Origin of the sequence: Pseudomonas sp. JV245A, assembly GCF_032424515.1 — a bacterium.
In the GTDB taxonomy this organism is placed as follows: domain Bacteria; phylum Pseudomonadota; class Gammaproteobacteria; order Pseudomonadales; family Pseudomonadaceae; genus Aquipseudomonas; species Aquipseudomonas protegens.
In genome coordinates, this window is record NZ_VYKE01000022.1 from 1 (window position 1) to 53,954 (window position 53,954).

Annotated in this window: 58 protein-coding genes and 1 pseudogene (1 of these 59 running past the window's edge); 34 read left to right on the forward strand and 25 right to left on the reverse strand. The window is 61.8% G+C overall.

Annotated features, from left to right (window positions below; translation table 11 throughout):
• Both F6S12_RS09225 and F6S12_RS09230 read left to right on the forward strand, forming a co-directional pair.
• Positions 1-820 (forward strand): sensor histidine kinase (locus tag F6S12_RS09225; RefSeq protein WP_315868855.1); only part of this gene is annotated, 820 nt, incomplete at its 5' end.
• A 101-nt stretch (positions 821-921) separates the two neighbouring features.
• Positions 922-1,617: a response regulator gene (locus F6S12_RS09230; protein WP_011062565.1), complete on the forward strand. Its 696-nt coding sequence runs from the start codon at positions 922-924 to the stop codon at positions 1,615-1,617.
• A gap of 15 nt (positions 1,618-1,632) precedes the next feature.
• Here F6S12_RS09230 and F6S12_RS09235 read toward each other — a convergent pair whose 3' ends face one another.
• On the reverse strand, positions 1,633-2,667 hold the full coding sequence (locus F6S12_RS09235; RefSeq protein ID WP_011062564.1) for a patatin-like phospholipase family protein: 1,035 nt from the start codon (positions 2,665-2,667) through the stop codon (positions 1,633-1,635).
• A 219-nt stretch (positions 2,668-2,886) separates the two neighbouring features.
• Here F6S12_RS09235 and F6S12_RS09240 point away from each other — a divergent pair, with 219 nt between their 5' ends.
• The 3 genes from F6S12_RS09240 to F6S12_RS09250 all read left to right on the forward strand — a co-directional run bounded on the left by F6S12_RS09240 (position 2,887) and on the right by F6S12_RS09250 (position 4,983).
• Positions 2,887-3,165, forward strand: a complete 279-nt coding sequence (locus F6S12_RS09240; protein WP_011062563.1) for a hypothetical protein — start codon at positions 2,887-2,889, stop codon at positions 3,163-3,165.
• Positions 3,166-3,308: 143 nt separating this feature from the next.
• A complete protein-coding gene (locus F6S12_RS09245) occupies positions 3,309-4,076 on the forward strand; it encodes a CHAD domain-containing protein (RefSeq protein ID WP_011062562.1) in 768 nt (255 codons plus the stop codon).
• Positions 4,077-4,185: 109 nt separating this feature from the next.
• Entirely contained in the window at positions 4,186-4,983 is a 798-nt protein-coding gene (locus F6S12_RS09250) for an acyl-CoA thioesterase (RefSeq protein ID WP_011062561.1), read from the forward strand.
• 4 nt (positions 4,984-4,987) lie between these two features.
• Here F6S12_RS09250 and F6S12_RS09255 read toward each other — a convergent pair whose 3' ends face one another.
• The 3 genes from F6S12_RS09255 to F6S12_RS09265 form a co-directional block, all read right to left on the reverse strand.
• Positions 4,988-5,350 (reverse strand): hypothetical protein, encoded by a 363-nt coding sequence (locus F6S12_RS09255; protein WP_015636551.1) that lies wholly within the window; start codon positions 5,348-5,350, stop codon positions 4,988-4,990.
• 119 nt (positions 5,351-5,469) lie between these two features.
• Positions 5,470-6,951, reverse strand: a complete 1,482-nt coding sequence (locus F6S12_RS09260) for a methyl-accepting chemotaxis protein (protein ID WP_015636550.1) — start codon at positions 6,949-6,951, stop codon at positions 5,470-5,472.
• An 85-nt stretch (positions 6,952-7,036) separates the two neighbouring features.
• Positions 7,037-7,843: a TatD family hydrolase gene (locus tag F6S12_RS09265; RefSeq protein WP_015636549.1), complete on the reverse strand. Its 807-nt coding sequence runs from the start codon at positions 7,841-7,843 to the stop codon at positions 7,037-7,039.
• Between the two features lie 235 nt (positions 7,844-8,078).
• Between F6S12_RS09265 and F6S12_RS09270 the strand changes: the two genes are divergently transcribed.
• From F6S12_RS09270 to F6S12_RS09280, 3 genes are all read left to right on the forward strand, one after another.
• Positions 8,079-9,500, forward strand: coding sequence for a transglycosylase SLT domain-containing protein (locus tag F6S12_RS09270; RefSeq protein WP_053153112.1), 1,422 nt, complete (start codon positions 8,079-8,081; stop codon positions 9,498-9,500).
• A 103-nt stretch (positions 9,501-9,603) separates the two neighbouring features.
• Complete coding sequence (locus F6S12_RS09275) at positions 9,604-10,038, forward strand: DoxX family protein (protein ID WP_011062556.1); 435 nt, start codon at positions 9,604-9,606, stop codon at positions 10,036-10,038.
• Between the two features lie 285 nt (positions 10,039-10,323).
• Positions 10,324-10,644, forward strand: a complete 321-nt coding sequence (locus F6S12_RS09280) for a hypothetical protein (RefSeq protein ID WP_011062555.1) — start codon at positions 10,324-10,326, stop codon at positions 10,642-10,644.
• Positions 10,645-10,775: 131 nt separating this feature from the next.
• Here F6S12_RS09280 and F6S12_RS09285 read toward each other — a convergent pair whose 3' ends face one another.
• On the reverse strand, positions 10,776-11,405 hold the full coding sequence (locus F6S12_RS09285; RefSeq protein WP_011062554.1) for a response regulator transcription factor: 630 nt from the start codon (positions 11,403-11,405) through the stop codon (positions 10,776-10,778).
• Positions 11,406-11,697: 292 nt separating this feature from the next.
• Between F6S12_RS09285 and greB the strand changes: the two genes are divergently transcribed.
• Positions 11,698-12,171 (forward strand): transcription elongation factor GreB, encoded by a 474-nt coding sequence (greB, locus tag F6S12_RS09290; RefSeq protein ID WP_011062553.1) that lies wholly within the window; start codon positions 11,698-11,700, stop codon positions 12,169-12,171.
• A gap of 33 nt (positions 12,172-12,204) precedes the next feature.
• Here greB and F6S12_RS09295 read toward each other — a convergent pair whose 3' ends face one another.
• Positions 12,205-14,709, reverse strand: a complete 2,505-nt coding sequence (locus tag F6S12_RS09295; protein WP_053159707.1) for an ABC transporter permease — start codon at positions 14,707-14,709, stop codon at positions 12,205-12,207.
• The gene (locus tag F6S12_RS09300; protein WP_011062551.1) at positions 14,709-15,392 is read right to left on the reverse strand and encodes an ABC transporter ATP-binding protein; all 684 of its coding nucleotides are present in this window, start codon (positions 15,390-15,392) and stop codon (positions 14,709-14,711) included. Before F6S12_RS09300 ends, F6S12_RS09295 begins: the two co-directional genes overlap by 1 nt.
• Before the next feature lie 10 nt (positions 15,393-15,402).
• On the opposite strand from F6S12_RS09300, the gene F6S12_RS09305 reads away from it, so the two are divergent.
• The 3 genes from F6S12_RS09305 to F6S12_RS09315 all read left to right on the forward strand — a co-directional run bounded on the left by F6S12_RS09305 (position 15,403) and on the right by F6S12_RS09315 (position 17,466).
• Positions 15,403-16,008, forward strand: coding sequence for an arylesterase (locus tag F6S12_RS09305; RefSeq protein WP_019092884.1), 606 nt, complete (start codon positions 15,403-15,405; stop codon positions 16,006-16,008).
• Positions 16,009-16,064: 56 nt separating this feature from the next.
• Entirely contained in the window at positions 16,065-16,358 is a 294-nt protein-coding gene (locus tag F6S12_RS09310; protein WP_007931378.1) for a hypothetical protein, read from the forward strand.
• Positions 16,359-16,491: 133 nt separating this feature from the next.
• A complete protein-coding gene (locus F6S12_RS09315) occupies positions 16,492-17,466 on the forward strand; it encodes a L,D-transpeptidase family protein (protein ID WP_015636545.1) in 975 nt (324 codons plus the stop codon).
• Between the two features lie 126 nt (positions 17,467-17,592).
• On the opposite strand, the gene oprI is transcribed toward F6S12_RS09315, so the two are convergent.
• A complete protein-coding gene (oprI, locus tag F6S12_RS09320; protein ID WP_003448337.1) occupies positions 17,593-17,844 on the reverse strand; it encodes an outer membrane lipoprotei OprI in 252 nt (83 codons plus the stop codon).
• 641 nt (positions 17,845-18,485) lie between these two features.
• On the opposite strand from oprI, the gene F6S12_RS09325 reads away from it, so the two are divergent.
• Complete coding sequence (locus F6S12_RS09325) at positions 18,486-18,767, forward strand: GNAT family N-acetyltransferase (protein ID WP_011062548.1); 282 nt, start codon at positions 18,486-18,488, stop codon at positions 18,765-18,767.
• A 60-nt stretch (positions 18,768-18,827) separates the two neighbouring features.
• Here F6S12_RS09325 and F6S12_RS09330 read toward each other — a convergent pair whose 3' ends face one another.
• Positions 18,828-19,904, reverse strand: coding sequence for a 3-deoxy-7-phosphoheptulonate synthase (locus F6S12_RS09330; RefSeq protein ID WP_011062547.1), 1,077 nt, complete (start codon positions 19,902-19,904; stop codon positions 18,828-18,830).
• Between the two features lie 140 nt (positions 19,905-20,044).
• A complete protein-coding gene (locus tag F6S12_RS09335) occupies positions 20,045-20,479 on the reverse strand; it encodes a PilZ domain-containing protein (protein WP_011062546.1) in 435 nt (144 codons plus the stop codon).
• Here F6S12_RS09335 and F6S12_RS09340 point away from each other — a divergent pair.
• From F6S12_RS09340 to cysB, 5 genes are all read left to right on the forward strand, one after another.
• Positions 20,478-20,864, forward strand: a complete 387-nt coding sequence (locus tag F6S12_RS09340) for a thioredoxin family protein (RefSeq protein ID WP_011062545.1) — start codon at positions 20,478-20,480, stop codon at positions 20,862-20,864. The two genes, F6S12_RS09335 and F6S12_RS09340, sit on opposite strands and share 2 nt — an antisense overlap.
• On the forward strand, positions 20,864-21,820 hold the full coding sequence (locus F6S12_RS09345; protein ID WP_152686352.1) for a putative 2-dehydropantoate 2-reductase: 957 nt from the start codon (positions 20,864-20,866) through the stop codon (positions 21,818-21,820). Before F6S12_RS09340 ends, F6S12_RS09345 begins: the two co-directional genes overlap by 1 nt.
• A 31-nt stretch (positions 21,821-21,851) precedes the next feature.
• Entirely contained in the window at positions 21,852-22,757 is a 906-nt protein-coding gene (locus tag F6S12_RS09350) for a 5'-nucleotidase (protein WP_015636544.1), read from the forward strand.
• Between the two features lie 95 nt (positions 22,758-22,852).
• A complete protein-coding gene (locus F6S12_RS09355) occupies positions 22,853-23,353 on the forward strand; it encodes a universal stress protein (protein WP_011062542.1) in 501 nt (166 codons plus the stop codon).
• A gap of 111 nt (positions 23,354-23,464) precedes the next feature.
• On the forward strand, positions 23,465-24,439 hold the full coding sequence (gene cysB, locus F6S12_RS09360; RefSeq protein ID WP_011062541.1) for an HTH-type transcriptional regulator CysB: 975 nt from the start codon (positions 23,465-23,467) through the stop codon (positions 24,437-24,439).
• A gap of 12 nt (positions 24,440-24,451) precedes the next feature.
• Here the strand turns inward: cysB and F6S12_RS09365 are convergent, their stop codons facing one another.
• On the reverse strand, positions 24,452-24,934 hold the full coding sequence (locus F6S12_RS09365) for a GreA/GreB family elongation factor (protein ID WP_015636543.1): 483 nt from the start codon (positions 24,932-24,934) through the stop codon (positions 24,452-24,454).
• A 2-nt stretch (positions 24,935-24,936) separates the two neighbouring features.
• Positions 24,937-25,335, reverse strand: a complete 399-nt coding sequence (locus tag F6S12_RS09370; RefSeq protein ID WP_011062539.1) for a hypothetical protein — start codon at positions 25,333-25,335, stop codon at positions 24,937-24,939.
• A 123-nt stretch (positions 25,336-25,458) separates the two neighbouring features.
• On the opposite strand from F6S12_RS09370, the gene earP reads away from it, so the two are divergent.
• Positions 25,459-26,592 (forward strand): elongation factor P maturation arginine rhamnosyltransferase EarP, encoded by a 1,134-nt coding sequence (gene earP, locus F6S12_RS09375; protein ID WP_315868856.1) that lies wholly within the window; start codon positions 25,459-25,461, stop codon positions 26,590-26,592.
• Positions 26,593-26,640: 48 nt separating this feature from the next.
• Positions 26,641-27,213: an elongation factor P gene (locus F6S12_RS09380; RefSeq protein ID WP_007931398.1), complete on the forward strand. Its 573-nt coding sequence runs from the start codon at positions 26,641-26,643 to the stop codon at positions 27,211-27,213.
• 71 nt (positions 27,214-27,284) lie between these two features.
• Here F6S12_RS09380 and F6S12_RS09385 read toward each other — a convergent pair whose 3' ends face one another.
• The 3 genes from F6S12_RS09385 to F6S12_RS09395 form a co-directional block, all read right to left on the reverse strand.
• Positions 27,285-27,704, reverse strand: coding sequence for an organic hydroperoxide resistance protein (locus F6S12_RS09385; protein ID WP_015636541.1), 420 nt, complete (start codon positions 27,702-27,704; stop codon positions 27,285-27,287).
• 218 nt (positions 27,705-27,922) lie between these two features.
• Complete coding sequence (locus F6S12_RS09390; protein ID WP_053153230.1) at positions 27,923-28,384, reverse strand: MarR family winged helix-turn-helix transcriptional regulator; 462 nt, start codon at positions 28,382-28,384, stop codon at positions 27,923-27,925.
• Positions 28,385-28,460: 76 nt separating this feature from the next.
• On the reverse strand, positions 28,461-29,411 hold the full coding sequence (locus F6S12_RS09395; protein WP_011062535.1) for a LysR family transcriptional regulator: 951 nt from the start codon (positions 29,409-29,411) through the stop codon (positions 28,461-28,463).
• Between the two features lie 105 nt (positions 29,412-29,516).
• Between F6S12_RS09395 and F6S12_RS09400 the strand changes: the two genes are divergently transcribed.
• Complete coding sequence (locus F6S12_RS09400) at positions 29,517-30,266, forward strand: sulfite exporter TauE/SafE family protein (protein WP_011062534.1); 750 nt, start codon at positions 29,517-29,519, stop codon at positions 30,264-30,266.
• Here the strand turns inward: F6S12_RS09400 and F6S12_RS09405 are convergent.
• The gene (locus tag F6S12_RS09405) at positions 30,256-31,110 is read right to left on the reverse strand and encodes a LysR substrate-binding domain-containing protein (protein ID WP_041119395.1); all 855 of its coding nucleotides are present in this window, start codon (positions 31,108-31,110) and stop codon (positions 30,256-30,258) included. The two genes, F6S12_RS09400 and F6S12_RS09405, sit on opposite strands and share 11 nt — an antisense overlap.
• Positions 31,111-31,182: 72 nt before the next feature.
• Positions 31,183-31,752, reverse strand: coding sequence for a peroxiredoxin (locus F6S12_RS09410; RefSeq protein WP_315868857.1), 570 nt, complete (start codon positions 31,750-31,752; stop codon positions 31,183-31,185).
• Between the two features lie 415 nt (positions 31,753-32,167).
• Between F6S12_RS09410 and F6S12_RS09415 the strand changes: the two genes are divergently transcribed.
• From F6S12_RS09415 to F6S12_RS09435, 5 genes are all read left to right on the forward strand, one after another.
• Positions 32,168-32,335 carry a hypothetical protein gene (locus F6S12_RS09415; RefSeq protein ID WP_015636538.1) on the forward strand — a complete coding sequence of 56 codons (168 nt, stop codon included), beginning with the start codon at positions 32,168-32,170 and terminating at the stop codon, positions 32,333-32,335.
• Between the two features lie 429 nt (positions 32,336-32,764).
• The gene (locus F6S12_RS09420) at positions 32,765-34,240 is read left to right on the forward strand and encodes a hypothetical protein (RefSeq protein WP_315868858.1); all 1,476 of its coding nucleotides are present in this window, start codon (positions 32,765-32,767) and stop codon (positions 34,238-34,240) included.
• Positions 34,237-35,139 (forward strand): hypothetical protein, encoded by a 903-nt coding sequence (locus F6S12_RS09425; protein WP_053153090.1) that lies wholly within the window; start codon positions 34,237-34,239, stop codon positions 35,137-35,139. The genes F6S12_RS09420 and F6S12_RS09425 overlap by 4 nt, the downstream gene beginning before the upstream one ends.
• A 130-nt stretch (positions 35,140-35,269) precedes the next feature.
• On the forward strand, positions 35,270-35,491 hold the full coding sequence (locus tag F6S12_RS09430) for a DUF1127 domain-containing protein (RefSeq protein ID WP_015636535.1): 222 nt from the start codon (positions 35,270-35,272) through the stop codon (positions 35,489-35,491).
• A 64-nt stretch (positions 35,492-35,555) separates the two neighbouring features.
• Positions 35,556-36,770 (forward strand): winged helix-turn-helix domain-containing protein, encoded by a 1,215-nt coding sequence (locus F6S12_RS09435; protein ID WP_015636534.1) that lies wholly within the window; start codon positions 35,556-35,558, stop codon positions 36,768-36,770.
• A gap of 67 nt (positions 36,771-36,837) precedes the next feature.
• Here F6S12_RS09435 and F6S12_RS09440 read toward each other — a convergent pair whose 3' ends face one another.
• Positions 36,838-38,184, reverse strand: a complete 1,347-nt coding sequence (locus tag F6S12_RS09440) for a class II 3-deoxy-7-phosphoheptulonate synthase (RefSeq protein ID WP_011062528.1) — start codon at positions 38,182-38,184, stop codon at positions 36,838-36,840.
• A gap of 162 nt (positions 38,185-38,346) precedes the next feature.
• Here F6S12_RS09440 and F6S12_RS09445 point away from each other — a divergent pair, with 162 nt between their 5' ends.
• On the forward strand, positions 38,347-39,102 hold the full coding sequence (locus F6S12_RS09445) for a spermidine synthase (RefSeq protein WP_011062527.1): 756 nt from the start codon (positions 38,347-38,349) through the stop codon (positions 39,100-39,102).
• Between the two features lie 49 nt (positions 39,103-39,151).
• Here F6S12_RS09445 and F6S12_RS09450 read toward each other — a convergent pair whose 3' ends face one another.
• Together F6S12_RS09450 and F6S12_RS09455 are read right to left on the reverse strand one after the other, a co-directional pair.
• Positions 39,152-39,943, reverse strand: coding sequence for a crotonase/enoyl-CoA hydratase family protein (locus tag F6S12_RS09450; RefSeq protein WP_019092873.1), 792 nt, complete (start codon positions 39,941-39,943; stop codon positions 39,152-39,154).
• Entirely contained in the window at positions 39,909-40,253 is a 345-nt protein-coding gene (locus F6S12_RS09455; RefSeq protein ID WP_169897176.1) for a hypothetical protein, read from the reverse strand. The genes F6S12_RS09450 and F6S12_RS09455 overlap by 35 nt, the downstream gene beginning before the upstream one ends.
• Positions 40,254-40,329: 76 nt before the next feature.
• On the opposite strand from F6S12_RS09455, the pseudogene F6S12_RS09460 reads away from it, so the two are divergent.
• Positions 40,330-42,037 (forward strand): annotated as a pseudogene (locus F6S12_RS09460) (DEAD/DEAH box helicase).
• A 91-nt stretch (positions 42,038-42,128) separates the two neighbouring features.
• On the opposite strand, the gene F6S12_RS09465 reads toward F6S12_RS09460, so the two are convergent.
• A complete protein-coding gene (locus tag F6S12_RS09465) occupies positions 42,129-42,896 on the reverse strand; it encodes a DODA-type extradiol aromatic ring-opening family dioxygenase (RefSeq protein ID WP_041119386.1) in 768 nt (255 codons plus the stop codon).
• Positions 42,897-42,998: 102 nt separating this feature from the next.
• On the opposite strand from F6S12_RS09465, the gene F6S12_RS09470 reads away from it, so the two are divergent.
• Positions 42,999-43,667, forward strand: coding sequence for a thiopurine S-methyltransferase (locus F6S12_RS09470; protein WP_011062523.1), 669 nt, complete (start codon positions 42,999-43,001; stop codon positions 43,665-43,667).
• 63 nt (positions 43,668-43,730) lie between these two features.
• Here the strand turns inward: F6S12_RS09470 and htpX are convergent, their stop codons facing one another.
• Both htpX and F6S12_RS09480 read right to left on the reverse strand, forming a co-directional pair.
• Positions 43,731-44,618, reverse strand: coding sequence for a protease HtpX (htpX, locus tag F6S12_RS09475; protein WP_015636531.1), 888 nt, complete (start codon positions 44,616-44,618; stop codon positions 43,731-43,733).
• Between the two features lie 301 nt (positions 44,619-44,919).
• Positions 44,920-46,131, reverse strand: a complete 1,212-nt coding sequence (locus F6S12_RS09480) for a pyridoxal phosphate-dependent aminotransferase (RefSeq protein ID WP_011062521.1) — start codon at positions 46,129-46,131, stop codon at positions 44,920-44,922.
• 224 nt (positions 46,132-46,355) lie between these two features.
• Between F6S12_RS09480 and msrB the strand changes: the two genes are divergently transcribed.
• From msrB to F6S12_RS09495, 3 genes are all read left to right on the forward strand, one after another.
• Complete coding sequence (gene msrB / locus F6S12_RS09485; protein ID WP_011062520.1) at positions 46,356-46,748, forward strand: peptide-methionine (R)-S-oxide reductase MsrB; 393 nt, start codon at positions 46,356-46,358, stop codon at positions 46,746-46,748.
• A gap of 104 nt (positions 46,749-46,852) precedes the next feature.
• A complete protein-coding gene (locus F6S12_RS09490; RefSeq protein WP_015636530.1) occupies positions 46,853-47,338 on the forward strand; it encodes a glutathione peroxidase in 486 nt (161 codons plus the stop codon).
• A complete protein-coding gene (locus tag F6S12_RS09495; RefSeq protein WP_077934590.1) occupies positions 47,335-47,796 on the forward strand; it encodes a MarR family winged helix-turn-helix transcriptional regulator in 462 nt (153 codons plus the stop codon). The genes F6S12_RS09490 and F6S12_RS09495 overlap by 4 nt, the downstream gene beginning before the upstream one ends.
• Here F6S12_RS09495 and F6S12_RS09500 read toward each other — a convergent pair.
• Positions 47,780-50,101 (reverse strand): response regulator, encoded by a 2,322-nt coding sequence (locus tag F6S12_RS09500; RefSeq protein WP_011062517.1) that lies wholly within the window; start codon positions 50,099-50,101, stop codon positions 47,780-47,782. The two genes, F6S12_RS09495 and F6S12_RS09500, sit on opposite strands and share 17 nt — an antisense overlap.
• A 165-nt stretch (positions 50,102-50,266) precedes the next feature.
• Here F6S12_RS09500 and F6S12_RS09505 point away from each other — a divergent pair, with 165 nt between their 5' ends.
• Positions 50,267-51,157 (forward strand): ATP-binding protein, encoded by an 891-nt coding sequence (locus tag F6S12_RS09505; protein WP_019092871.1) that lies wholly within the window; start codon positions 50,267-50,269, stop codon positions 51,155-51,157.
• Positions 51,154-51,636, forward strand: a complete 483-nt coding sequence (locus F6S12_RS09510) for a GAF domain-containing protein (protein ID WP_011062515.1) — start codon at positions 51,154-51,156, stop codon at positions 51,634-51,636. Before F6S12_RS09505 ends, F6S12_RS09510 begins: the two co-directional genes overlap by 4 nt.
• Before the next feature lie 5 nt (positions 51,637-51,641).
• Here F6S12_RS09510 and F6S12_RS09515 read toward each other — a convergent pair whose 3' ends face one another.
• A protein-coding gene (locus F6S12_RS09515; protein WP_315868859.1) for an HD domain-containing phosphohydrolase crosses the window boundary here: on the reverse strand, positions 51,642-53,954 show its 3' portion. It continues 636 nt past the right edge of the window; 2,313 of the gene's 2,949 nt are visible here — the last part of the coding sequence; the start codon falls outside the window, past its right edge; its stop codon occupies positions 51,642-51,644.

The following is a 53,954-nucleotide window of genomic DNA, read 5'->3' on the forward strand; positions in this document are numbered from 1 at the left end:
CAGCGGCCAGCGCCGGCGCCTGCTCACTGCGCTCAGCCAGCCACTGGCCCAGGCCCTGGCACGGGCGCGGCTGGCCGAGGACCTGGAAGCGGCGAGGCTGCACGGGGAGACCGAACAGTTGCGCAGCGCCTTGCTGGCTTCGGTATCCCATGACCTGCGCACACCGCTGACCTCAATGCGCGGCAGTATCGACAGCCTGCTGGCCCTGGGGGAAGCGATCCCCCTGGAAGATCGGCGAGAGCTGCTGGAGGGCACGCGGGATGAGGCCGAGCGCCTGGACCGCTATATACAGAACCTGCTGGACATGACCCGGCTCGGCCATGGGGCCCTGAAGCTGGCCCGGGACTGGGTCGCGCCGGGGGATATCGTCGGCAGTGCCCTGAACCGCCTGCGGGCGGTGCTGGCGCCGTTGCAAGTGGCCACCGAACTGCCAGCGGACTTGCCCTTGCTCTACGTTCATGCGGCGCTGATCGAGCAGGCGCTGGTCAATGTGCTGGAGAATGCTGCCCGCTTCTCGCCACCCCAGGGCCATCTGCAGTTGAAAGTCAGTGCCAGCGAGCAGGAATTGAGCTTCGCCGTCAGTGATGAGGGCCCGGGGATTCCCGAGGATGAGCGGGCAAAGATCTTCGACATGTTCTACACCGCTGCCCGTGGCGACCGCGGCGGGCAAGGCACCGGCCTGGGCCTGGCGATCTGCCAGGGCATGGTCGGCGCCCATGGCGGGCATATCAGTGTCGCCGAGGGCATTGGCGGCAAGGGGACATGCATCACCTTGCACCTGCCGTTGCAGACCCAGCCGGAGCTTGAGTCCGACCTGTGAATACCTGTAGAACGCGCTGCGGCCTTGCCGCGTCAGCGCCACACGGATGCGGCATGCCTTGCGCTACGCTTTTGCCTCTTAATTTGTCTTGAACTGAAACCATGAGCCAGACCGCGACCATCCTGGTCATCGACGACGAGCCGCAGATTCGCAAGTTCCTGCGCATCAGCCTGGCGTCCCAGGGATACAAAGTGATTGAAGCCGGGACCGGCACCGAAGGCCTGGCCCAGGCCGCCTTGAACAAGCCGGACCTGCTGGTACTTGATTTGGGGCTGCCGGACATGGATGGGCAGCAGGTGCTGCGCGAGTTTCGCGAGTGGTCGGCGGTGCCGGTGCTGGTGCTTTCGGTGCGTGCCAGCGAGTTGCAGAAGGTCGAGGCGCTGGATGGTGGTGCCAACGACTATGTGACCAAGCCTTTCGGTATCCAGGAGTTCCTGGCGCGGATTCGCGCCCTGTTGCGCCAGGCGCCGAGCGGGGAAGTGCAGGAGGCGGCGTTGCAAGTGGGGCCGCTGACGGTCGACCTGGCTTATCGGCGGGTGCTGCTGGACGGTGTCGAAGTGGCCCTGACCCGCAAGGAATATGCGGTGCTGGCCCAGCTGGCGCGGCACCCGGGGCGGGTGATTACCCAGCAGCAACTGCTCAAGGACATCTGGGGCCCGACCCACACCGAGGACAGTCATTACCTGCGGATCGTGGTCGGGCACTTGCGCCAGAAGCTGGCGGACGATCCGACCCGGCCACGCTTCATCGTCACCGAGGCGGGGGTCGGCTACCGCCTGCTGGGCGCCGATTCCTGAGTTTGCGGCCTTTCGCTACTGGTCCTGCTCGTAGCGGTCCAGGGTATCGCTGGCAATCTCACGGCCCAGGGCGATCAGCTCCGGCGCCTTGTAGAACTCGAAGAAACGGCAGACGCGCTTGGGCACGTTGATGAGGATATCGGGCGGGTAACCGGCGATCTTGTACTGCGCCAGGGAGGTCTGCATGACCTCGAAGCTCTGGTTGACCAGGTCCAGCAATGACGCCGGGCCGACGTTGTCGATGATGAAGGAGCCGCTGGCGGATTTCGGCGCGCCGTCGGTTTGCGGCGCGGCGGCCGGTTGCTGGGCTTCCGGTTCGGCGCCCTCGACCCATGGATTGATCTCCGCGGCTTCGCTCTTGAAGGCTTCCTGCTCGAGCAGTAGCAGTTGTTCGGCCTGCTTGCGGCGAAACGGCAGGTGTGAGCCCAGGGAGTTGATCAGGCTGTCAAAGCGGCTCTTGAACGCGGGTGGGCGCTGGATCACCGGTAACTGGTAGTGGCGCTGGTTGGTGGAGTTGAGGTTCACCGCAATGATCAGGTCGCAGTGGCTGGAAACCACCGGAACGATGGGCAGCGGGTTGAGCAGGCCGCCGTCCACCAGCATGCGGTTGCCCTGCATGACCGGGGTGAACAGGCTGGGGATCGCGGCGGAAGCACGCATGGCCTGATGCAGGCAGCCTTCCTGGAACCAGATTTCCTGCTGGTTGGTCAGGTCGGTGGCGACGGCGGTATAGGGGATGCGCAGGTCTTCGATGTTCACTTCGCCGACGATCTTGCGGATCTGGCCGAAGACTTTCTCGCCGCGAATCGCCCCCAGCCGAAAGCTCACGTCCACCAGGCGCAGCACGTCGAGGTAGTCCAGGCTTTCGATCCATTCCCGGTACTCGGCGAGCTTACCTGCGGCGTAGATGCCGCCGACCACCGCGCCCATCGAGCAGCCGGCAATGCAGGCGATGTCATAACCGCGTTTTTCGATTTCCTCGATGACGCCGATATGGGCGTAACCGCGAGCGCCCCCCGACCCAAGGACCAATGCGACACGTTTGCTCATGATTCGTCCCTTCGACAAACAGGCTGCAACAATGCACCCATAGCGCCTCGTGGTTCAATTGCTGATGCGCTGCGGGGCCTGTGAGTTTTTTTCTAGGGCCGCCGGGGCCGCGAGGCTATGCTCCTGCAGCTATATTTTCCAAGGGGTGGGACTGGCACTTTTTCCTGCGGCCATCGTCTTAACCTGTACGACTGTTTTCCCTATCTTGAGGTGTCATCGATGAAAGCCTGGATCTGCCTGCCCCTGATTGCGTTGGTATTGACCGGTTGTGCAGGCAAGACTGCCTACCGTGACAGTTGCGGCACGCAGCTGGACGCTGCCTGGCACGAGCTGGACCTGGCCAAGGCCGAAGGTTTCGCTGGCACCGTGAGTTACTCCAAGGCGTTGTCGCTGCTGACCGGCGCCAAGACCCAGCAGCAGTTCGAAGCCTTCGAAGGCTGCACCAACAAGGCCGAGAAGGCGCGTTTCTACATTCGTGAATCCCGGGCCGGGCGCTGAGCCGCGACAGCCGCTAAGCTGGTCCGACAATCATCACCGCGAACCTGAATGATCTGGCGCAATGCCTGTCGCCGGTTCGCGGTGCCATTCTTGGAACTGGATAAGCCGAAGTCAGGCTTTTGACTCGTGTTGGGGAAGCCTTGATGTCTGCCTTGGTTGATCGTTTGGTGGCTCAGGTTCTGGGCCTGGAAGTGAGTTTGCTGGCTTGTCAGGCCCGCTTGTCGGCCGCCACGGATGCCGAGGCCTTGCATGATCTGCGCATCAGCGTGCGACGCTTGCGCAGCCTGTTGCGCCCGTTGCGTGGCCTGCCCGGAGTGGAGCAACTGGAAGCCGCGGCCAGCGAAGTGGGGCGGGTGACCACGCCGATTCGTGATCGTGAAGTATTGGCGGCCTATCTGCATCAGCATGGCCAGCATGCTGCTGCCGACCGTCGTACCTCACAACTGTTGCATGAGTACTCGGCAGTGGCCGCGGGGGCGGAATTGGCGCAGTTGTTTCTGGTGCTGGATGCCTTCCCCAGGTTCCTCCGGGCCTCTGAGCGCCAAGGTTTGCTGCGGGGCCTGCGCGGCAGTATCGAAAAACGCCTGGCCAAGCAGTGGAAAGCCTTGGGCCAGGCGCTGCTGGACCCTGCCCACGACCGTCATCGCCTGCGTCTGCTGATCAAGCGGGTGCGTTACGCCGCCGATGCCTATCCCGAGCTGGATCGCTTGCCCTCCCAGGCGATGAAGCGCCTCAAGGCGGCTCAAAGCGCCCTGGGCGATTGGCATGATTGCTGGCAATGGCTGGCCCAGGCCGAACAGCAACTGGATTTACTGCCCTGTGTGGCGGTCTGGCGCAGAACCATGCTCAAGGCCGAGGCCCGCTCCGATCAGGTGCTGGAGCAACTGCATCGCGATTGCTTCAAGCGGTGAAGGCCAAAGGGCGGCTTATCTGTCCGCTGCTTTGGCCGGAATAATGGCTGTGTGGCTCTGCGACGCTGGTTAAGATCCCTCAGTCTATTTTTTGTCCCCCGAGGTTTTCATGCGTTTCTACGATTTGCTCGAAGCCGTTCGCGGCCAGCCCCAGGCGCTGACCATTCCGGCGGAATGGGCACAGGGGCGCGCCAGTTTCGGTGGCCTGGTGGTTGCTCTGCAGTATGAAGCGATGCGGGCCAAGGTTGCGGCGGACCGCCCCGTGCGGTCGCTGGCGGTCACCTTTGTCGGCCCGGTGGCGCCAGATGTGCCGGTCAGTTTCGAGGTGGATGTGCTGCGCGAAGGCAAGGCCGTCAGCCAGGTACTGGGGCGGGTCATGCAGGAGGGTCAGGTGGTGACTCTGGTGCAGGGCAGTTTTGGCGCTTCCCGTGAATCGTCCGTCAGTGTGGCCGCCGAACCAGCGCCCGAAATGAAACACTGGGATGACTGCCAGGAGCTGCCTTATATCCAGGGCGTGACGCCGGAGTTCATGCGTCATCTGGCAATGCGCTGGAGCATCGGTGGCCTGCCATTCACCGGCAATCGTTCCCGCGACATGGGCGGTTGGGTGCGCTTGCGTGGGGATGTGAAGGAAGAGCCGGTCACCGAGGCGCATATCCTGGCGCTGGTGGATGCCTGGCCGCCGGCGCTGTTGCCGCACCTGACCAAGCCCGCTGCGGGCAGCACCCTGACCTGGACCATCGAGTTCGTCCAGCCGTTGCTGGAACTGAGCACTCTGGACTGGTGCAAGTACCGGGTGGAAATCGAACACGCGCGTGACGGCTACGGGCATGCGGCAGCGGCCTTGTGGAATGCTGAGGGCCAATTGATCGCCCTGAGCCGCCAGACGGTGACCATCTTCGCCTGAGCCATCAGTGCCGGTGGCGCTGCAACCAGGCACGCCACCAGGCACCGCTCAGGACAAAGCGTGGAAAGGTCACGAACTGTTCCACCAGCAGCCGTTGCACGGCATCCTTGCGATCACTGAAGGGCTCGGCGGCCTGGACCTCCAGGCTGTGTCCGTGGCGCTGCAGGCCCAGGGCTGCGAGGATGCCGACCACACCGATGGCCAGGCTCAGGAAGCTCAAGGAAAACACGCCCGAAACAATCAGCAGAAAGCCGATGATGAATAGCGGTACGGCAATCAGGTGCAATACCAGATTGGCAGGGTGCTGGTGATTCTGCGGGTAGACGCGCCATTGCCAGGCGGGGAGGTTGGGGTGACGTTTGCCCATGATGATCATCCTTAGTTCTTGAAGACTCATGAACCAAGGATAGGGGCCAGTTGGGATGGCGGCGAATCAAGGCTGGCTATCGGTCCGATAGCCAGTAGAGGGGGGTAGAGGCACTCGGATCAGAGTTTCAGCTGGCCTATGGCTTTGCTCAACTCACCGGCCAGGGTCGCCAGTTCACTGCTGGTGGTGGCCGAGGCAACGGTCTGTTGCACGGTGTTCTCGGTGACATCGCGAATGCTCACCACCGCCCGGTTCATTTCTTCCGCTACCTGGCTCTGCTGTTCCGCTGCGACAGCGATCTGCGTGTTGCTTTCGCGCATCTGGGCTACGGCGCCGGTGATTTCCGCCAGTGCCGCGCCGGCTTCCTGGGCCTGTTGCACGCAGTCATCGGCCTTGAACGAGCTTTCCTGCATGAAATCCACAGCATCCCGGGTGCCGGCCTGCAGGGCCGAGACCATGCTGGTGATCTCGTCGGTGGAGGTCTGCACACGCTTGGCCAGGTTGCGCACTTCATCCGCTACCACGGCAAAACCGCGGCCCATTTCCCCTGCTCGAGCGGCTTCGATGGCGGCATTGAGTGCCAGCAGGTTGGTCTGCTCGGCGATGCTGTGGATAACGTTGACCACGCCATTGATCTTCTGGCTGTCCTCGGCGAGCTTCTGAATCATCTCGGCGGTCTGCTGCACGCCATTGGAAAGCCCGGCGATGGATTTCTGCACCCGGCCCACCACTTCATGGCCGGTACCGGCCAGGGTGTCGGCGGTCTGCGACAGGTCCCGGGTGGCACCGGCATGCTGGGCGATGTGATAGACGGTGGCGGACATCTCGTTGATGGCCGTGGCGGCCTGATCGGTTTCGCTCTGCTGGCCGAGCATGCCGTGGCGTACATCGTTCATGCTCGAGGCCAGGCGTGCGGCGCCCTGGTCCAGCTGCCGGGCGGTATTGGCCACGGTATTGACTACCCGCTGGTATCCGGCCTGCATGGCATTGAAGGCACTGGCCATTTGACCCACCTCGTCCTTGCAGGACAGCGGCACGCGAGCAGACAGGTCGCCGGTCTTCTCCACGTGCAGCATGACGTCCTTGAGGGTGTTGAGTTGGCTGAGGAGGAAACGGATCAGCAACTGCGAGGCGCAGAGCATGGCGAACATCAGGATGAACACTGCGACGGCGTAATTGGTGAAACGATCGCTGAAGACCTGGGCCAGGCTCGGGGCATAGGCCAGTACGGCGACCTGCTGGCCGTCGGCGCGCTGGATCACGTCAGCGCCCAGTAGCGGATTTTCACCGAACAGCGGCATCGGGTTGAGCTCGACCCAGCCGTTGGCGCCGTTGAGTTCGCTGAGAGTCTGCTCGTTGAGGCTGGGTGTCTGCCCCCGGGAGAAATACAGCAGGTGTTCGGCGCTGGGCAGCGTCTGTCCGACGGGCCAGGCGCCGAGCAGCCTCGCCTCGGCCTGGGCGGCAGCCTGGGCTGTCTGGCTGCGAGCCTGTTGCTCCAGTTGCACGGCGTACAGCACCAATAACAAGGTGGTGACGAAGGCGACTGCATTGACCGCCCAGAATTTGTACTTCAGCGAGATATTGCTAAGCCAGGCACCCATGGAAGGTCTTCTCTGATTGAGCGAAACAGTATTGGCAAGGTGCCATTATTGTGCCGCCATGATCTCGGAAAAATCTTGATGTGGGTCAAGCAATCTCTGGCAAGCGAAAAAACGCCCGAGAGCAGGCGGTACTGTGGCTTGCAAGGTCTTCCAGGGTTTCACCGCGGTGCAATGCAACTTCTCGTAAAACCTCGGTCAGATAGGCTGGTTCGTTACGACCATTTTTCGGCTTTGGCCGCAAGCTGCGGGGTAGCAGATAGGGGGCATCACTTTCCAGCATCAGGCGCCCGCGGGGGATGTCGCGTACCAGCGGGTGCAGGTGGGTGCCGCGGCGTTCGTCGCAGATCCAGCCAGTGATGCCGATGTGCAGGTCCAAATCGAGGTAGCTGAACAGGGCCTTTTGTTCACCGGTAAAGCAGTGGACTACAGCAGCCGGCAAGCGATCACGGAAATCCCGCAGGATGTCCAGCAAGCGCTGGTTGGCGTCACGTTCGTGGAGAAACACTGGCAACTGCAACTCGACAGCCAGGGCCAGGTGTTCTTCCAGGACTTTTTCCTGTTGCGGGCGGGGAGAGAAGTCCCGGTTGAAGTCCAGGCCACATTCGCCCACGGCGCGTACCCGTGGCTCTCCAAGTAGAGCGCGCAAGCGTCGCGGGCTGTCGGCATTCCAGTCGCTGGCGCTGTGGGGATGCAGCCCGGCGGTGGCAAACAGTCTCTGCCCGTCGGCGTCCAGTTTCTGGCACAACTCCAGGGCCTGTTCACTGCCTTCGACGCTGGTTCCGGTGAGGACCAACTGGCACACCCCAGCCTCATAAGCACGATTGAGAACGGCTTGGTGTTTTTCGGCAAAACTGGGATTGGTCAGGTTGACGCCGATATCGATGAGTTGCATGGTGCTATCTCCGCCTGCGGCCGGAAAGCATATCAGAGCTGTAGATTTATAAGAAAAACCAAGAACTACAACGAGTTATAGCTGTCTTTTGCTGCCGGACCAGAGCAACGGCCACGTTCTTCAGCGCCATTGCACGGGTCTTTCGCAGCTTGCCAGCGCTCAAGGCGCTCTGTTTCTGGCAATCAATTCTTCAAAAAGCGACGAAGGGTTGAACAGTATTCTTTGCGGAGAACGGATGACCCGATCCTCGATATTGCTCGCGCTGTGCCTGTCATTGCTGCTGCCCTCGCCGGCGCTGGCGCGCTTGCCCGGGCCACTGGAAGCACACGCCACGGGAAAAGTGCGCGACCTGGCGGAAATCCGCAGCAGCCGGGTACTCCGGGTGCTGGTCAATCAGAGCCGCAATAGCTCCGGAGAAGTCCAGGGCCAGGCCATAGGTGTCGAGTACCACCGCCTGCGCTCGTTCGAGCAGTACCTCAATGGCCATGCTCGCGACGGCCAGGAAATCAGCCTGAAGATCATTCCCAAAGCCAAGGATCAATTGCTGGGTGCATTGCAGCGGGGCGAGGGCGACCTGGTGGCGCCTGGTGAGCTGCTGGAAGCCCAGCCCGGAAATGCGGTCAGCTCCAGCGACCCGATCGTCAGTAATGTTCCCCTGCTGCTGATCGGGATCAAGGGTGAGCGCCGTTATACACGGATCGAACAGCTGTCCGGCAAGACCCTGACCCTGACTACCGGTAGTGCGGCGGGGGACGCGGTCAGCCAGATCAATCAGAAGCTGGCCCTGCACAAGCTGGCGCCGATCAAGGTGGAGTGGGTCGACCCCAGCCTGGCGGTGGAGGATGTGCTGGAAATGGTCCAGGGCGGCATTTTTCACCTGACGGTTGTCGAGCAGCCGATTGCCGAACGCTGGAGCAAGATCCTGCCCAAATTGCGTTTGGACAGGCAGTTGAAGATCAGTGAGCCGGGTGAAGAACACTGGTTTGTCCGGCGCGATGCGTCGATGCTGCGGGCGAGTATCGACCGCTTCCTCAAGACCTATAAGGCGCCGGTGGATCAGGATGTGGCGTTCCTGCGTATCTACCGACGCCAGTATCAGGTGCACTATCCCCTGGCCCGGGCCGACCGTCAGCGTCTGGAAAAACTGCGTCCGGTTTTGCAGAAGCATGCCGGCGAACAGGGCATGGACTGGCTGAACCTGGCGGCGCTGGCGTTCAAGGAGTCAGCGTTGCAACCCCCTTCCAGAAGCGGCAGCGGCCCTACCGGGCTGATGCAGATCACGCCTTCGGCAGCGCAGCGGGTCGGGGTCAACAATATTCAGTCCGTAGATAGCAATGTGCAGGCAGGGGCCAAGTACCTGGCGATGATTCGCCGTAAATTTTTTGCCAGCCCCAAACTCAATGAGCGCGAGCGCATGGCATTTGTGCTGGCGGCCTACAACATGGGGCCGGAGCGGGTGCAGGGTATGCGCAGTGAAGCCCGGCGGCGGGGGCTCAACCCCAACCAGTGGTTCTTTCAGGTGGAGCGCATCGCCATGGAGCAAGTGGGCATGGGGGCCGTCAGCTATGTTAATAGCGTCAACAAATACTATCTGGCCTTTGATCGTGAACGAGACTCCCTGGAGCCTCCGGAGCGAAAAGTTGCGTCACGTAAATAATCTAAAAAATCGATTATTAGCTTGGGTAATTTCCGCTTTTAACATGATTAAAACTGATTAGTATGGCGACCAACTTTCCTACCTTCACACAGGACTACACAGCATGAGCACACTGACCAACAAGCTACTGGGCACTCGCGCGGGCTACGGCTTGACCGTACTGCGGATCTTCGTCGGCATCATCTTCGTGGCGCACGGCTCGCAGAAACTCTTTGGCTGGTTTGGTGGTGGCGGTCTGGCGGGAACGGCGCAGTGGATGGAGAGTATCGGTCTGGCTCCCGGCTATTTGATGGCGTTGTTATCGGGGGGGACCGAGTTCTTTGCCGGTCTGGCATTGATCATTGGCCTGCTGGCGCGTCCCGCTGCATTGGGCCTGTCGTTTACCTTGCTGGTGGCGATTTTCTCGGTGCATATCAGCCATGGCCTGTTCATGGCCAACAACGGTTATGAGTTCGCTCTGGCACTGCTTGGCGGCACTGTCGCAGTTCTGATTGAGGGGGCCGGCAAGCTGTCTCTGGATGCGGCAATCGCCAAGTAAGTCGATGCGCGGGCGGTGTTCCAGAGGCTCTGGATCAGCCGTCGGCAAAGTTATCCCAGGCCTGCGAATGCAGGCCTTTTTCGTAGCTGACAAATCTTGACACTGACCTGTCGGCTTCTCTAGGATGCTGCTCATGCGCCGATTTAAACAGCTACTTGCGGGGCGCCAGGTGAGTCGAAAGATCACTGATAGAAGCTATAGTCAGGCTTCGAAATACCGCTAAAGCGCTGGTTCGGTGTTGCCTCTCACCTGCCCGGCAGAAATCTGAGGCAGAGACACAATACGATGAATGCACCACGCCCCCTTGTACGTCTTGCGCCGATCACGGCGAGTCTTTCCCAGCGCAATCCGAAAATCCTCCTGGGTGGCAAGCACCAGCCCACACTATTGCGTTATCTCGACGGTTGGCCACGACGTTCCCCGGGCCCAGCGGCATTTCTGATTCAATTTGTCGAAGAAGGTGAGTCCCTGGCACGCTTTGCCAGCGACAGCTTCGATCTGGCGGTCATTCCGGCACCCAGTGCAGCGGATGCTGCTGAAGTCATCAAGCAACTGACCCGCGTCGCTCGCCAGGGGTTGATCATCCGCCGCCAGTTCAGCAGTTGACCCGCCGGTAGTGCATCACGGCTGCTGAACTGCGCCTTGTACAGATCGGAATTCCATTGAACAGAAACCGACTGGAACGTCTTCAGTCGTGGCGGTTGTCCGTCATTTGGTGGCGATTAATGGCTTGATGATCAAACAACGGCATTGCGTTTGGCCAATTCGGCCAAGGCCACCAGGTTGGAAACATTGAAACGCTTGAGTAACCGCACTTTGTAGGTGCTGACGGTCTTGTGACTGATCAACAGCGCATCGGCAATCTGCTGGTTGTTCAGACCGGTAGCCAGCAGTTTCAGCACTGTTATTTCGCGGTCGGTCAGGCGGGAAATCAACACACTCTCCTGGTTGGCGGCGTTGGTGTTCTGCTGCAGGATATTAATGGTGTCTTCCGGAAAGTAGCTGTACCCGGAAAGGATGGCCTTTACCGCATTGGCCAATTCGTGAAGGTTCTCGGTCTTGCACAGAAAGCCTGCGGCTCCGGCTTGCAGGCAGCGCAGGGCGAAGTTTTTCGAATCACTTGAGGTCAGTACCAGGGTCTTGACGTGCAGCCCGGCGGACTTGATGTGCGCGATGACCGAGAAACCATCCAGGTTGGGGATGCCCAGGTCGAGGATCAGCAGGTCCGGCAGGTGCTTGCGCACCAGTTGCACGGCATCGGCACCGTTGTCGGCTTCGGCGACGATATTGTGATGATGAGGATCCAGTACCGACCTGATGGCCAGTCTGATCAGTGGATGGTCATCGACGATAATGATGTTGCCCATGTGGTACTTTCCCTTTGTTTTTGAGGTGTTGGTAGTTATTGGCCAGCTCTGTGGGGAATGGGTATCAAGCAGTGTGGCGTGCCGATTGCCGACGCTCTTGTCGAACCTATGCCCTGGGCCGTACGGCTCGGCTGTTTGGCCCTATGATTGGCTGACCTCTCTGAAATCTAAATCGGACAAATCTGATAGTGATGTCCATAGATCGGTGGCAGATGCCGCTCATGACGTGCCGGCTTTGTCGGCTCATACAACTAATGCGCAGCATGCATAAGGCTGGAGGCTGATTAGCCAATTGAGTACCAAGCTCATCACACAGGATGGTTACGACGCTCTGAAACAAGAGCTGGACTATTTATGGCGGGAGAAGCGCCCGGATATCACGCAGAAGGTCACCTGGGCGGCCTCGCTGGGCGATCGCAGCGAGAATGCGGACTATCAGTACAACAAGAAGCTTCTGCGGGAAATCGATCGTCGGGTGCGCTACATACGCAAGCGCCTGGAAGACATGAAGGTGGTTTCCTACGCGCCGGAACAGGAGGGGCGGGTGTTCTTTGGTGCTTGGGTCGAAGTCGAAAACGAGGCGGCCGAGATCAAGCGCTTTCGTATCGTCGGTTACGACGAGATCTACCTGCGCAAGGACTACATCTCCATCGACTCGCCCATGGCCAGGGCGTTACTGAAGAAGGAAGTGGGTGACGAGGCCGTTGTCCACACCCCGGCAGGTGAAACCTGCTGGTGGATCAACCAGATCGATTATGTGAAGTAGGCTCGCCGACCTGGGCAGGCGAGCCTTGGGCTTTCAACCTTCGCGCAATACATTCAGCGGGCTGGCGTTCAATGCTCGACGGGTACCGAAAACTCCCGCCCCGCCTACTAGCAGCGCCCCCACCAGAGGCAACAGTAACAGCCATGGATGCGGGTGCCAGGGCAGATCGAAAGCGAACCGGTAGAGCACCAGGCTGACCAGTTCGCACCCCAGTGCCGCCAGCAGGCCGCTGACTGCTCCCAGCAGGCCGAACTCGATCCGCCTGGCTTTCACCAGCAGTTGCCGCTCGGCCCCGAGGGCACGCAGCAGCGCCCCCTGGCGAATGCGTTCGTCCAGGGTGGCCTGGAGCCCGGAAAACAGCACTGCCATCCCTGCCGCCAGGACAAACAGCAACACATACTCCACCGCCAGGGTGACCTGGGCCAGGATGCTGCGCAGTTGTTCCAGCAGGGCTTCGACCTGAAGGATGGTCACTGCCGGGAAGGCCCGGGACAGCTCGACAATCTGCTGATCGTGCCCAGGGCTCAGGTAGAAGCTGGTCAAGTAGGTGGCGGGCAGATCCTTCAAGGTGCCCGGTTGGAAGATCATGAAGAAGTTTGGCTGGAAGTTGTCCCAGTTGATGCTGCGCAGGCTGGTGACCCGGGCCTCCCGGTTGGCGCCGGCGACCGTGAAGGTCAGGTGATCACCCAGCTTAAGCTTCAGGCTCTGCGCCACCTTGGCCTCGACCGAGACGCCGGGCAACCCGTCATCTGGCTGGGCTGACCACCAACTGCCCTCGATAATGCTGTTGCCGCTGGGCAGATCGGCGGCCCAGGTCAGGCTCAGATCGCGTTGTATGGCCCGATCACCGCTGGAATCCTTGCTGACGATCTCCCTTACCGGCTCGCCATTGATGCTCACCAGGCGCCCCGGAACCACGGGGTACAAGGGCGCCGAAGGGGCGGAGAGCTGCACCAGGCGCTCGCTGAAGGCCTGTTTTTCCGCCGGCAGAATGTTCAGTGCGAAGTAGTTGGGGGCATTTTTCGGCAATTGGTTTTGCCAGGTGTCCAGCAGTTCGCCCCGCAGCAGGGCAATCAGCGCCATGGACAACAGAATCAGGCCGAAAGCCAGGGATTGCCCGGCCGCAGCCAGGGGGTGACGCAGCAACTGGCCCAGGCCCAGGCGCCAGGGCAGGGCGGCGCGGGCCAGCAGGCGCCGCAGGCTTTGCAACAGCAGCAGCAACAAGCCACCCAATACCAGTGCCGCCAGCAGGCCACCGCCCAGCAGGGCGAAGGTGAGCACCAGGTCCAGGCTCAAGCGCCACATGATCAGGCCCAGGGCCAACAGAGCGGCGCCGTAGATCATCCAGGTGCTGGAGGGGATTGGCAGCAGGTCGCGCCGCAGTACGCGCAGCGGCGGCACCCGTCCCAGCGCAGCCAGGGGCGGTAAGGCGAATCCGGCCAGGGCCACCAGCCCGGTACCGATGCCGGCGATGGCGGGTAGCAATCCTCCGGGTGGTACGTCGTTGGGCAGCAGGTCATGTAGCAGGTAAAACAGGCCGAGCTGGGCCAGCCATCCCAGCAACGCCCCACTGAGGCTGGCCAGCAGACCCAGAACGCCCAGCTGTACGCTGAACAGCAGCATGGTTTCCCGGCGTGAGAGGCCCAGGCAGCGAAGCAGGGCGCTGGCATCAAAGCGTCGCGCGGCGAAGCGATTGGCTGACAAGGCTACTGCAACCCCTGACAGCAGCACCGCTACCAGGCTGGCCATGTTCAGATAACGTTCGGCCTTGCCCAGGGCTCCACCGATCTGCTGGTTGCCATCGCGGGCATCCTGCAGCCGCTGGTTGGCGGCCAGCGCCGGCTTGATCTGTTGACGATAGGCCTCAAGCGCCGGAGCCGGACCGCGCCACAGTTCCTTGAAGCTGACCCGGCTGCCAGGCTGGACCACGCCGGTGGCTTGCAGATCTTGCAGGTTGATCAGGACCCGGGGCGTCAGGCTGTAGAAGTTGCCGGCCCGGTCAGGCTCGTAGGTCAGTACCCTGGCCAGGCGCAAGGTTTTCATGCCGACGTCGATGCTGTCGCCGATCTTGAGGTCCAGCGCAGTCAGCAAGCGCGGTTCGACCCAGGCGTCTCCGGGCGCGGGACCGCCGCCGGGCTCCTCGACCCCATAGGGGGCTGGGGCACTCTTGAGCTGCCCCCTCAGGGGGTAGGCTTCGTCGACGGCCTTGATGCTGGAGAGCTGGATCGCATTGTCGGTGGCAATGACGCTGGAGAACTCGACTATCCGCGCATGATCCAGCCCCAGTTTCAGGCCGCTGTCGAGCTGTTCCGGGCGTGCTGGGGAACTGCCTTCAAGCAGCAGATCGGCGCCGAGGAACTCGGTGGCGCGCAACAGCATGGCGCCGTTCAAGCGTGCACCGAAGTAGCCGATGGCCGTGCTGGCCGCAACCGCTACCAGCAAGGCGAAGAACAGTACCCGCAACTCTCCGGCACGGGCATCGCGCAACAGTTGGCGGACAGCGAGGCTGAACAGGCGCGGCAGCGGCAGACGTGCCATCAGGGCTCCAGAGGGGCGACCAGCAGGCCCGCTTCAAGACGGATCAGGCGCCGGCAACGATGGGCCAGGCGTTCATCATGGGTCACCAGCACCAGGGTGGTGCCGCTTTCCTTGTTGAGTTCGAACAGCAGGTCGCTGATGCGTTCACCGGTATGGCTGTCGAGGTTGCCGGTGGGTTCATCGGCAAACAGCACATCGGGTTCGGCAGCGAAGGCCCGGGCAATGGCAACCCGCTGTTGTTCGCCACCGGAAAGCTGGCGTGGCGAGTGGCTAAGGCGCTGGCCAAGGCCAACCCGCTGCAGCAGTTCGGTGGCCCGCTCGCGGGCATCGCGACGGCCGTCCAGCTCCAGGGGCAGCATGACGTTTTCCAGGGCATTGAGGCTGTCGAGCAATTGGAAGGACTGAAAGACAAACCCTACATGCTCGGCCCGGATACGGGCCCGCTGATCCTCGTCCAGCTGGCTCAGGGCCTGGCCGGCGAGGGTGACTTCGCCGCTGCTGGGCAGGTCGAGCCCCGCCAGCAAGCCCAGCAGGGTCGATTTGCCGGAGCCGGAGGCGCCGACGATGGCCAGGCTGTCGCCCTGGTTCAGCTCGAGGCTGAGTTCATGCAGGATGGTCAGTTCACCTTCCGCGCTGGGAACCACTTTGCTAAGGTTCCGCGCAGTGAGAATGCTTGCGCCCATGGAGAATCCGATGCGTGTATGGTTTTTGAGTGCCGGCCTGGCCTTGATGTGCATGGCCCAGAACGCAGCGGCGGGTACGGTCCTGATCGTTGGCGATAGTATCAGTGCGGCTTTCGGCCTGGATACCCGTCAGGGCTGGGTAGCCCTGCTGGAAAAGAGGCTCAAGGACCAGGGTTTTAACGACAGGGTAGTCAATGCCTCGGTCAGTGGTGACACCAGTGCCGGGGGCCAGGCGCGGCTGCCGGCGCTGCTTGCAGAGCATAAGCCTGAAGTGGTGATTCTCGAGTTGGGGGGTAACGATGGCTTGCGCGGCCAGCCGCCCCGGCAATTGCAACAAAATCTTGCTTCGATGATCGACAGCTCCCAGGCCCAGGGTGCCAAGGTGCTGCTTTTGGGCATGCAATTGCCGCCCAACTATGGCGTGCGCTATACCCAGGCCTTTTCCCAGGTCTACAGCCAGTTGGCCAGCGAGAAAAAGGTGGCCTTGGTGCCGTTTTTTCTTGACGGGGTCGGGGGGCATCCCGAACTGATGCAGGCAGACGGTCTGCACCCTGCGGCAGCGGCCCAGGGCAAGTTGCTGGAAAATGTCTGGCCGACGCTAAAACCGCTGCTTTGACGCTTTTCTAGTGACAGTGTTTCGGCTAATGTGGCGCCCCCGATTTGGAGCCCCCGATGCCGCGTCCCGCCTGGTCCCTGTTTGCCTATCAACTGATCGAGCCTGATGAGCAGCTTGACCTGTTCGCCTGCCAGGAAGTTCGGGTGCATCTGGTGACGCGTCAACTGGAGTTGGGCGGCTCTGCCGACCGCACCTTGTGCGGCACTTTGTTGCCCGCGCAACCGCGCTGGTCGAGCGTGGATCGGACGATTTTCCAGGACCAGCGACTCTGCCCGTTGTGCCGGGCGATTCTGGAGTCGCAAAAACGTGGCACTCCGCCAATCTGGCCTGAGCTGCGTTTCGAGTTGTAGGCGGTCGCCAGCAGGCCGTTTCGACAGGGAATTCATGTGTCTGCGCTTGTCTCCCGGCCTGGCTCCCGTAGCCGGAGGGCGGGGTGTACAATCGTGTTTCTTTCATTCGTTGTTCATGCGAAGGATTATCCGGATGTTGCCCCGCCTCCCTGTCGTCACCCGCTGCCTGACACTCGCCGCCTTGTGTGTGGCCGGTCCTGTTGCCGCATTGGAATTGCCTCTACCGCCGCCGGGTGAAGACATCGTCGGCCAGGTACAGGTGATCAAGGCCAAGTACGAGGATACCTTCGCCGACCTGGGCACGACCTACGACCTGGGTTACCTGGAAATGGTCGCGGCCAACCCGGGGGTCGATCCCTGGCTGCCGGGGGCGGGCACCGAGGTGATCCTGCCTACGCGTTTCATTCTGCCGCCCGGGCCGCGCGAAGGCATCGTGATCAACCTGGCCGAGTATCGACTGTACTACTACCCCAAGGGTCGGAACGTGGTCTACACCTTCCCGCTGGGTATTGGTCGTGAAGGCTGGGGGTCACCGATCGCGCACACCAGCATTACCGCGAAAACCCCGAATCCGACCTGGACGCCCCCGGCGTCGATCAAGGCCGAGCATGCCGCCGACGGTGACCCCTTGCCGAACGTGGTACCGGCCGGGCCGGACAACCCCTTGGGGCCATTCAAGTTCACCCTTGGCACGCCGGGTTACCTGATTCACGGTTCGAACAAGAAGTTCGGTATCGGCATGCGCACCAGCCACGGTTGTTTCCGCATGCTCAACAACAACGTGCTGGAAATGGCCGGCATGGTGCCGGTGGGAACTTCGGTGCGCATCATCAACGATCCGTACAAGTTCGGTATCAGCGGCGGGAAAGTCTACCTGGAAGCTCATACGCCGTTGGATGACAAAGGCAATCCTTCGGTGGTCGACAAGCACACCGCAGTGATCAATGCCTTGCTCAAGCGTGAGGACCTGGCTAACAACCTGCGCATGAACTGGGATGTGGTGCGGGATGTAGTGGCAGCCGAAGATGGCTTGCCGGTGGAGATCGCCGTGCCGACGACAGCGCCTGTGACAACAATGTCCAACGCGACCTACGATTTGCAGCAGTAAGCGCTTAAGTGCAACCCGCCGATACCTGCTGGTAGCGGCGGGTTTTTTATTGCCGGTGAAGAACTCCGGGCAATAAAAAAGCCGATCCAAAAAATGGATCGGCTCGATAACAATCCCGAGGGACTATTACTTGCGGCTAGCTTTTTCCAGCATACGCAGAGCGCGCTCGTTAGCTTCGTCAGCAGTCTGTTGTGCTTTTTGAGCAGCAGCCAGAGCTTCATCAGCTTTACGATAGGCTTCGTCTGCACGAGCCTGAGCACGAGCTGCTGCGTCTTCGGTAGCAGTCAGACGAGCTTCGGTTTCTTTGGATACGCTGCTGCAACCGGTAGCCAGAACTGCGGCCAGAGCCAGAGCAGAGAATTTCAGAACGTTGTTCATCGTGTTCCCCTTCAAGGACTTTCTATTAGTAGCTATCACCTCAGAGTGAGGAAATAGCCGGCGTACATACTACCCATTACTTGTAGTAAGTAAACTGACGTAGCGCAAGAAGCAAAAAAAATTCTAGGCGCTGTTTCTTTTTCGAGCAACTTTTTAGCGGGTTGTATAAAAAATATTCAGCGGCGAAGCTCCGGGGCCGAATGCTGCTTGTTTGCCAGCATCGTTATCGGAGTTTCCGGGCGCTGTTTCAGAGCCTAGGCTAAAGTCGGTCTATATTGTGTCGACTGCACTTTTCTTCAGAATTTGTTCAGCCCTGAACCTATGTTTAAGCATCTTGTGGGTGACTTTAAGAGGCGTCGCTCGTCTTATGTTTCAGCATCCGGCGATGTACCGTCTCAAGACGTTTAGGTATCGATCCCGACTAAGGTTCGTACTCAGCCTCAACAAGGTTTTGCGCCGATCTGTGACGAGTGTGGCTTGAGCATTTGTGCCAATGGCGCCTATATTTTGTAACGTGCTGATGGCGCAAGAGCGAGAGCTTCTACGGGCGGCCGACAGGCACGAGGTGGCGTAAGTTGTTCCTTCGCCGGAAAAACATCGGTAAGGTAGGGGTCAGCATTCCAGACCCGCAAGGAGTAGTGATGAGCGAGGCGTTGTCCATCCACCATGACCAGGCTGGTCATCAGTTCGAGACCAATGTGGACGGTCATCGTGCCTACCTGACCTATATGGACCTGGGTAAGCAGACCCTGGATATCTATCGCACTTTCGTGCCCAACGCACTGCGTGGGCGCGGTATTGCCGCGGCGTTGACCGAGCAGGCGCTGGAGTACGCCGAACGCATGGGCTACACAGTGATTCCGTCCTGCTCGTACGTAGAGCGCTATATGGAGCGTCATCAGCGTCACGCAGCAAAGCTCTGACCGGGGCGACCATGAAAAACGCCGGGCTTGGCCCGGCGTTTTTGTGTCTGCAGGAAAGGATCAGCTGCGATCGCGTTTCGGCAAGACGTCCTTGAGCTTGGCGTGCATGCCGCGCAGGGTCTTCTCGGTACTTTCCCAGTCGATGCAGGCATCGGTGATCGATACGCCGTACTGCAGTTCCGACAGGTTCTTCGGAATCGCCTGGCAACCCCAGTTCAAGTGACTTTCCACCATCAGGCCGATGATCGACTGGTTGCCCTCGAGGATCTGGTTAGCCACGTTTTCCATGACCAGCGGCTGCAGTGCCGGGTCCTTGTTGGAGTTGGCGTGGCTGCAGTCGATCATGATGTTCGGCTTGATCTTGGCCTTGCTCAGGGCCTGCTCGCAGACGGCGACGCTGACCGAGTCATAGTTGGGCTTGCCGTTGCCGCCGCGCAGTACCACGTGGCCGTAGGCGTTGCCTTTGGTGGTGACGATCGACACGCCGCCCTGGGGGTTGATCCCCAGGAAACGGTGAGGGCTGGAAACCGACTGCAAGGCGTTGATTGCCACAGTCAGGCCACCGTCGGTGCCGTTCTTGAAGCCCACGGCCGAGGACAGGCCCGAAGCCATTTCGCGGTGAGTCTGGGATTCGGTGGTACGTGCGCCAATGGCCGACCAGCTGATCAGGTCCTGCAAGTATTGCGGGGAGATCGGGTCCAGGGCTTCAGTGGCAGTAGGCAGGCCCATTTCAGCCAGGTCCAGCAGCAATTGGCGACCAATGTGCAGGCCGTCCTGGATCTTGAACGAGTCGTCCAGGTAAGGGTCGTTGATCAGGCCTTTCCAGCCGACGGTGGTCCGCGGTTTCTCGAAATAAACGCGCATCACCAGGTACAGGGTGTCGGAGACTTCAGCCGCCAGTGCCTTGAGCCGCTCGGCGTATTCGTGGGCTGCCTTGATGTCGTGGATCGAGCAGGGCCCAATGACGATGAACAGGCGGTGATCAGTGCCGTCGAGGATATTGCGGATCACTTCGCGACCCTTGGTCACGGTGCGCAAGGCGGTGTCGCTCAGCGGGATGTCTCGTTTGAGTTGATCAGGGGTGATCAGGGTCTCGTTGGAGGCGACGTTAAGGTCGTTGATCGGTAAATCAGCCATCGTGTTACTCGTCAGGTCACGGGTGCCGGCCGCCAGCGATCCCCGCGCGGCGGAGCACAGCGGATTTGAGCGCGTCGGGGAGCGGAACCTTAGCGCGTTAGCCGGTGACTCTACAATGGGCAGGTGGCGGTTTTATTGGGCTATGGCTGCACAAAAGCCTGGTGCACACGGTCTTCGGAATAGTCTTCTGCATGCTGCTCGACCCAATCCAGCGCCAGCGCCTCAATGCATTGCTGTTCGCTCTGAGGTTCATGCAGGCGACAGTAGCGGGCGATCTGGCACACCTGCTCACCCATGCGCGCGCCGAACAGCGTTTGTTCGTCGACGAAAGCGATGCCCACCAGGTAGCCACGCTTGCGTTTCAGGCACCAGGCGACATAGCCGTTGTAACGGGCGTTATCCCCCAGCGTTGGCATGTACACCTCCAGCGCGGTACCGCGGCGCCAGGCACGGTGGTAATTGCACGCCATGCCACCGAGGCTGATAGTGTGCAACCGCTGGCGTGAAATACAGGCGTGCTTGCGCAAGGTCAGTTCAACCGGAACATCATCAGGATGAGGCAGAAAACGTCCCATGACCGCAGACTCCGAGTGTCGTCCATTTGACATTGTTTCCCCCAGTATAGTGCTCGAATTGGAACTGACCGATTTCGATATCGACCAGCAATTACTGGGCCTGGGCGGCGTTTCCCTGGTTGTTTTCACCAGTGTCGGCTGTTCCAGTTGCCGTTGGGCCCGGGCGCGGTTGCCGGAGTTGGAGCTACCCATCGACCGTCTTTGCTGGGTCGATGCGGGCGATAATGGCGGTGCGGTTCAGCGCTATCAGGTGTTCCACTTGCCGGCTTTGTTCGTGGTCCGCGACGGTGAGTTTCATGGAGCGCTACAGTCGCGCCTGACGCAGCAGGATCTCAGCGAGAGCCTGCGTCAGGCGCTTAATCGAATACCAGAGGAGTTGCCTTGATGGGTGCAGGCCGTAAACCGCGTGTAGGCATTATCGGGACCGGAGCGATCGGAGGTTTTTACGGGGTGATGCTGGCACGTGCCGGTTTCGACGTGCACTTTTTATTGCGCAGCGAATATCCGGCAGTGCTCGAGCATGGGCTGCAAGTCAACAGCAGCCAGCACGGCAAGCTGACGTTGAAGCCGGCGCAGGCCTACGCCAATGCCGAACAGATGCCGCCTTGCGACTGGCTGCTGGTGGGCGCCAAGACCACCAGCAACCTTGATCTGGCGCCGGCGATCATTCAGGCCGCGGCCACCGATGCCAAGGTTCTGGTGCTGCAGAATGGGCTGGATGTCGAAGACGACCTGCGCGCGGTGCTTCCCGATTCGCTGCATCTTCTGGGCGGCTTGTGCTTTATCTGTGTGCACCGCGCCGGGCCCGGGCAGATCGAGCACCAGGCGCTTGGCGCGGTAAACCTGGGTTACCACAGTGGCCCGGCCAGTGCCGATGCGACCCTGAGCCAGGCGATTGTCGAGGAGGGCGCCGCGCTGTTTCGCGAGGCGGGGCTCGATTCCCAGGCCATGGGCAACCTGCAGCAGGCGCGCTGGCAGAAGCTGGTGTGGAATGTCCCGTATAACGGCCTGTCGGTTCTGCTCCGAGCCAGTACTACGCCACTGATGGCCGACCCCGCCAGCCGCGAGCTGATCCAGGACCTGATGCAGGAAGTGCTGCAGGGGGCGGCGGCTTGCGGGCATCTCATCCCCGCGGCCTATGCGCAGCAACTGTTCAAGTCCACCGAGCACATGCCGGATTACTGGCCCAGCATGTACCATGATTTCCTGCACCAGCGTCCTCTGGAGCTGGCAGCTATCTATGCTGCACCCTTGGCGGCAGCGCGGGCCGCAGGTTGTGAGCTGCCGAAGATCCAGGCGTTGTACCAGGCCTTGAGTTTCATCGACCGGCACCACGCCTGAGTTGGGCTTATTACCTTTAAGGGGATGAAATATGGCAAAGGGCCTGGATGGCAAGCTGGTGGTGGCGATCTCGTCGCGGGCGCTGTTCGACCTGGGCGACAGCCACAAGGTCTATCTGGCCCAGGGGGTCGAGGCCTATCGGCAGTACCAGATCGAACATGAAGAGGAAGTCCTCGAGCCCGGTGATGCCTTCCCTCTGGTCAAGAAACTCCTCAGCCTCAATGCCAGCCTGGGCCGAGCCCGGGTCGAAGTGGTGCTGGTCTCGCGCAACAGTGCCGACACCGGGTTGCGTGTGTTCAACTCGATCGAGCACTACGGCCTGGGCATTTCCCGAGCAGCCTTCGTCGGCGGGCGCAGCCCTTATCCCTATCTGGCGGCCTTTGGCAGCGACCTGTTTCTCTCCACCCATGCCGATGATGTGCGCAGTGCACTAGAGGCCGGCTTTGCTGCGGCAACCATTCTGTCCGGCGGCACCCGGCGCGCTGAAAATGGCGAACTGCGCATCGCGTTCGACGGTGATGCGGTGCTGTTTTCCGATGACTCGGAGCGTATCTACCAGTCCGGCGGCCTGGAGGCATTCCAGGCCAGTGAGCGGCAGTCGGCACGAGAACCGTTGCCGGGCGGGCCGTTCAAGGGGTTCCTGGCGGCACTCAACCTGCTGCAGGGAGAGTTTTCCGATGAGGCCAGTCCGATCCGTACCGCCTTGGTGACAGCCCGTTCCGCGCCGGCCCATGAGCGGGTAATCCGCACTTTGCGCGAGTGGAACATCCGCCTGGACGAATCGCTGTTCCTTGGCGGGCTGGAAAAAGCCGCCTTCCTCGAAGCCTTTGCAGCCGACGTGTTCTTCGACGACCAGGCCGGTCACTGCGAGCTGGCTCGCGAAGTGGTCGCCACCGGTCACGTGCCGCACGGCGTGAGCAACGAAACCAAGGCTTGAGTCCTAAAATCCGTGGTTTTTCCTCGGACCTCCCACAGTTCCAGGCACTGCTAAGCTGAATCAATCTCCGCCATCTTGGCAGTTGAGGAGGTCATATGATTCGTTCGATGCTGTATGCCACTGACCTCGGTCTGTATGCGCCCTTTGTGATGCAACATGCCCTGGAGCTGGCTCGAACGTTCAATGCCGACTTACATGTAGTGCACGCCGTGGAGCCCATGGGCCTGTTCGCCGAATCAGTGTTGCAGAGCTACCTGGATGAGCAGTCGTTGAATGAGTTTCACCGCCAGGGCCTGAATACAGTGATGGCCAATATAGAGCAACGGGTGCTGGACAGTTTTCGCGAGGAGCTGGGGGAGGGGATGCAGGACCTGACCTTGATCCAGTCGGTGCGGGTGCTTCAGGGGGACCCGTCCCAGGTGATTCTGGAGCAGGCGGGGAAACTCTCTGTGGATTTGCTGATCGTAGGAAGTCACAGCCATGGGGTGGGGGCGCAAACGCCTTTGGGGCGTACCGCAACGCGAGTTCTGCAACTGGCCAAAGTCCCGGTTTACCTGGTGCCTCTGGTGCAGCGTCGACGTCAGGGCGATACCTGAGGATGGAATGGAAAATTCTGAATAAAAGTTCTAGATTTATTCTCCTGACCATTAATATAGTTATATACCGTCGCTGATACCCGTGGCGTCTACCTGCTTTGAGGGATTGATATGAAGCTTCAACAATTGCGCTACATCTGGGAAGTGGCGCACCACGACCTCAACGTCTCCGCTACCGCGCAAAGCCTTTACACATCGCAACCGGGTATCAGCAAGCAGATCCGTCTGCTCGAGGACGAACTCGGGGTCGAGGTCTTTGCCCGCAGTGGCAAGCATCTGACCCGCGTGACCCCGGCCGGCGAGCGCATCATCACCACCGCCGGCGAGATCCTGCGCAAGGTCGAAAGCATCAAGCAGATCGCCCAGGAGTTCTCCAACGAGAAGAAGGGCACCCTGTCCATCGCCACTACTCACACCCAGGCGCGTTACGCCTTGCCGCCGGTGATCAGCAGCTTTATCAAGCAGTACCCGGATGTGGCCTTGCACATGCATCAGGGTTCGCCGATGCAGATTGCCGAAATGGCCGCTGACGGCACTGTGGATTTCGCCATCGCTACCGAAGCCCTGGAGTTGTTCGGTGACCTGGTGATGATGCCGTGCTATCGCTGGAACCGCTGCGTGGTAGTGCCTCAGGGCCACCCGCTGACCAAGCTGCCGAAGTTGACCTTGGAAACCCTGGCCGAGTACCCGATCGTCACTTACGTGTTCGGTTTTACCGGTCGCTCCAAGTTGGACGAAGCCTTCAGCCATCGCGGCCTGACGCCCAAGGTGGTATTCACCGCTGCCGACGCCGACGTGATCAAGACCTATGTGCGCCTGGGCCTGGGCGTGGGCATCGTGGCGAAGATGGCGGTCGACACCAAGCTCGACAGCGACCTGGTGGTGCTGGATGCCAGTGAACTGTTCGAATCGAGCATCACCAAGATCGGTTTCCGCCGCGGCACTTTCCTGCGTGGCTTCATGTGCGATTTCATCGAGAAGTTCGCCCCGCACCTGACCCGCGAAGTCATGGCCAAGGCCATTGCCTGCCATAACAAGCAGGAACTGGAAGAGCTGTTCGACGGCGTCGAATTGCCGGTCCACTGATCCCCAGCCTGCCTAGCGGACCTCGGTGACAGTGAACTGTTGCCGGGCGCCCGCCACCACGATCTCCACCTCATCGTCCTCGAACTTTCCCAGCAGGCTGTTGCCCAGGGGCGAGCGGGGGGTGATGACGGTCACCAGTTGCCCCACCACGTAGACCTTCAGGCCCGCGCCATCCGGGCCGAGAAACAGCCACTGTTCGTGGCCGTTCTCATCTTCCAGCCCCAACAGCGCACCGATCTGAATCCCCTTCTGCGGGTCATGAGGGCGCAGGCTCAGGTTCTGCCAGAGGCCCAGGGCCTGGCGGATTTCCTCGACCCGTCGAGCCTGGCCGGCGGCCAGGTAGGAAGCTTCCAGCCCCAGGGTGTCGTACTTGTTCTCGGCGATATTTTCTTCGTGGGTGGCGGTTTCGTAAGCGGTTTGTGCCGCTCGCACCGCGACCTCCAGGTCGTCCCGGAGCTGTTGCAGAATCAGTTGGCAGACGGACTGTTTATTCATGGTCAATTACAGAATTGCAGGACGTTGGCCCGGCTTTTTTCGCTCGGCGCGGTCTGGTCCTGCTGCAACCAGAACTGGCATTTGGGGTTGGACAGGTTGCGCAGGTTGCTGCGGGCGTTGTCCAGGGATTGCAGTTCCTCGTTCTTGCGCAGGTTTTCCTGGTACTGCTCGAACATTCGGTTTTGTGGCTCAGGTGGCGCGGCCACCGGTGGTTTTGCCAACTGCTGCACCGCTTGTGCGACCGGAGCCAATTGCTGGCTGAAAAGGTAGTGCGAGGCCAGCCAGCAGGTCAGGGCGATCGCCAGGAAACCCAGCCACAGGCCCAGGGCAATGCTGGCGGTGAGCGCCAGGAAGTTGAAACTGATGCGCAAGGAGCGACGTGCGGTGGGACGATGGGACATGGCTGCCTCCTGGCGGGCGGTGTTGGGCAAGGGCCGATTGTCGCACGAAGATAATCGCGGTTGGCTCTTCTGCGCAGGAGCATTTATGCGGACAATCGGCGCCTTTGCCAATCGGGGAGTGGAATGAAAGCCTCCTGGGATATTTTCTGCAGCGTGGTCGACAACTACGGCGACATCGGCGTGACCTGGCGCCTGGCCCGGCAACTGGTGGCCGAGCATCAATGTGTGGTGCGCCTGTGGGTCGATGATTTGCGCGCTTTCGAAAAGATCTGCCCGCAGATCGATAGCCAAAAGGCCAGCCAGATTCAGGATGGCGTCCAGGTGCGGCACTGGCCCGCCCAGTGGCCGGACGAGGCGGCGGCCGATGTGGTGATCGCGGCTTTCGCCTGCCAGTTGCCCCACGCCTACATGGACGCCATGGCCGACCGTGCGCGTGCGCCACTGTGGCTGAACCTGGACTACCTGAGCGCCGAGGACTGGGTCGGCGGGTGCCATGGCCTGCCTTCCGTGAAGTTTCGCGGGGTGCAGAAGTACTTCTTCTTTCCCGGATTCCAGGCCGATACCGGCGGCTTGCTGCGCGAGGCCGGGCTGCTCGAGCAGCGCCGGGATTTCCAGGGCAGGCCCCAGGCCCGGCTGGATTTCCTGAAATCCCTGGGCGTATCGCCTGTTGCCGGCAGTCGCTTGATCTCGCTGTTCGCCTACGAAAATGCCGGGGTTGCCAGTTGGTTGCAGGCCCTGGCCGACGACGGGCAGCCGACTCATCTGCTGGTGCCCGAGGGCCGCGTGCTGGCCGATGTGCAGCGCTGGCTGGGAGAGGAACCGCTGGCGCCGGGCTGTCCCCAGGTACGCCAGTCGCTGACCGTTCAGGTGTTGCCCTTCGTGCGCCAGGAGGATTACGACCGGCTGCTCTGGTGCTGCGACTTCAACGCGGTGCGCGGGGAGGACTCCTTCGTTCGGGCGCAATGGGCCGGGCGTCCGATGCTCTGGCACATCTATCGCCAGGATGAAGACATCCACCTGGACAAGCTCGAAGCTTTTCTCGGCCTCTATACCCGCACCCTTTCCCTGGGGGCCAAGGCTGCAGTGCTGGCCCTGTGGCAGGCCTGGAACAGCGAAGCATCGATGGCCGAACCCTGGAAAAACCTGCTGCAATACTGGCCGGAAGTCGCCGCGCACGCCGAGCAATGGTGTCTGGAACAAGGCTCCCAGCCCGATCTTGCTGCGGCGCTGGTGCAGTTTTACCTAAATTGGATATGATACGCGGCCTAGATTTTTGTAAATCCCATCCAAATTCGGATATTCGCAATGAAAACTGGTAAAGAACTCAAACCCGGTACCGTGATCCGTATCGACAACGATCCTTGGCTGGTTCAGAAAGCTGAATTCACCAAGTCCGGTCGTAACAGCGCGATCATGAAGACCAAGCTGAAGAACCTGCTGACCGGTTACAAGACCGAAACCGTTTACGGTGCGGACGACAAACTGGACGACGTGATCCTGGATCGCAAAGAAGCGACCCTGTCGTTCATCAGCGGCGACACCTACACGTTCATGGACACCACTGACTACACCATGTACGAGCTGAACGCCGAAGACATCGAAGCGGTTCTGCCGTTCATCGAAGAAGGCATGACCGACGTTTGCGAAGCTGTGTTCTTCGAAGACCGTCTGGTTTCCGTTGACCTGCCGACCACCATCGTGCGCCAGGTTGACTACACCGAAGGTTCCGCGCGCGGCGACACTTCGGGCAAGGTGATGAAGCCTGCCAAACTGAAAAACGGTACCGAGCTGAGCGTTGCGGACTTCATCGAAATCGGCGACATGATCGAGATCGATACCCGCGAAGGCGGTTCCTACAAAGGCCGCGCCAAGGTTTAAACCTGGCTCGCCCCTGTAGACGAAAAAGCCCGACCTTGAGTCGGGCTTTTTTATGCCTGGAATTTGCCGTTTCAGACCGTAACGTGCAGGCGCACATCCACATTGCCACGGGTGGCATTGGAGTAGGGGCAGACCTGATGCGCGGCATCCACCAGGCTTTGCGCTTCGTCCTGGGCCAGGCCGGGCAGGCTCACATGCAGGTCGATATCCAGGCCGAAGCCGCCGGAGATCTGGCCGATGCCGACATGGGCAGTGATCGAAGCGTCGTCCGGGATCTTGCGCTTGCTCTGGCTGGCGACGAACTTCAGGGCACCGATAAAGCAGGCCGAGTAACCGGCTGCGAACAGCTGTTCAGGGTTGGTCGCCTGGCCACCGGCACCACCGAGTTCCTTGGGGGTGGCCAGTTTGACGTCGAGGATCTGGTCATTGGAAACAGCGCGGCCATCACGGCCACCGGTGGCGGTTGCAACGGCGGTGTAGAGAGTTTGCATGGTGGAAGCCTCGTGGTAGGTGATTTTCGCGCTAATTATTTGCGCGCTAAGTAAGTGCGAAATAAATGTATCTCGCTAATATTTAGTGCGCAAGATAAATTTTGCTGAAAACCCCTCCATTAGCCTTGAGTCATGGGCAACTCATTGATTCTGAAAAAGATATTTTTTCGGTTGAGAAGCTAGCCTCAGCCATAGGGGGCTGGCTTGCCAGCAAAGCGTCAAAGACTGCCCTGCAGATGCCCGCGCAACACCTGCAAATCTTCCTGCAACTGACGCAATTGCTCCACGCTCCGGCCGCTGGCCCCGAGGATGCACTGGGGAATGTCCCGGGCTTGCTCGCGCAGCACCCGGCCCTGTTCCGTCAGTTGGACAATCACCACCCGTTCATCTTCCCGACTGCGGGTGCGGCTGAGCAGACCTTCGGCCTCCAGGCGCTTGAGCAGCGGGGTCAGGGAGCCGGGGTCGGTCAGCAGGCGCTGGCTGATCTCGCCGACCGTCAGCCCGTCCCGTTCCCAGAGCACCAGCATAGCCAGGTACTGCGGGTAGGTCAGCCCCAGCTTCTGCAGCAGAGGCTTGTAGACCTTGGTCAGCATCAGCGAGGTGGAGTGCAGGGCAAAGCACACCTGGTTGTCCAGCAGCAGTTGATCGCAGGAGTCCAGGGGGGAGCGTTCGGTGGTCATGTTGGCGGCCTTGATCATTAATGGTCATGAATCTAGCGGGCGAGTCTTTAATGCGCCAGATAATTTTCCTCAGGTTTCAGCCCATTGCGCTTTGCAATGCCAGGTCCCAGGGCGGAACCGGGCTGAAGCGGCTTTTCAGGTACTCCAGCAGCAGGCGGCTACGGGCATTGGGGTGCTGTTCCATGCGCAAGGCGTAGATGCCGGCGGTTTCCGGCTTGGGCAGGCCGCCTTCGCAGAACAGCGGCACCAGTTCGCCGCGCAGCAGGTATTCACTCACCAGCCAGGTGGGCAGGTGGGCAATGCCCAGCCCGGCCAGGGCCCCGGAAAGCAGGGCTTCAGCGTTGTTGGCACCAAGGCGTATACGCTGCGGACGATGGCTCTGCACCTGGCCGTCAAGCTCGAAGCGCCAGGCGAACAGCGGCGCCAGGCCATCCCAGTCGAGGCCGTCGTGCTGGCTGAGTTCGGCGGGGTGGCTGGGGGTGCCGCGGCTTTTCAGGTAGGAGGGGCTGGCACAGGCGATACGCACGATGCTGGCCAGGGAGGTGGCGACCATCCGCGTGTCCACGCGCTGGCCGGCGCGCAGCACCAGGTCGACCTTGCCCAGGTGGGAGCCCTGCATGTCGACAAAGCTGTCGATCAGGTGCAACTGCACATCCAGCCCGGGGTAGAGCACCAGGAAATCGGCAATGGCCGGCGCCAAGTGGCGGCGCCCGAAGGCAGCGGGGGCGTCGATGCGGATCAGGCCCTCCGGGGCATGGCTCAGGGAAACTGCCTCGGCCCGAGCCAGTTGCAGCTCGGCAACGATACGCCGGGCCCGTTCGGCAAAGGCCTGGCCGGCGGCGGTGGCGACCACGGCGTGGGTGGTACGCATGAACAGAGTGGTGCCCACGGCGTTTTCCAGGCTGTCGATGCGCCGGGCCACGGCGGAGGGCGTCAGCGGATGGCGGCGTGCCGCTGCGGAAAAGCTGCCCGCCTCCAGCACATCAAGAAACAGACCCAGTTGTTCGGTCAGTGTATTGGGATTCATGATCAGCTCGCTTATGCGAAAACGGCAAAGCCATTGTGCGTTGCTATGCGTTTCCGTGCCAGGGCCGACTGCGTAGCATGCAGCTCTCAGGTGAGGAGAGCGGTTGTGATCGAGTTGATGATGTATCTGTTGTTGGGCGCGGCGTTGGGTACGGTGGGCGGGCTGTTCGGTATTGGCGGTGGCTTGATCGCGATTCCGGTGCTCGGCGTGCTGTTTGGCCTGGACCAGCAGATTGCCCAGGGCACGGCGCTGGTCATGGTTGTACCCAATGTGCTACTCGCGCTGTGGCGCTATCACCAGCGCAACCGCATAGAGGCGCGCCACGCCTTGCCCCTGGCCCTGATGGGGTTCAGTTTCGCCTGGCTGGGCTCGATCTGGGCGGTGGGCATCGATGCACAGAAGATGCGCATCGGCTTTGTCGCCTTTCTTCTGGTGCTGTCGGCCTACAACCTGCTGCGCATGTTCATGGCCAGTGCCCCGGCCAGCAGCGAGATGCGTTACCCCTGGCCTTGGCTCGGGGTATTGGGCGCCGCTTCCGGGGCCATGGGCGGGCTGTTCGGGGTGGGGGGCGCAGTGGTTGCCACGCCGGTACTGACCAGTGTCTTCGGCACCACCCAGGTGGTAGCACAGGGTTTGTCCCTGGCGCTGGCGCTACCCAGCACCGGGGTCACCCTGGTGACCTATGGCTTTCACCATCAGGTGGACTGGGCGATCGGTCTGCCGCTGGCAGCCGGTGGCTTGCTGAGCATCAGTTGGGGGGTGAAGGTCGCCCACGCCTTGCCCGAGCGGCTGTTGCGCGGCCTGTTCTGCGGCTTCCTGGTGGTGTGTGCGGTGATGCTGGCGTTTAAAGTTTGAAGCCTTCGACGATGTGTTCGGCCAGGCATTCGGTGATGGGCGAGGGCTGGTTGAGGTTGCGCAGCAGCATGATGCTGGCCTCGGGCAGCTCCGGCAGCCCTTCGTTCTCGCCGAGGATGCGCAGGTCCGGCGTGATCAGGCTTTCCAGCTGCGCGGTGATCGCCAGCCCGGCGCTGACCACCGCCATGATTGCCGACAGGCTGGAGCTGTTGTAGGCAATGCGATAGTCGAGGCCGATGGCATCCAGGGCGTTGCAGGCCCACAGCCGGCAAAAGCAGTCGCTGTTGAACATCGCCAGCGGCAGTGGCGTCTGTTCATGGGGCGTGAAGCACTGGGCCACGGCCCAGACGAAGCGCTCCTTGCGCAAGAGTTGGCCGATCTCGCTGCCCGGCTCTCGGGTGACGATGGTCAGGTCCAGGTCCTGGCGTTGCAGCAGTTGCTTGGACGATTCGCAATGCACTTCGATCTGGATCAGCGGGTAGCTCTGGGCGAAGCGCGACAGAATCCCCGGCAGAAAACGCATCACATAGTCATCCGGCGTGCCGATGCGCACCAGCCCCACCATGTGCGGTTCGCGCAGGGTATTGAACACTTCGCTATGCAGTTTCAGGATGCGCCGGGCATAGCCCAGCAGTACTTGACCCTCGGCGGTCAGCTTGACCTGGCGTCCGTCGCGCTGGAACAGCTGGCGTTGCAGCACGTCCTCTTCCAGGCGCTTCATCTGCATGCTCACCGCCGATTGGGTGCGGTTGACCCGTTCTCCAGCCCGGGTAAAACCGCCTTCATCGGCGATGGCGACGAAGGTGCGCAGCACTTCGGTGTCGATGCTGGGGAACTGGGACATTGATCAAATCCTGAGATGCATGGGGCGGGAAGCATTCCTGGGCCTGATCTTATTCCTCGCAAGGCCATGGCGTCATCCCTGGCGTTGCGCTTGCAGCCAGGCCAGCACCTGCCGGGCGTTCTGGTCCGGTGGAAACACCGGGTAGAACACCTTTTCGATCTGCCCGGCCTTGAGAATCAGAGTCAGGCGTTTCAGGAAACGGGTGGCGTTCAATTCGAACATCGGCAGCCCCAGGGCTTCGGTCAATTGCCCCTGTGCATCGGAGAGCAGGGCAAAGGGCAGGTGCAGCCGCTCGACGGCTTCACGTTGATAGTCGCTGTCCTGGGTCGAGAGGCCGAACAGGTTCGCCGCCCCGGCGGCCGCGAGTTCCTCGGCCAGGTCGCGAAAGCCGCAGGACTGCGGGGTACAGCCGCGGGCGCCGGGGGTCATGTCCCAGCCCTCCAGCAGCGGCAAATCCGGTCGTCCCATGCGCGGGTAGACATAGAGCACCGTTGTGCCGGGCAACGTCGACAGGTCGACCCCTTCGCCCGAGGTGGAGGGCAGTCGTAGCCCGGGCAAGTGCAGGCCTTGCAAGTGACGGGCTGCGCCATCGTCCTGGGGGGGCGGGATACGCGACCAGTCCACGCTCAGCATGTCTCTCATGACGCTTCCTCCTGATCAGTAGCGCTGGGCAATCGCAATAGGGATAGCTGGATAACAGAGTGTCGATAGTGCTCCTCCAGTTCAAGTAGTACTGCGGATAAATGATGCTCGATCCAGCAATTAATGCTCGTGGCTTTTATTGGTTTTGTCTTTGGCTTTAGTTGTGCTGTTTTATTGGCGATAAGCCTTATCGGTGCTGGCTATAAGTTTTCAAAAAAGGTCTGGAATGTTGGCTATAAGTTGTTGGTTGCTAATTTCGCTGCGCGATAAAAATCAATGAATATGCCCTGGGCCGATTAATGGTCAACTTTGTGGTTGTTTGGGTTTGCCTAAAGAAACATCCGCTACTAGTGTTGCGCTTGCCATGTACAGATGGTCTGTACTGGGATTGCGACCAACTTTGGAGGGTCCTTTCATGAACGTGAAAGCGGAACACACTGAGCCAACCACTGCCGAGCTGACACAGCTCAAGACCAAGCTCAAAGCCGGCAAGCTGGCGCCGGAAGACCTCAAGGCGCTGGTGGGCCTGGTGGAACGTACGGAGAAGGCGGCGAAGCAACTTAGGGCAGCCATCGTCGAGTAAATGACGCTAACGCTTTGGAGGGCAGGATCAGAAATGGACCTCACTACTCGAACTACTCATATCGATATATCTGAACCGTTGCGTAGCCCTCCATTTTTAGCGCGCAGCACTATCGGCAGTCACTCGGTACTGCTGCTGGGAAGTCTGGAAGCGCCTATCTCTACACTTAGTGATAATGCTTTTATTGTCGAACGCATTGCCCAGAGTCTCAACTTGTCGGCGCTGGGCGCCCAGTTCAATGCGGAAGAAGTTATTTTTCTGCTGAACGAGCAATATACCGCTGCAGAAGAGTTTGTTTATGGTCACCCCATCTGGCGAAAGATAAGAGAGGGTGATCAAGCTGCGCTCTACGCTTATATCCTGGAAACCCGGCACTACCTGGCTGCCGCGGCCTCGAGGATGTGCCCCTCGGTCAGCCCGGGTATAGGGTTGTCGCCGATCTCCCTGATGCTGTCCAGGCATGCGCTGGAGGAGTGGGATCATGCGCAGTTCTTCAATGAGGCCCTGGAGCTGATCGGCTGTTCCGGCGACATGGTCAGGCTGGCCCGGCCTTTGCCCGCAACCCTGGAGTGGATTCACCTGTCCCGGCAGATCGCGGCCATGGGCGAGCTGGTGTCGGCGGCCTGCTCCGGTTTCATGGAGCACTCCTCGGTGGAGCAGGAGGCGGTGCTGGGTTGGCATGAGTTGCTGGTGGGCCACAACCTGTTGAGCCGCAAGGCGACAGACAAGGTGCTGGGGCATTTTTCCACCGACATCCAGTATGGGCATTCGGATAACTGGAAGAAGGCCGTGCGCACTCAGGACTGCTACCCCGCGCCGGTGGTGGCCACGGTGCTCAATGCAGTCTGCAGCCTCAGCGAAATGATCTACCGCTGGCTGACTGCGCTGGAGCAGGGATGTGCCAGCTCCATTGTCACCGCGGCCCAACTGGTGGCCGAGGAGGGGCTGGACCAACTGTTGCACGCCGCTGATTCGCCCCTGGACGTGGAAATTTTCCAGGGCCTGCCGGTCTGGCCGTCCAGTGTGATGAGCCTGGTCAACGGTGAGCGTTCCGGCGATGACAACCCTGCCGATACCGTCGTTGCGTCCTGCTATGCCCTGGGGCCGCGAATGACGCAACTGGTCATGAGCCCGGCGCCTTTTGGCGCACTGATCACCCAGGTGCATGAGCAGTTGCTCAATGGGCAGAGCTCCAGCGCCGAGAGTGTGGCGGCCATCGAACAGATGACCACCGACTGGCTGGTATCGGTGGACGGCCACGGCCTGTGGCAACAGATGACCGAGGGCTGCGCGGATGAGCTGATCATCGGCTACATGCTGGAGAACTATCATTACCTGGCCTCGGCGACCCGACATGTCAGCCCGGCCATTGCCGCCTGTGCGGATGCGCGGATCCGCGAGAACCTGTTGCAGCACCTGCAGGATGAGCTGACCCACTGCGACATCCTCAAGCCCAGGCTGCGCGAACTGGGAGTCCGGCGCCCGGAAGCGATGCGACCCTTGCCGACCACCACTGCCTTTGTCGGTTATCTCAGCGACCTGGCACGGCATGACTGGAAGGGCTACCTGATCGGTTCGACCTACCTGCAAAAAAGCCTGAGCGAATGCCGTGGCGATGATCGTCACCTGCGTTTCTACTCGCAGGTGTCCGCCAACAACCCGCGCTGTGCAGCGTTGCTGGGGGCCATGGCAGCCCATGACGAACTGGATGACGAGCTGGGCCACGATCAGCGGCCGTCGCTCAACATCGAGTACCTGCTGGCGCGGGGCGACGTGGGCGGTGACTCGGTGGCGCGTGCGGCCATGCTGCCGTCACTGGCCTGGAGCTTTCTGGATGGCATCCGCCAGCACTATTGCACCGGCAAGGACGCGGTGCTGCAGCGCCAGGCCTGGAGCGCAACATGAACCAGCCCTATTTCCAGAACCTGGAGCCCCTGGCGCAGTTGCAGGAATTGTTATTCGAGCGTGATGACTTCGAGGCCCTGGCCAGGCGCTTGCCGGAACCCAGGATGGCTTTGGAAAAGTGGCGCGATGTGTTGCATGGCGAGCTCCTGTCGCTGTTTCGCTGGGGGCTGATTCGCGCCAGGGAGAGCCTGGATGACCAGGGGGCGGGCCAGGGCTATGGCCAGGAAGTCCTGTGCCTGCTGCCCTATTACGGCTTTTGTCTGCATGCAATCCGCCGCGCCGCGCCCTTTGCCTTGATGGGCATACCCACCACGGTGTCGGTGCGTCACGACCGTTATCAGGAGGCCAGTGCAGTGATTGGCGAGTTGGCGGCCGTGCTTGGCGTAAAGGATTGGCTGCGGGTCAGTGAGGAATCCTCGGCAGAGCTGGTGCGGCAGTTTCATGGGCGCGATGGCCTGATCGTGCTCACCGGCAAGCAGTCCACCTACACCAGCCTGCGAAACCACTACCCGGACGCGCGGATCATTGCTGCAACCGGCTGTTGCGGGGTGGTCCTGTCGGTGGAGGAGCAGCCGGCCCGCGTCATCGAGGAACAGCGCCAGGAACACCGGTTGCCGGTCAGTTGCAGCAACCATGGCTACACCGTCCTTGCCGAAGCCCTGACCCCGCAGGCGGCGGTGCTGGCCATCAACGGCGCCCGGCCCGCGGTCAGCAGCACGGTGCAAGAGTTGCTCGGGCAACTGCACCCGTCCATTGTCCTGACTCCCCCTTCGGCTCTGCCGTTGCCCGATGATCTTGGCGGCTACAGCCTGCTGGCCTGTGAAGAGTCGGCGGCGGCCAGCCTCGATGGTTTCGGTCGCGACCCACTGGGCGGCTGGCCGGGGGATTACCGGATCTGAAAGCGGTCCCTGGAAACACCGGCGGGGAACCAAAGCATCAAACCCTGAGATGTATTGCATAAGAAACATTCGTTGGATTGATCCTTGTTCGGGGAAGAGACTGTGCTCATCCCCACTGGAGGACAGGATCATGAAAGCGCAAAAGGGTTATCTGCTGGTTCACAAACTGCCAATTCAGGCGTTGTCGTTACGTGCACTATGGCACCAGGTGGTCCGCTGGCACGAGTTGGCGCAGGAGCGCCGGATGCTTGCCGGCCTGAGCGATTCGGCCCTGCATGACCTGGGGTTGAGCCGGGCGGATGTGGAGCATGAAGCGGTCCGCCCGTTCTGGGACGACCCGATGCACAAATAACCCGGTGGCCACTACACAAGCCGGTCCAGGGTGCGCTAGCGTGCGGGCAGACCAGGAGACGCTCATGCCCGCACTACCTTCTTTCTCGCTCAAGCAGGCCCGCCGGCTGGCGCTGGCTGCCCAAGGCTTCGGCGGGCGCCAGCCGCCGGCATCGATCAAGGCCTCCCGACTCAATCAGCAGATCGAGCGCCTGGGCCTGTTGCAGATCGATTCGGTCAACGCCCTGGTGCGCGCCCATTACTTGCCGCTGTTTTCCCGTCTTGGCAGTTATCCACAGCAGCTGCTCGATCAGGCCGCCTGGAGCCAGGGGCGCCAGCGCACCTTGTTCGAGTACTGGGGGCATGAGGCCTCGCTGCTGCCGATGTCCATGTACCCCTTGATGCGCTGGCGCATGCAGCGCGCACGCCAGGGGCAGGGTATCTACTCGCAACTGGCGCGTTTCGGCCAGGAACGCCAGGCCACTCTGCGCCGGGTGCTGGCGGCCGTGGAGCAGCAGGGCGCGCTGGGGGCCGGCAGCCTCTCCACCCGCGAAGAGCGGGCCGGCCCCTGGTGGGACTGGAGCGAAGAAAAGCATGCCCTGGAATGGCTGTTCGCTGCCGGTGAGGTGACAGTGTCCGGCCGCCGCGGTTTCGAGCGTCTGTATGACTTGCCGGAACGAGTGATCCCGGCGGCGATCCTCCAGCAGATGCCGTTGGAGGAAGCCCAGGCCCAGCGCCGGTTGCTGCTGCAGGCGGCCGGGGCACTGGGGGTAGCCACGGAAAAGGACCTGCGGGACTACTTTCGCCTCGATCCCGGCGATAGTCGCGCGCGGCTTGCCGAGTTGTGCGAGTCCGGCGAACTGCTGGGCTGTGAGGTCCAGGGCTGGAAGCAAAGTGCCTATTGCCTGCCCGAGGCGCGGGTGCCGCGCAAGGTCGAAGCCAGCGCGCTGTTGTCACCTTTCGATTCCCTGATCTGGGAGCGTAGCCGTACCGAGCGGCTGTTCGATTTCCGCTACCGCCTGGAGATCTACACGCCTGAGCACAAGCGGGTCTATGGCTATTACGTGCTGCCGTTCCTGCACAACGAGCGGATTGCCGCCCGGGTCGACCTGCGGGCGGAGCGGGCCCAGGGGCGTCTGGCGGTGCACGCGGTGCATGAGGAGCCATTCGGTCTGGACGACGAGGGTGTCCGGGCATTGGCCCTGCAATTGCGAAAGATGGCCGACTGGCTGGGGTTGGAACAGATTCAGCTCAATTGCCAGCGTGATGGCGCGCGACGCCTGCGTGAGGTGCTGGGGTGAAGAGCTTCGCGGGCCAGCCCGCTCCTACACAGCCCTTGCAGGAGCGGGCTAGCCGGCGAAAGCGCTCTTAGCGCTTGACCTGCTTCAAGGTCTCGGCAATCAGGAAGGCCAGTTCCAGAGACTGGTCGGCATTCATCCGCGGGTCGCAATGGGTGTGGTAACGGTCCGACAAACCATCCTCGGTAATCGGCCGGGCACCGCCGATGCATTCGGTGACGTTCTGCCCGGTCATCTCGATATGGATGCCACCGGCATAGCTGCCTTCGGCCTGGTGGACCTGGAAGAACTGCTTGACCTCGGTGAGGATCTGCGCGAAATCCCGGGTCTTGTAGCCGCTGCTGGCCTTGATGGTGTTGCCGTGCATCGGGTCCGAGCTCCACAGCACCTGCTTGCCTTCGCTTTCCACCGCGCGGATCAGCTGTGGCAGGTGATCGCCGACCTTGTTGGCGCCCATGCGCACGATCAGGTTGAGGCGGCCGGGATCGTTTTCCGGGTTGAGGATATCGATCAGGCGGATCAGTTCGTCGGTGTTCATGCTCGGGCCGACCTTGACCCCGATCGGGTTGTTCACCCCGCGCAGGAACTCCACGTGGGCGCCGTCCAGTTGCCGGGTGCGATCGCCGATCCACAGCATGTGCGCCGAGCAGTCGTAGTAGTCGTTGGTCAGGCTGTCGCGGCGCACGAAGGCTTCTTCATAGTTGAGCAGCAACGCTTCGTGGGCGGTGAAGAAGCTGGTTTCGCGCAGTTGCGGCGCGCTGTCCAGGCCGCAGGCACGCATGAAGGCCAGGGTTTCGTCGATGCGGTCTGCCAGTTGGCTGTACTTCTCGGCCAGGGCCGAGTTGGCGATGAAGTCCAGGTTCCACTTGTGCACCTGGTGCAGGTCGGCGAAACCGCCCTGGGCGAAGGCTCGCAGCAGGTTGAGGGTGGCGGTGGCCTGGTGGTAGGACTGCAGCAGGCGGTCGGGGTCCGGCACCCGGCTTTTTTCATCGAAACCGATGCCGTTGACGATGTCGCCGCGATAGGCCGGCAAGGTCACGCCATTGATGGTTTCGTCGTTGGCCGAGCGCGGCTTGGCGAACTGGCCGGCCATGCGCCCGACCTTGACCACCGGGCAGCCGGCGGCAAAGGTCATGACGATGGCCATCTGCAGCAGCACCTTGAAGGTGTCGCGAATCTTCGCCGCGGAGAATTCGGCGAAGCTCTCGGCACAATCGCCACCCTGCAACAGGAATGCCCGGCCCTGGGTGACTTCGGCAAACTGGCGACGCAACTCCCGGGCTTCACCGGCAAACACCAGCGGTGGATAACTGGCCAGGCTTTGCTCGACCTGCAGCAGGTGCGCGGCATCGGGGTAGTGGGGTTGTTGCTGGATCGGCAGGGCGCGCCAGCTGTCGGGGCTCCAGGGTTGGCTCATCGCGGACTCGAGTGCTTTAACGGTGGGAGGGGCATGTTAGCAGCAAATTAGTGCGTGACCTGCTCCTCTCGCTTGGCCGACAATCGCGCCTTTCCCGCTCGCTGCCGAGCGGTTGGTTTATCGCGCCGGCAAGGTTCTGTGCCCGCGCGGCTAGGAGATGAAATGACTGAGGAGCGCGTCGAGCGCCTGCTCGCTGAAGTGCATGACGAATTCGGCATGATCCGGGTCCTGGAAGTGGCGGACTATCGTTTTCTCGAATTTGGCGATGCCATCGAGCAAAGCTGTGTGTTCACGGCGGACCCCAGTTGGCTGGAGTACGACTACACCCGGGCCATGCTGATCGGTGCCCTGTGCCATGAGGCGCCGGAGAGCGCGTTGTTTCTCGGGCTGGGCGCCGGCACCCTGACCCAGGCTTGCCTGAAGTTCCTGCCCCTGGAAGATGTGGAAGCCATCGAACTGCGACCGGACGTGCCGCGCCTGGCTATCGAGTACCTGGGGCTGGACGACGATCCGCGTCTATATATAAGAGTCGGCGATGCCCTGGAGCTGCTGGACAGTGCTGAATCCGCCGACCTGATCTTCGTCGACCTGTACACCGACGTCGGCCCCGGCGTCGGGCATCTGGCCTGGGGGTTTCTGGAGAACTGCCAGAAGCGCCTCAACCCCGGCGGCTGGCTGGTGATCAACCAGTGGGCCACCGATGATGGCAAGCCCTTGGGCGCCGCCCTGTTGCGCGGGCTCTATCACCGCCATTACTGGGAGTTGCCGGTGAAGGAGGGCAACGTGATTCTGATCGTGCCGTCCGACCTCGACCAGGAGCTGGACCTGCCAGGCCTGAATGCCCGCGCCCAAGCCCTGGCCCCACGCTTGGGCTACTCCCTGCAACCCTTGATCAAGGCGATCCGCCCGGCCACATAAGCCCTTGCTGGCGCCGGCTGGCCGGCGAAGCCGATCTGCCGGCCCCTGTTCAGCAGCCCTTGAACACCCCGGGCCGTTTTTCGATCATCGCCCGCACGCCCTCTTTGGCGTCCTCACTGTTCATCAGTTTGTGCACCAGCGGCGCCAGCCCCTGGGCGGCCGCCGTTTCCCCTTCGAGCCTGGCCTGGCGTGCCGACATCAGGGTCGCCTGCACCCCCAGCGGTGCCTGGCGGGCAATCCGTTCGGCCAGTTCGATGGCCCGGGGCAGCAGGTCTTCGCTGGCCATGACCTCCTGCACCAGGCCCAGGCGCAGGGCTTCATGGGCATCGAATTCGTCCCCGGTCAGCAACCAGCGCATGGCATTGCCCCAGCCGGCCAGTTGATGCAGGCGCAGGGTCGCGCCGCCGAAAGGGAAGATTCCGCGTTGCACCTCCATTTGCGCGAAGCGGGTATTGCTGGCGCAGAGATTGATGTCGGAGGCCAGCATCAGCTCGATGCCGATGGTCAGGCAGTAGCCTTGTACGGCGACGATCACCGGCTTGTTCACCTGTGGGCCGCTGAACACGCCCCAGGGGTCGCAGCCACCGGCTGGTGCTTGCCAGCCCTGGGCCAGGGCGGCGCCGACATTGGCCAGGTCCAGGCCTGCGGTGAAGTGCTCGCCGTGGCCGAACACCACCGCCACTCGCGCCTCGCTGCTGGCTTCGAACTCGCCGTAGGCCAGGCTCAACTGGTTGAGCAGCTCGAGGTCGAAGGCATTGCGCTTGGCCACCCGGTCCAGGCCGATAAGGAACAGGTGACCACGTAGTTCACGGCTGACACGGCTGGCACTGGGCTGATTCATGAGCGCTGTCCTGGGAAGAAAGAGGGGAGGTTGGCGCGGGCGGTTTCGTGCACAAAGGTGAACCGTTTAAGCGCGATGACCAACAGCGCCGGGCCTGAGCAAAATAGCGCGCCGCCGAAGTCTGCGCAAAGCCCATGACAATCGGGTGTTCAGCGGATTTTTCCGATAAAAAAAACTCCCTTTTTTGAGTAATTCCGGTATAGTGCGCGCCGGCCTTTAGCCGGGCCACGTTTAGGTAATGCAATTCCCCGAAGTCAGCTTCGGCTGCTTGTCCGCTGCGCGGACTATCCTTGACGATCCATTCATCCAATCGTTTTCGCAAATCCCCGCCGACAAAGCTGCCAGGGTGACTCTTGAGTCTTACACGGCATGCGCAGCTTTGGAGCATGGGTCTTTGCGGATGCACTTAGAGGCAGACCCATGACCCAGGAAATCGGCGGCTTCGCCGCTCTTGAACTTCATCCCAATATTGTCGCTGCAGTAGTCGCTACCGGCTATGAAGAGCCTTCGGCTATTCAGCAGCAGTCGATCCCGATCATCCTTGCCGGTCACGATATGATTGGTCAGGCGCAAACCGGTACCGGTAAGACCGCTGCCTTTGCCCTGCCTATCCTGCACCGCATTGATCCGTCCAAGCGCGAGCCGCAAGCTCTGATCCTGGCCCCAACCCGTGAGTTGGCGCTGCAAGTAGCAACCGCTTTCGAAACCTACGCCAAGCAAATGCCGGGCGTGACTGTTGTGGCCGTCTACGGCGGTGCGCCGATGGGCCCACAACTGAAAGCAATCCGTAATGGCGCACAGATCGTTGTCGCCACTCCGGGCCGTCTGTGCGACCACCTGCGTCGCGACGAAAAAGTCCTGGCCACCGTGAACCACCTGGTTCTCGACGAAGCCGACGAGATGCTCAAGCTGGGCTTCATGGATGACCTGGAAGTGATCTTCAAGGCCATGCCGGAGACCCGCCAGACCGTACTGTTCTCGGCCACCCTGCCGCAGTCGATCCGGGCCATCGCCGAGCGTCACCTGAAGGACCCGAAACACGTCAAGATCCAGAGCAAGACCCAGACCGTCACCGCGATCGAGCAGGCTCACCTGCTGGTTCACGCCGACCAGAAGACCTCTGCCGTTCTGAGCCTGCTGGAAGTTGAAGATTTCGACGCCCTGATCATGTTCGTGCGCACCAAGCAAGCGACCCTGGACCTGGCCAGTGCCCTGGAAGCCAAAGGCTACAAAGCCGCTGCGCTGAACGGCGACATCGCCCAGAACCAGCGTGAGCGCGTGATCGACTCCCTCAAGGATGGCCGCCTGGACATCGTTGTGGCGACCGACGTAGCCGCCCGTGGTCTGGACGTACCGCGCATCACCCACGTATTCAACGTGGACATGCCGTACGACCCGGAATCCTACGTGCACCGTATCGGCCGTACCGGCCGTGCCGGTCGCGAAGGCCGCGCGCTGCTGCTGGTGACTCCACGTGAGCGCCGCATGCTGCAAGTGATCGAGCGTGTAACCGGTCAGAAGGTTGCCGAAGTTCGCCTGCCCGACGCCCAAGCCGTTCTCGATGCCCGCATCAAGAAGCTGACCAACAGCCTGTCGCCGCTGGTGGCTGATGCTGAAGCGACCCACGGTGATCTGCTCGATCGCCTGACCGCCGACATCGGTTGCAGCCCGCGTGCCCTGGCCGCAGCCCTGCTGCGCAAGGCTACCAACGGTCAAGCGCTGAACCTGGCCGCGATCGAGAAAGAGCGTCCACTGGTGCCCAACAGCGCTCCACGTGGCGATCGTCCTGAGCGTTCCGGTGACCGTCCTGATCGTGGTGACCGTGAGCGTCGCGCGCCAATGCCTCTGGGCGAAGGTCGTGCACGCTGCCGTACCGCGCTGGGTGCCCGTGACGGCATCGCTGCCAAGAACCTTCTGGGCGCGATCCTCAATGAAGGCGGCCTGGCCCGTGAAGCTATCGGCCGCATCCAGGTGCGTGACAGCTTCAGCCTGGTCGAGCTGCCGGAGGATGGTCTGGACCGTCTGCTGACCAAGCTCAAGGACACTCGCGTTGCCGGCAAGCAACTGAAGCTGCGTCGCTATCGCGAAGATTGATCGGCCCCTGGGCTGATTGATCAGGCATAAAAAATCCCCGACTGGTTCGGGGATTTTTTTTGCCTGTCATTTGCCTTGGAGCTGGCGGCCATCAGCCAAATCGGTAGATGTCCATGCCCAGGGCGCCCAGGGTGAAGCCCTGGTGGGCCACGCTGAATTCGCCACCGGCGCCCCGGGCGAAATACAGCGGCAGCAGGTGTTCATCACTGGGGTGGCTGCGCACGGCATTCGGTGCCTGCTGGCGGTAGTCATGCAGGGCCGCCTGGTCATCGGCCGCCAGCTTGTCGATCATCCAGTCGCGAAAGGCCTTGGCCCAGGGTTCGACGCTTTCCGGGCCAGCGTGCCAGTCCAGGTCCCGCAGGTTGTGGGTGATGCTGCCGGAGCCGATCAGCAGCACGCCCTGTTCCCGCAGGCTGGCCAGGGCGTGGCCGATGCGGGTCTGCAGGGCCGGGCCCAGGCGGCTGGGCAGCGACAGCTGGACCACCGGGATGTCCGCCTGCGGGTACATCAGCGACAGCGGTACCCAGGTGCCGTGGTCGAAGGGGCGCTGGCTGTCCAGTTGGGCGGGCAGGCCTTCGGCCTGGAGCAGCTCCACTACCTGGGCTGCCAGTTCCGGATCGCCCGGGGCCGGGTATTGCACGGCAAACAGCGCGGCGGGGAAGCCGCCAAAGTCGTGCCAGGTTTCCGGGTGCGGGTTGCAACTGACCCGCAGATCGGAGCTTTCCCAGTGGGCCGAGACCACCAGGATCGCCCTGGGCCGTGGCAGCTCGGCTGCCAGGCGAGCCAGGGCCGGGCCGCTGGCGCCGGGTTCCAGCGCCAGCATGGGAGAGCCGTGGGAGATGAACAGGCTGGGAAGCATGAAGAGGCTCCTGAAGGTTAAGATGCGCCATCTTCAATCAGATCAATGATCTAAATCTAATATAAGTTTTAGCGCTTTTTTATCGAATTTTAAGGACTTCTCATGCAAGCGGACTTTTGGCAAAAGCGCTGGGAGCGCGATCAGATCGGCTTTCACCTGGCCGAGGTCAACCCTTACCTGCAGCAGTACTGGCCGGCCTTGGGCCTGGCGGCGCAAAGCCGCGTGCTGGTGCCCTTGTGCGGCAAGAGCCTGGACCTGATCTGGCTTGCCGACCAAGGGTTCGAGGTGCTGGGCATCGAACTGGCGGAAAAGGCGGTGGAGGATTTCTTTCGTGAGCACCAGTTGCAGCCGCAAATCAGCCAGCACGGGGTGTTCAAGGTCTACGCCCACGGGCCCATTGAGCTCTGGTGCGGTGATTTCTTTGCCCTGACCGCCGAGGACACCGCTGATTGCACGGCCCTGTATGACCGTGCAGCCATGATTGCCTTGCCCTCGCCCATGCGACAGCGCTATGCCGCTCACCTCAATGGCCTGTTGCCGAATGGCAGCAAGGGGCTGCTGATCACCATGGATTACGCCCAGGAGCAGTTGGACGGCCCGCCATTTGCGGTGCTCGACGATGAGGTCCGGCAACGTCTGGGGGGCGTCTGGCAACTGCAGGTAGAAACGGAGCGCGACATTCTTGGCGAGAGCTGGAAGTTTCTCCAGGGTGGCGTGACCCGGCTGGTGGAGAGGGTCTATCGCCTGAGCAAGCAGGGTGCCGCGAGATAGGTTTTTGGCGGCCAAGCAAAAGGGCGACTTGCGTCGCCCTTTTGGGTATTGCCTTGCACTGGATCAGCCGCGACGACGCAGGGCCTCGATACGCTCTTCCAGCGGAGGGTGGCTCATGAACATGCGAGCCAGGCCCTGCTTGATGCCACCGTTGATGCCGAAGGCATTCAGGGTGTCGGGCATGTGCACCGGCAGGCCCTGTTCCGAACGCAGGCGCTGCAGCGCGCCGATCATCGCGTTGGTGCCGGCCAGACGGGCGCCGGCTTCGTCGGCGCGGTATTCGCGTTTGCGCGAGAACCACATGACGATGGCGCTGGCCAGGATACCCAGAACCAGTTCGGCGAAGATGGTCGCCACGTAGTAGGCGATGCCCTGGCCTTCTTCGTTCTTGAAGATCACCTTGTCGACGAAGTTGCCGATGATCCGTGCGAAGAACATCACGAAAGTGTTCACCACACCCTGGATCAGTGCCAGGGTCACCATGTCACCGTTGGCGACGTGGCCGATCTCGTGGGCCAGCACGGCTTTCACTTCATCGGGCGAAAAACGTTCCAGAAGGCCCTGGCTGACGGCTACCAGCGCATCATTCTTGTTCCAGCCGGTGGCAAAGGCGTTGGCCTCATAGGCTGGGAAAATACCCACTTCGGGCATCTTGATGCCCGCTTCGCGGGACAGTTGCTCGACGGTCTGCAGCAACCATTGCTCATGGCGGGTGCGCGGTTGGGTGATGATCTGCGTGCTGGTGCTCATCTTCGCCATCCACTTGGAGATGAACAGCGAGAACAGCGAACCGGCAAAACCGAAGACCGCACAGAAAATCAGCAGCTGATTGAGGTTCAGATCAACCCCATTGGCCGCCATGAACCCGTTGAAGCCGAAAAGGCTCAGGGTGATGCTGGCAATCAGCACGACCGCAAGGTTAGTGGCCAAAAACAGCAGGATTCGCATCATGGTTGTAGAAATCTCCTCAAGCTAAAGATGTAGCGTACTGCGGGGTATATAAGGTGCGGCAACCGCCTATTCAATACGGCTTCTATTTCAAACTGTGTCGCATAGGCCGGGTCTAGACGCTTGTAGTTCAACGCCATGAGCCAACGCCAGGGCGGCCGCCACCCGGCTGCGGTGCAGACGTGTGACAGTGGGCAGGACGGAAAGTGCAAGCTTATAGAAGGGGAGTGGAGCAGGGCAGTGAAGATGTGTTGCTGAATTAATCGCAGTGCGACCAGAGAAGGATCGCACTGCGATTTTTCCGTTACTGGCGGTAGGACTTGAGGAAGCTGCCGATCCGACCAATGGCCTGCTCCAGGTCATCCACCCGCGGCAGGGTCACGACGCGGAAGTGATCCGGCCATGGCCAGTTGAAGGCCGTGCCTTGCACCACCAGGAGCTTTTCCGAGAGCAGCAGATCGAGGACGAACTTCTCGTCGTTGTGGATCGGGCAGATCTTCGGGTCGATCCGCGGGAAGGCATACAGCGCGCCCATGGGCTTGACGCAACTGACTCCGGGAATGTCGTTGAGCAGTTCCCAGGTGCGGTTGCGCTGTTCCAGCAGGCGGCCCGGGGGCAGCACCAGGTCGTTGATGCTCTGGTAGCCGCCCAGTGCGGTCTGGATGGCGTGCTGGCTGGGCACGTTGGCGCACAGGCGCATGTTGGCCAGCATGTCGATGCCTTCGATGTAGCTCTGGGCGTGCTGCTTGGGACCGGAAATGGCCACCCAGCCGGAACGGAAACCGGCTACCCGATAGGACTTGGACAGGCCGTTGAAGGTCAGGCACAGCAGGTCCGGGGCCAGCGAGGCGGTGCAGATGTGCACGGCGTCATCGTAGAGGATCTTGTCGTAGATCTCGTCCGAGAACACCACCAGGTTGTGCTGGCGGGCCAGCTCCAGCATGCCCAGCAGCACTTCCCTGGGGTACACGGCGCCGGTGGGGTTGTTCGGATTGATGATCACCAGGGCCTTGGTGTTCGGGGTGATCTTGGCCTTGATGTCGGCCAGGTCCGGCCACCAGTTCGCCTGCTCGTCGCACAGGTAGTGCACCGGGTTGCCGCCGGCCAGGCTCACCGCGGCGGTCCACAGCGGGTAGTCGGGGGCCGGCACCAGCACTTCGTCGCCGTTGTTGAGCAGGGCCTGCATGGCCATCACGATCAGCTCGGAGACGCCGTTGCCCAGGTAGATGTCTTCAATGCCGATGCCTTCCACCTGCTTCTGCTGGTAGTACTGCATCACCGCCTTGCGCGCACTGAACAGGCCCTTGGAGTCGCTGTAGCCCTGGGCGGTGGGCAGGTTGCGGATCACGTCCTGGAGGATTTCGTCCGGCGCTTCGAAACCAAAGGGCGCCGGGTTGCCGATATTCAGCTTGAGGATGCGGTGGCCTTCCTCTTCCAGACGTTTGGCGTGCTTGAGCACTGGGCCGCGAATGTCATAACAGACGTTGGCGAGCTTGTTCGATTTGCTGACCTGCATGGCGATGTGTTCCCGAAAATGAACGATCCAGGCGGAGGATGAACTACCGTACTGGGAATCCTGCCGTGTCACACCGGCCTGTAACCTGCACCGGCTGCGGCAAAATCCGTTTGAATGGGTGTAACGCGGCTGCCAGACTGGCGTCTGACGAGGCGCAATCATACGTGCCGCCCGATCCGTGGAAAAGACACAGATCGGGCTTTTTCCGTTGCAGAGGAAGGACCATGGAAAAGCTGGAAAAAACCCTGGAAGAATGGCGGTCGATGCTCGACCCGGAGCAGTACAACGTCTGCCGGCTCAAGGGCACCGAACGGCCCTTCTCGGGCAAGTACAACGGCACCAAGACCGATGGGGTCTATCACTGCATCTGCTGCAATGAGCCGCTGTTCGATTCCAAGGCCAAGTTCGATTCCGGGTGTGGCTGGCCGAGTTTCTACGAGCCCATTGCCGACAGCGCCATGGTGGAGATCCGTGACATGAGCCACGGCATGATCCGTACCGAAGTGGTCTGCGCCAAGTGCGACGCGCACTTGGGCCACGTGTTCCCGGACGGCCCGCCGCCCACCGGCCTGCGTTACTGCATCAACTCGGTGTGCCTGGACCTGGTGCCGCGCTGACCGGTTGGCGATTCTTCGGAATCGCCTTTTGTTCAATTAAATTGCATGCAATTTAATTGAGCGCTATTTTGCTGCCTCTTACTTCCACACATGGAGTTGCCGTCATGACCGACTCACTGCTGACCATTCCCTGCACCACCATCAAGGGTGAACAAAAGACCCTGGCGGACTTCGCCGGCAAGGCCGTGCTGGTGGTCAACACTGCCAGCAAGTGCGGCTTCACCCCGCAATACAAGGGGCTCGAAGAGCTGTGGCAGACCTACAAGGACCAGGGGCTGGTGGTATTGGGCTTTCCCTGCAACCAGTTCGGCAAGCAGGAACCAGGCAACGAAGGGGCGATCTCCGAGTTCTGCGAGCTCAACTACGGTGTGAGTTTCCCGCTGTTCAAGAAGATCGAGGTCAATGGCGCCGGGGCCCATCCACTGTTCGCTCAGTTGAAAAAGCGCGCACCCGGCGTGCTTGGCTCCCAAGGCATCAAGTGGAACTTCACCAAGTTCCTGATCGGCCAGGACGGCAAGCTGGTCAAGCGTTTCGCTCCGGCAACCAAACCCCAGGACCTGAGCCGCGAGATCGAAGCCCTGCTCAAATGAACGACCTGTCCGTGGATTCACTGAAACTCGATTCCCAGCTGTGCTTCAAGCTGTACGCCGCCTCGCGGGCGGTGGTCCGTGGCTACAAGCCGATGCTCGACCGCCTGGGCCTGACCTACCCACAGTACCTGGTGATGCTGGTGCTGTGGGAATGGCAGGCAACGCCTCCGTCCCTGCCGACGGTCAAGGCCCTGGGCGAGCGCCTGGCCCTGGATTCCGGGACCCTGACCCCGTTGCTCAAGCGTCTGGAGCAGTTGCAACTGGTGCAGCGCCAGCGGTCCGGGCGCGACGAGCGCGAGGTGCACTTGAGCTTGAGCGAGCGCGGCCTGGCGCTGCGTGAGCAGGTGCCGCCGCTGAAGGCGGCGTTGCTGTGCGACAGCGGGATCGATCTGGATAACCTCGATCAGTTGCGCGACGGCCTGGATCAGTTGCTGCAGCAGATCAAAGCTTTGTCGTAGTCGGCACCCAGAGGTCGAGCAGGGCGATCAGTTCCTCGCGACGGAACGGTTTGGCCAGGTAGTCGCTCATGCCGGCGGCGCGGCAGCGTTCACGCTCCTCGGGCATGGCGTTGGCAGTCAGGGCGATGATCGGCAGATCCGGCCAGCGCCCGCTGCGCCGGATCTGCCGGCTGGCTTCGTAGCCATCCATGACCGGCATGTTGCAGTCCATCAGCACCAGATCGAAACGATGCAGCTCCAACTGGTTGAGGGCTTCGGCGCCATGGGCGGCCACGGTCACCGCGCAGCCGAGCTTGCTCAGCATGCCCTTGGCCACCAGTTGGTTCACCGGGTTGTCCTCCACCAGCAGAATGTCCGCCCGGCGCCGTTGCACCGGCATTTCCAGCTGGGCGTCGTTGAGGGTGATGGTTTCCCCCAGCAACGAGCGTCGCAGGGTCTGATACAACGCATTGCGCGCCAGGGGCCGGGCCTGCTGTTGCAGTGGCGCCAGGGCGTTGGCCTCTTCGCTGGGCAGGAAGCTGCCATAGGCGGTCACCAGCAGGATTGGCGCGCGGATCGCCGGGCGCAGGCCGAACAGGCATTCCGGGCAGTCGGTGATCAGCAGGTCGGGGTCGAGGCCGGCCAGGGAATCCTCGATATCACAGCGCTGATAGCTCAGGCCCCAACTGGGCAGCAGGCTGGCCAGCAGCTCGGCGAGGCCGCTGCCGGCCTCGGTGATGGCGATGATCTTCCCGGCCAGCGCCGGCGGCGGGGCGGCCGGAGTGTGGCAGGGCAGCGGCAGGTCGGCGCAGAACTGGCTGCCGAAGCCGACTTCCGAACTGATGCTCAGGCGGCCGTCCATGGCTTCGCAGAGGTTGTAGGTCAGGGCCAGGCCCAGGCCGGTGCCGCCGTATTGGCGAGTGATGCCGGCGCCGGCCTGGGTATAGGGCTGGAAGATGCGCACCTGGGCTTCCTGGGCGATGCCGATGCCGGTGTCGCAGATCTCGATGCGCACCCCGTCGCCCAGGGTGCTCAGGCGCACATCGACGCGGCCGAAACGGGTGAACTTGAGGGCGTTGGACAGCAGGTTGCTGACGATCTGCCGCACTCGGGTCGGGTCCCCCAGTACCAGGGCGGGGAAGTCCGGGGCGATCAGGCAGGCCAGCTCCACGCTGGCCGCGGCGTTTTGCGACAGCAGGTTGGCGGTGTCCTCCACCAGTACCCCGAGATCGAAGGGAATTCGCTCCAGCTCCAGTTGCCCGGCGTCGAACTTGGACATGTCGAGAATATCGTTGAGCAATTCCACCAGGACCTTGCCGGAGTCATGGGCAATCGACAGCTGCTGGCGCTGCTCGGGGTTCAGCGGGCTGTCCAGGGACAGCGCGATCATCCCCAGCAGGCCATTGAGCGGGGTGCGAATCTCGTGACTCATGTTGGCCAGAAACGCCGCCCGCGCCTGGGCCATGTCCAGGGCAGTGCGCCGGGCGATCTCCAGTTCCTCGTTGGACTGGCTGAGCCGGGCATTGCTGGCCTTGAGCTCGGTGGTGCGGGCCGAGACGATGTTCTCCAGCTGCCCGAGGTATTCGGTCAGGCGGTTTTCGGCGTTGCGTCGCTGCTGGATCTCGGTGGCCATGATGTCGAACTGCTGGTTGGCCACCTTGACCAGCACCCCGACCTCGTCGTTCTCGTGGCCATGGGGAAAGTCCAGCTTGGCCTGTTTCGGGCTGCGCGGGTCGCGACTGCTGAGCTCGCGGATCACCCGCACCAAAGGCTTGGTCAGCATCACGTAGAACAGCGCCAGGAGAATCCCGGTGAGGATCAGGCTGCGGGCGAACCCGTTGATCAGGGTGACTTCGGCACGCCGCAGGAAACGGCTGCCGAAGGCGTAGGTATCCACATCCAGGTGCAGGGTGCCGAGGGACTCCTCCGGCAGGTGGCTCAGATACAGGCGATCCTCGAACTGGCGATCGGCGCCGAACAGGAAGTCGCTGATGGCCCGATAGCGGCTCTGTTGCGGTGGCCGTTCGACGTTGGCCAGCAGGGTATTGTTGTTGTCGATCAATTGCGCGCGAATGATCGCCGGGGAGCGCAGCAGGCCCAGGGTCAATTCCTGGGCCAACTCGGCGTCGATGTTGTAGGCGATGCGCGAGGCCGGATTGTGGCTGATTTCCAGCAGCGATTGGATTTCACGATTGATGGAGGCGTCTTCGCTGGCATAATCGATGCCGATTTGCAGCAGACTGAGCGCGGTCCCCAGAATGAAACCCACCAGCACGGTGAGCCGGGCCTGTTTATAGGACAGGCGGTTGGTGAACTTGATATCCATGGGGGGTTGAACCACTTTCGTTTCCCTTCGCTGCGCAAGCATAGCTGATCATTTTTGGTTGCCGGGCTGGCCGGGCAGCAGCTGATAAAGCGATAGACCCCTTGATCGGGATTGCGTTTGCTCTGTGTGCCGCATCATTACCTTGAACGTGCCTGAGGAAAAGTCGTGGATGCTCGATTGAATGCATTTCTTGAACGTGCCGATGCGGTTCTGGCGCGGATTGAACCCTTGTTGCCCACCCTGCGCCAGCCCATCGACTGGAATCAGTGCCTGGCGGCCCGCTGGCAGCGTGAAGGGCGCAGCGGTTTCCTGCTGCCGCTGGAAGTCAGCCTGGACATGCGCCTGAGCGACCTGATCGGGGTCGACAAGCAGCGTGAGCAACTGGCGCGCAACACCCAGCAGTTCCTTGACGGCCTGCCAGCCAACCATGCCCTGCTCTGGGGTTCGCGTGGCACTGGCAAGTCTTCCCTGGTACGGGCCCTGCTGGCCGAGCACGCCAAGGGCGGCCTGCGGCTGATCGAGATCGAGCGTGACCACCTGGCGGACCTGCCGCGGGTGGTGGAACAGCTGGTCAAGCTGCCCCAGCGTTTCGTGCTGTTCTGCGACGACCTCTCGTTCGAGGCCGGCGAGGGCGATTACCGGGTGCTCAAGAGCGTGCTCGACGGCTCCCTGGAGCAGGCCCCGGAGAACGTGCTGCTGTACGCCACCTCGAACCGCCGGCACCTGGTGCCGGAAAAGGAAAGCGACAACGAGAACTGGAAGCGCGTCGACGGCGAGCTGCATCCCAGTGAAGCCGTGGAAGACAAGATCGCCCTGTCGGACCGTTTCGGCCTGTGGCTGTCGTTCTATCCCTTCACCCAGGAGCACTTCCTCAACGTGGTGGAGCACTGGATCGGCGAACTGGCGCGCAAGGCCGGCCTCGACTGGCAGCGTGACGAAGAACTTGACATCCTCGCGGTACGCTGGGCCACCGGCCGGGGCAACCGCAATGGCCGTTGTGCCTATCAATTTGCCCGCTATTGGGTGGGCCTGCAGTTGTTGGAGCAAAAAGCATGATCGATTTGCAAAGCGCCGGCCAAGGCCTGGACGGTTACGGGCTGCTGTGCGCGCAGTTGGAGTCGCTGCTGGCCGATGAGCGTGATTTCATCGCCAACGCCGCGCAGTTCTCAGCCTTCCTCTATAGCCAGCTGGAGGACCTGAACTGGGCGGGGTTCTACCTCAACCGCAACCAGGAGCTGGTGCTCGGGCCGTTCCAGGGGCAGATCGCCTGCGTGCGGATTCCGTTTGGCCGCGGCGTCTGCGGTACCGCGGCGGCGACTCTGCAGACCCAGCGGGTGGAAGATGTGCACGCCTTTGCCGGGCACATTGCCTGTGACAGCGCCTCCAACAGCGAGCTGGTGGTGCCGCTGGTCAAGGACGGCCGGTTGATCGGCGTGCTCGACCTGGACAGCCCGAAGCTGGCGCGCTTCGGTGTTGCCGACCAGGCGGGAATCGAGCAACTGGCGGCGATCTTTCTGCGCCTGAGCGACTGCTGAAGCCCTCAGGTGCTCAAGCCCGCCTTCTTGAGCAGTGAATCCTGGTCCACCGGGTCGACCTGTTGCGGCGTCAGGAAACGCTCCGCGTAGCGCTGGTAGATCCGCTGCTGGATGAACAGCTCGAACAGCTCGGGATCGATATGGGCATCGCGGCACATCATGGCCATGATGTTCAGCGCCTCGCTCAGGGTCTTGCCCTTTTTGTAGGGGCGGTCTGCCGCCGTCAGGGCCTCGAAGATGTCGGCGATGGCCATCATCCGCGCGGGCAGGCTCATCTGTTCGCGCTTGAGCTGCTTGGGGTAGCCGGTGCCGTCCATCTTCTCGTGGTGGCCGCCGGCGATCTCCGCCACGTTCTGCAAGTGGCTGGGGAAGGGCAGGTGCTCGAGCATGATGATGGTCTGCACGATGTGGTGGTTGATCACATAGCGTTCTTCGGCCGTCAGTGTGCCCCGGGCAATGCTCAGGTTGTACAGCTCACCACGGTTGTACTTGTGGCTGGGCACCTGCAGTTTGAAGCCCCAGGGGTTGTCCGCCGCCATGACTTCCGTGGCGCTGCGCTCCAGCAGGTGTTCGGGCTTGTCCGCCAGTAGCGGTTCCAGCACCGGCAGGCTCGGCGCCGGGGTGCGTTCCTGGCGCTGGTTCTCCTCCCAGGAAACCCCCAGGCGATCGTCCAGGGTCCTGCTCCAGGTGCGCTGGGCGATACGCTGCAGGCGCTGCTGATCGGCCTCGGCCATGAATTCGGTGCCCATGTTGCAGCGGGCGACAAAGGCGAAGTCATCGTCCAGGGCCAGCAGCCGGGCCTCGCGCTCGGCGGCAAGAGGCTGTTCGTCGCCGCCCAGGGCCAGGGCGCGCCAGTAGTCGATCCAGGCGTCGCGCTTGAGCACCTCGAAGCGGGTGCGGATTTCGTGGATGCGGTTGTTCAGGGTTTCCAGCTTGGTGGCTTTGTCCACCACGTATTCCGGGGTGGTGACCTTGCCGCAGTCGTGCAGCCAGGCGGCGATGTGCAAGGCTTCCCACTCGTCCTCGCCGGGCTGGTAGGCAGCGAATCGCGGGTCCTGGCTGGCGGCGGCCGCCTCGGCCAGCATCAGGGTCAAGGCCGGTACCCGCTGGCAGTGGCCGCCGGTGTAGGGGCTCTTGGCGTCGATGGCCCCGGCCAGCAACTGGATAAAGGCATCCAGCAACTGTTTCTGCTTGTTCTGCAGGCGCTGGCTCTCGATGCATAGGGCGGCGGTGGCGGACACGGCCTGGATAAAGGCGATGCGGTCCGGGCTGAGTTTGTCCAGGTCGGCCTCGGCGCCGCTGTCCACCAGGAACAGCAGGAGCATGCCTATGGTTTCGTTGTGCCGGTTGCGCAGGCGGATGACCACCAGGTGCGCACTGGGGCTGTCGAGGGCCAGCAACACGCTCTGCAGGTCTGCGGCCTGATCGAATCCCAGGGTGGTGACCACGCTGTCGTTGTGGGTCAGCTGGCTCAGCCACTCGGGAGTCCGGCTGTCCGCCAGTTCCCGGGAGCCGATGGGGAACTGCGTCATGTCCTGGGGTTGGCCATCGATGATCAGCCCATGGGGCTCCAGGCGCGTGCCCTTGCTTTCACAGAGGAAGATCAGGCCGGCCTGGGCCTGGGCGATCTTCACGGTCTCGAACAGCACCCGTTGCAGCAGCGGGTCGAAACGGGTTTCGGCGGACAGGCTGGCGTTGATCTCGAAAAAGCTCGCCAGGGTGTCTTTCATCCGCGCCATCGAGATGCTCAGTTGATCAACTTCCAGCACCGGTGAACGCCGGGAAACCGGATAGTCGAAATCGAAACTGCGGATCGCGTCGGCCTCCTGCACCAGGGCGTGCAGCGGCCGTACCAGGACCCGGGAGATCAACCAACCAAGGGGCAGGCACAGCAGCAGAGTGGTGAGGGTGATCAGCGCGCCTTGCCAGCGCAGGCGATAGGCGTCGGCCAGAAGTTCGTCCTCGGGCACCAGCAGCGCCAACTGCAAGCCGCCGGGGCCACCCTCGGCGATATGGCCGCTGGCGACAATCCAGCTGCGCCCCTGGGCCTGCAGATGGCCGCCTTCGGTCTGGCCACGCATCAGGGCAGCGAGCGCCGGGCTCAGATCGTTCGCCTTGACCAGCCGCGCACTGCGTTGTTCGGGCAGCAGCTTCTGGCTGTCCGGGTAGGCCACGACGTTGCCCTGGTCATCCAGCAGGGCAACCTCGGTGGAGGGTGTGACGCGGTGCTTGGCCAGGGTCGAGGACAGCTGTTCCAGGGTCAGGTCGGCGGCGATCACGGCCATCTTGCCGCTGTGCCGGGCCAGGGTGGTGCCGAC

Bases quoted from the DNA above. Each gene is read 5' to 3' on its own strand.
- F6S12_RS09230 (WP_011062565.1), top strand. From the start codon at position 922: ATGAGCCAGACCGCGACCATCCTGGTCATCGACGACGAGCCGCAGATT.
- F6S12_RS09235 (WP_011062564.1), bottom strand. From the start codon at position 2,667: ATGAGCAAACGTGTCGCATTGGTCCTTGGGTCGGGGGGCGCTCGCGGT.
- F6S12_RS09240 (WP_011062563.1), top strand. From the start codon at position 2,887: ATGAAAGCCTGGATCTGCCTGCCCCTGATTGCGTTGGTATTGACCGGT.
- F6S12_RS09245 (WP_011062562.1), top strand. From the start codon at position 3,309: ATGTCTGCCTTGGTTGATCGTTTGGTGGCTCAGGTTCTGGGCCTGGAA.
- F6S12_RS09250 (WP_011062561.1), top strand. From the start codon at position 4,186: ATGCGTTTCTACGATTTGCTCGAAGCCGTTCGCGGCCAGCCCCAGGCG.
- F6S12_RS09255 (WP_015636551.1), bottom strand. From the start codon at position 5,350: ATGGGCAAACGTCACCCCAACCTCCCCGCCTGGCAATGGCGCGTCTAC.
- F6S12_RS09260 (WP_015636550.1), bottom strand. From the start codon at position 6,951: ATGGGTGCCTGGCTTAGCAATATCTCGCTGAAGTACAAATTCTGGGCG.
- F6S12_RS09265 (WP_015636549.1), bottom strand. From the start codon at position 7,843: ATGCAACTCATCGATATCGGCGTCAACCTGACCAATCCCAGTTTTGCC.
- F6S12_RS09270 (WP_053153112.1), top strand. From the start codon at position 8,079: ATGACCCGATCCTCGATATTGCTCGCGCTGTGCCTGTCATTGCTGCTG.
- F6S12_RS09275 (WP_011062556.1), top strand. From the start codon at position 9,604: ATGAGCACACTGACCAACAAGCTACTGGGCACTCGCGCGGGCTACGGC.
- F6S12_RS09280 (WP_011062555.1), top strand. From the start codon at position 10,324: ATGAATGCACCACGCCCCCTTGTACGTCTTGCGCCGATCACGGCGAGT.
- F6S12_RS09285 (WP_011062554.1), bottom strand. From the start codon at position 11,405: ATGGGCAACATCATTATCGTCGATGACCATCCACTGATCAGACTGGCC.
- F6S12_RS09295 (WP_053159707.1), bottom strand. From the start codon at position 14,709: ATGGCACGTCTGCCGCTGCCGCGCCTGTTCAGCCTCGCTGTCCGCCAA.
- F6S12_RS09300 (WP_011062551.1), bottom strand. From the start codon at position 15,392: ATGGGCGCAAGCATTCTCACTGCGCGGAACCTTAGCAAAGTGGTTCCC.
- F6S12_RS09305 (WP_019092884.1), top strand. From the start codon at position 15,403: ATGCGTGTATGGTTTTTGAGTGCCGGCCTGGCCTTGATGTGCATGGCC.
- F6S12_RS09310 (WP_007931378.1), top strand. From the start codon at position 16,065: ATGCCGCGTCCCGCCTGGTCCCTGTTTGCCTATCAACTGATCGAGCCT.
- F6S12_RS09315 (WP_015636545.1), top strand. From the start codon at position 16,492: ATGTTGCCCCGCCTCCCTGTCGTCACCCGCTGCCTGACACTCGCCGCC.
- oprI (WP_003448337.1), bottom strand. From the start codon at position 17,844: ATGAACAACGTTCTGAAATTCTCTGCTCTGGCTCTGGCCGCAGTTCTG.
- F6S12_RS09325 (WP_011062548.1), top strand. From the start codon at position 18,486: ATGAGCGAGGCGTTGTCCATCCACCATGACCAGGCTGGTCATCAGTTC.
- F6S12_RS09330 (WP_011062547.1), bottom strand. From the start codon at position 19,904: ATGGCTGATTTACCGATCAACGACCTTAACGTCGCCTCCAACGAGACC.
- F6S12_RS09340 (WP_011062545.1), top strand. From the start codon at position 20,478: ATGACCGCAGACTCCGAGTGTCGTCCATTTGACATTGTTTCCCCCAGT.
- F6S12_RS09335 (WP_011062546.1), bottom strand. From the start codon at position 20,479: ATGGGACGTTTTCTGCCTCATCCTGATGATGTTCCGGTTGAACTGACC.
- F6S12_RS09345 (WP_152686352.1), top strand. From the start codon at position 20,864: ATGGGTGCAGGCCGTAAACCGCGTGTAGGCATTATCGGGACCGGAGCG.
- F6S12_RS09350 (WP_015636544.1), top strand. From the start codon at position 21,852: ATGGCAAAGGGCCTGGATGGCAAGCTGGTGGTGGCGATCTCGTCGCGG.
- F6S12_RS09355 (WP_011062542.1), top strand. From the start codon at position 22,853: ATGATTCGTTCGATGCTGTATGCCACTGACCTCGGTCTGTATGCGCCC.
- cysB (WP_011062541.1), top strand. From the start codon at position 23,465: ATGAAGCTTCAACAATTGCGCTACATCTGGGAAGTGGCGCACCACGAC.
- F6S12_RS09365 (WP_015636543.1), bottom strand. From the start codon at position 24,934: ATGAATAAACAGTCCGTCTGCCAACTGATTCTGCAACAGCTCCGGGAC.
- F6S12_RS09370 (WP_011062539.1), bottom strand. From the start codon at position 25,335: ATGTCCCATCGTCCCACCGCACGTCGCTCCTTGCGCATCAGTTTCAAC.
- earP (WP_315868856.1), top strand. From the start codon at position 25,459: ATGAAAGCCTCCTGGGATATTTTCTGCAGCGTGGTCGACAACTACGGC.
- F6S12_RS09380 (WP_007931398.1), top strand. From the start codon at position 26,641: ATGAAAACTGGTAAAGAACTCAAACCCGGTACCGTGATCCGTATCGAC.
- F6S12_RS09385 (WP_015636541.1), bottom strand. From the start codon at position 27,704: ATGCAAACTCTCTACACCGCCGTTGCAACCGCCACCGGTGGCCGTGAT.
- F6S12_RS09390 (WP_053153230.1), bottom strand. From the start codon at position 28,384: ATGACCACCGAACGCTCCCCCCTGGACTCCTGCGATCAACTGCTGCTG.
- F6S12_RS09395 (WP_011062535.1), bottom strand. From the start codon at position 29,411: ATGAATCCCAATACACTGACCGAACAACTGGGTCTGTTTCTTGATGTG.
- F6S12_RS09405 (WP_041119395.1), bottom strand. From the start codon at position 31,110: ATGTCCCAGTTCCCCAGCATCGACACCGAAGTGCTGCGCACCTTCGTC.
- F6S12_RS09410 (WP_315868857.1), bottom strand. From the start codon at position 31,752: ATGAGAGACATGCTGAGCGTGGACTGGTCGCGTATCCCGCCCCCCCAG.
- F6S12_RS09415 (WP_015636538.1), top strand. From the start codon at position 32,168: ATGAACGTGAAAGCGGAACACACTGAGCCAACCACTGCCGAGCTGACA.
- F6S12_RS09425 (WP_053153090.1), top strand. From the start codon at position 34,237: ATGAACCAGCCCTATTTCCAGAACCTGGAGCCCCTGGCGCAGTTGCAG.
- F6S12_RS09430 (WP_015636535.1), top strand. From the start codon at position 35,270: ATGAAAGCGCAAAAGGGTTATCTGCTGGTTCACAAACTGCCAATTCAG.
- F6S12_RS09435 (WP_015636534.1), top strand. From the start codon at position 35,556: ATGCCCGCACTACCTTCTTTCTCGCTCAAGCAGGCCCGCCGGCTGGCG.
- F6S12_RS09440 (WP_011062528.1), bottom strand. From the start codon at position 38,184: ATGAGCCAACCCTGGAGCCCCGACAGCTGGCGCGCCCTGCCGATCCAG.
- F6S12_RS09445 (WP_011062527.1), top strand. From the start codon at position 38,347: ATGACTGAGGAGCGCGTCGAGCGCCTGCTCGCTGAAGTGCATGACGAA.
- F6S12_RS09450 (WP_019092873.1), bottom strand. From the start codon at position 39,943: ATGAATCAGCCCAGTGCCAGCCGTGTCAGCCGTGAACTACGTGGTCAC.
- F6S12_RS09465 (WP_041119386.1), bottom strand. From the start codon at position 42,896: ATGCTTCCCAGCCTGTTCATCTCCCACGGCTCTCCCATGCTGGCGCTG.
- F6S12_RS09470 (WP_011062523.1), top strand. From the start codon at position 42,999: ATGCAAGCGGACTTTTGGCAAAAGCGCTGGGAGCGCGATCAGATCGGC.
- htpX (WP_015636531.1), bottom strand. From the start codon at position 44,618: ATGATGCGAATCCTGCTGTTTTTGGCCACTAACCTTGCGGTCGTGCTG.
- F6S12_RS09480 (WP_011062521.1), bottom strand. From the start codon at position 46,131: ATGCAGGTCAGCAAATCGAACAAGCTCGCCAACGTCTGTTATGACATT.
- msrB (WP_011062520.1), top strand. From the start codon at position 46,356: ATGGAAAAGCTGGAAAAAACCCTGGAAGAATGGCGGTCGATGCTCGAC.
- F6S12_RS09490 (WP_015636530.1), top strand. From the start codon at position 46,853: ATGACCGACTCACTGCTGACCATTCCCTGCACCACCATCAAGGGTGAA.
- F6S12_RS09495 (WP_077934590.1), top strand. From the start codon at position 47,335: ATGAACGACCTGTCCGTGGATTCACTGAAACTCGATTCCCAGCTGTGC.
- F6S12_RS09500 (WP_011062517.1), bottom strand. From the start codon at position 50,101: ATGGATATCAAGTTCACCAACCGCCTGTCCTATAAACAGGCCCGGCTC.
- F6S12_RS09510 (WP_011062515.1), top strand. From the start codon at position 51,154: ATGATCGATTTGCAAAGCGCCGGCCAAGGCCTGGACGGTTACGGGCTG.